This is a genomic window from Halobacillus sp. Marseille-P3879, assembly GCF_900240285.1.
In the GTDB taxonomy this organism is placed as follows: Bacteria; Bacillota; Bacilli; order Bacillales; family Halobacillaceae; genus Halobacillus_A.
The window spans coordinates 1,265,422-1,323,092 of record NZ_OESS01000001.1; the positions used below are offsets into that span (position 1 = coordinate 1,265,422).

At 38.8% G+C, this 57,671-nt stretch carries 51 protein-coding genes and 1 riboswitch (2 of these 52 only partly in view); of the genes, 29 read left to right on the forward strand and 22 right to left on the reverse strand.

The annotated features are described in order from the left end of the window. The 4 genes in view from C1A12_RS06210 to pxpB are tightly spaced (at most 20 nt apart) and all read right to left on the reverse strand, a layout consistent with a single transcriptional unit that may run on beyond the window. On the reverse strand, nucleotides 1-222 hold the beginning of the coding sequence (locus tag C1A12_RS06210; protein ID WP_101842959.1) for an NRAMP family divalent metal transporter. 966 nt of this gene lie to the left of the window's left edge; 222 of the gene's 1,188 nt are visible here — the first part of the coding sequence; it begins with the start codon at nucleotides 220-222; its stop codon lies beyond the left edge, outside the window. A gap of 20 nt (nucleotides 223-242) precedes the next feature. After that, the gene (locus C1A12_RS06215) at nucleotides 243-1,013 is read right to left on the reverse strand and encodes a LamB/YcsF family protein (RefSeq protein WP_101842960.1); all 771 of its coding nucleotides are present in this window, start codon (nucleotides 1,011-1,013) and stop codon (nucleotides 243-245) included. Further along, complete coding sequence (locus C1A12_RS06220) at nucleotides 1,010-1,990, reverse strand: biotin-dependent carboxyltransferase family protein (protein ID WP_306416996.1); 981 nt, start codon at nucleotides 1,988-1,990, stop codon at nucleotides 1,010-1,012. Before C1A12_RS06220 ends, C1A12_RS06215 begins: the two co-directional genes overlap by 4 nt. Continuing rightward, nucleotides 1,977-2,693 (reverse strand): 5-oxoprolinase subunit PxpB, encoded by a 717-nt coding sequence (pxpB, locus tag C1A12_RS06225; RefSeq protein ID WP_101842962.1) that lies wholly within the window; start codon nucleotides 2,691-2,693, stop codon nucleotides 1,977-1,979. The genes C1A12_RS06220 and pxpB overlap by 14 nt, the downstream gene beginning before the upstream one ends. 247 nt (nucleotides 2,694-2,940) lie before the next feature. On the opposite strand from pxpB, the gene C1A12_RS06230 reads away from it, so the two are divergent. Both C1A12_RS06230 and C1A12_RS06235 read left to right on the forward strand, forming a co-directional pair. Continuing rightward, nucleotides 2,941-3,876 carry an LCP family protein gene (locus tag C1A12_RS06230; RefSeq protein ID WP_101842963.1) on the forward strand — a complete coding sequence of 312 codons (936 nt, stop codon included), beginning with the start codon at nucleotides 2,941-2,943 and terminating at the stop codon, nucleotides 3,874-3,876. A 105-nt stretch (nucleotides 3,877-3,981) separates the two neighbouring features. Then, nucleotides 3,982-4,845, forward strand: coding sequence for an NAD(P)-dependent oxidoreductase (locus tag C1A12_RS06235; RefSeq protein WP_101842964.1), 864 nt, complete (start codon nucleotides 3,982-3,984; stop codon nucleotides 4,843-4,845). A gap of 296 nt (nucleotides 4,846-5,141) precedes the next feature. Here the strand turns inward: C1A12_RS06235 and C1A12_RS06240 are convergent, their stop codons facing one another. Next, nucleotides 5,142-5,543, reverse strand: a complete 402-nt coding sequence (locus tag C1A12_RS06240; protein WP_101842965.1) for a YkvA family protein — start codon at nucleotides 5,541-5,543, stop codon at nucleotides 5,142-5,144. 89 nt (nucleotides 5,544-5,632) lie between these two features. Between C1A12_RS06240 and C1A12_RS06245 the strand changes: the two genes are divergently transcribed. Further along, nucleotides 5,633-6,640, forward strand: coding sequence for a YecA family protein (locus C1A12_RS06245; RefSeq protein WP_101842966.1), 1,008 nt, complete (start codon nucleotides 5,633-5,635; stop codon nucleotides 6,638-6,640). Nucleotides 6,641-6,692: 52 nt separating this feature from the next. Here the strand turns inward: C1A12_RS06245 and fdhA are convergent, their stop codons facing one another. Then, nucleotides 6,693-7,907 (reverse strand): formaldehyde dehydrogenase, glutathione-independent, encoded by a 1,215-nt coding sequence (gene fdhA / locus C1A12_RS06250; RefSeq protein WP_101842967.1) that lies wholly within the window; start codon nucleotides 7,905-7,907, stop codon nucleotides 6,693-6,695. Nucleotides 7,908-8,178: 271 nt separating this feature from the next. Continuing rightward, nucleotides 8,179-8,427 (reverse strand): GlsB/YeaQ/YmgE family stress response membrane protein, encoded by a 249-nt coding sequence (locus C1A12_RS06255; RefSeq protein WP_101842968.1) that lies wholly within the window; start codon nucleotides 8,425-8,427, stop codon nucleotides 8,179-8,181. A gap of 204 nt (nucleotides 8,428-8,631) precedes the next feature. Here C1A12_RS06255 and C1A12_RS06260 point away from each other — a divergent pair, with 204 nt between their 5' ends. Beyond that, nucleotides 8,632-8,793, forward strand: a complete 162-nt coding sequence (locus C1A12_RS06260) for an aspartyl-phosphate phosphatase Spo0E family protein (RefSeq protein ID WP_101842969.1) — start codon at nucleotides 8,632-8,634, stop codon at nucleotides 8,791-8,793. Between the two features lie 60 nt (nucleotides 8,794-8,853). Here the strand turns inward: C1A12_RS06260 and C1A12_RS06265 are convergent, their stop codons facing one another. Further along, the gene (locus C1A12_RS06265) at nucleotides 8,854-9,063 is read right to left on the reverse strand and encodes a hypothetical protein (protein WP_145997034.1); all 210 of its coding nucleotides are present in this window, start codon (nucleotides 9,061-9,063) and stop codon (nucleotides 8,854-8,856) included. 201 nt (nucleotides 9,064-9,264) lie between these two features. After that, on the reverse strand, nucleotides 9,265-10,197 hold the full coding sequence (locus tag C1A12_RS06270) for an LCP family protein (RefSeq protein WP_101842971.1): 933 nt from the start codon (nucleotides 10,195-10,197) through the stop codon (nucleotides 9,265-9,267). Nucleotides 10,198-10,332: 135 nt separating this feature from the next. Here C1A12_RS06270 and C1A12_RS06275 point away from each other — a divergent pair, with 135 nt between their 5' ends. Continuing rightward, the gene (locus C1A12_RS06275; protein WP_101842972.1) at nucleotides 10,333-10,707 is read left to right on the forward strand and encodes a hypothetical protein; all 375 of its coding nucleotides are present in this window, start codon (nucleotides 10,333-10,335) and stop codon (nucleotides 10,705-10,707) included. Nucleotides 10,708-10,751: 44 nt separating this feature from the next. On the opposite strand, the gene C1A12_RS06280 is transcribed toward C1A12_RS06275, so the two are convergent. Together C1A12_RS06280 and C1A12_RS06285 are read right to left on the reverse strand one after the other, a co-directional pair. Continuing rightward, complete coding sequence (locus C1A12_RS06280) at nucleotides 10,752-12,212, reverse strand: triacylglycerol lipase (RefSeq protein ID WP_159462152.1); 1,461 nt, start codon at nucleotides 12,210-12,212, stop codon at nucleotides 10,752-10,754. Nucleotides 12,213-12,319: 107 nt separating this feature from the next. Continuing rightward, nucleotides 12,320-13,531: an ROK family transcriptional regulator gene (locus C1A12_RS06285; RefSeq protein ID WP_101842974.1), complete on the reverse strand. Its 1,212-nt coding sequence runs from the start codon at nucleotides 13,529-13,531 to the stop codon at nucleotides 12,320-12,322. Between the two features lie 421 nt (nucleotides 13,532-13,952). Between C1A12_RS06285 and C1A12_RS06290 the strand changes: the two genes are divergently transcribed. The 4 genes from C1A12_RS06290 to C1A12_RS06305 all read left to right on the forward strand — a co-directional run bounded on the left by C1A12_RS06290 (nucleotide 13,953) and on the right by C1A12_RS06305 (nucleotide 18,559). After that, the gene (locus C1A12_RS06290) at nucleotides 13,953-15,125 is read left to right on the forward strand and encodes a galactokinase (RefSeq protein ID WP_101842975.1); all 1,173 of its coding nucleotides are present in this window, start codon (nucleotides 13,953-13,955) and stop codon (nucleotides 15,123-15,125) included. Then, nucleotides 15,125-16,114 carry a UDP-glucose 4-epimerase GalE gene (gene galE, locus C1A12_RS06295; RefSeq protein ID WP_101842976.1) on the forward strand — a complete coding sequence of 330 codons (990 nt, stop codon included), beginning with the start codon at nucleotides 15,125-15,127 and terminating at the stop codon, nucleotides 16,112-16,114. Before C1A12_RS06290 ends, galE begins: the two co-directional genes overlap by 1 nt. 20 nt (nucleotides 16,115-16,134) lie before the next feature. After that, nucleotides 16,135-17,643 (forward strand): UDP-glucose--hexose-1-phosphate uridylyltransferase, encoded by a 1,509-nt coding sequence (gene galT, locus C1A12_RS06300; protein WP_101842977.1) that lies wholly within the window; start codon nucleotides 16,135-16,137, stop codon nucleotides 17,641-17,643. A 161-nt stretch (nucleotides 17,644-17,804) separates the two neighbouring features. Beyond that, nucleotides 17,805-17,991, forward strand: a riboswitch (cobalamin riboswitch). A gap of 94 nt (nucleotides 17,992-18,085) precedes the next feature. Continuing rightward, a complete protein-coding gene (locus C1A12_RS06305) occupies nucleotides 18,086-18,559 on the forward strand; it encodes an acyl-CoA thioesterase (RefSeq protein ID WP_101842978.1) in 474 nt (157 codons plus the stop codon). 130 nt (nucleotides 18,560-18,689) lie between these two features. On the opposite strand, the gene C1A12_RS06310 is transcribed toward C1A12_RS06305, so the two are convergent. After that, nucleotides 18,690-19,241 carry a DsbA family oxidoreductase gene (locus C1A12_RS06310; protein WP_101842979.1) on the reverse strand — a complete coding sequence of 184 codons (552 nt, stop codon included), beginning with the start codon at nucleotides 19,239-19,241 and terminating at the stop codon, nucleotides 18,690-18,692. 213 nt (nucleotides 19,242-19,454) lie between these two features. Here C1A12_RS06310 and C1A12_RS06315 point away from each other — a divergent pair, with 213 nt between their 5' ends. Next, nucleotides 19,455-22,649, forward strand: coding sequence for a chitobiase/beta-hexosaminidase C-terminal domain-containing protein (locus tag C1A12_RS06315; protein ID WP_101842980.1), 3,195 nt, complete (start codon nucleotides 19,455-19,457; stop codon nucleotides 22,647-22,649). Between the two features lie 325 nt (nucleotides 22,650-22,974). Here C1A12_RS06315 and C1A12_RS06320 read toward each other — a convergent pair whose 3' ends face one another. Then, on the reverse strand, nucleotides 22,975-23,826 hold the full coding sequence (locus C1A12_RS06320; protein ID WP_101842981.1) for a MurR/RpiR family transcriptional regulator: 852 nt from the start codon (nucleotides 23,824-23,826) through the stop codon (nucleotides 22,975-22,977). A gap of 113 nt (nucleotides 23,827-23,939) precedes the next feature. Here C1A12_RS06320 and C1A12_RS06325 point away from each other — a divergent pair, with 113 nt between their 5' ends. From C1A12_RS06325 to C1A12_RS06355, 6 genes are all read left to right on the forward strand, one after another. Next, nucleotides 23,940-24,806, forward strand: a complete 867-nt coding sequence (locus C1A12_RS06325) for a BadF/BadG/BcrA/BcrD ATPase family protein (protein WP_101842982.1) — start codon at nucleotides 23,940-23,942, stop codon at nucleotides 24,804-24,806. A gap of 228 nt (nucleotides 24,807-25,034) precedes the next feature. After that, nucleotides 25,035-25,220 carry a hypothetical protein gene (locus C1A12_RS06330; protein ID WP_101842983.1) on the forward strand — a complete coding sequence of 62 codons (186 nt, stop codon included), beginning with the start codon at nucleotides 25,035-25,037 and terminating at the stop codon, nucleotides 25,218-25,220. Between the two features lie 29 nt (nucleotides 25,221-25,249). Further along, on the forward strand, nucleotides 25,250-25,564 hold the full coding sequence (locus C1A12_RS06335; RefSeq protein ID WP_101842984.1) for a DUF4212 domain-containing protein: 315 nt from the start codon (nucleotides 25,250-25,252) through the stop codon (nucleotides 25,562-25,564). Between the two features lie 2 nt (nucleotides 25,565-25,566). Further along, complete coding sequence (locus tag C1A12_RS06340) at nucleotides 25,567-27,219, forward strand: sodium:solute symporter family protein (protein WP_101843303.1); 1,653 nt, start codon at nucleotides 25,567-25,569, stop codon at nucleotides 27,217-27,219. A 331-nt stretch (nucleotides 27,220-27,550) separates the two neighbouring features. Then, a complete protein-coding gene (locus C1A12_RS06345; RefSeq protein WP_101842985.1) occupies nucleotides 27,551-28,447 on the forward strand; it encodes an AEC family transporter in 897 nt (298 codons plus the stop codon). Nucleotides 28,448-29,398: 951 nt separating this feature from the next. Beyond that, entirely contained in the window at nucleotides 29,399-29,911 is a 513-nt protein-coding gene (locus C1A12_RS06355; RefSeq protein ID WP_101842987.1) for a sigma-70 family RNA polymerase sigma factor, read from the forward strand. An 18-nt stretch (nucleotides 29,912-29,929) separates the two neighbouring features. Here C1A12_RS06355 and C1A12_RS06360 read toward each other — a convergent pair whose 3' ends face one another. The 4 genes from C1A12_RS06360 to C1A12_RS06375 all read right to left on the reverse strand — a co-directional run bounded on the left by C1A12_RS06360 (nucleotide 29,930) and on the right by C1A12_RS06375 (nucleotide 33,688). Beyond that, nucleotides 29,930-30,298 carry a hypothetical protein gene (locus C1A12_RS06360; protein WP_101842988.1) on the reverse strand — a complete coding sequence of 123 codons (369 nt, stop codon included), beginning with the start codon at nucleotides 30,296-30,298 and terminating at the stop codon, nucleotides 29,930-29,932. A gap of 135 nt (nucleotides 30,299-30,433) precedes the next feature. Next, nucleotides 30,434-31,342, reverse strand: a complete 909-nt coding sequence (gene thrB, locus C1A12_RS06365; protein WP_101842989.1) for a homoserine kinase — start codon at nucleotides 31,340-31,342, stop codon at nucleotides 30,434-30,436. Further along, the gene (gene thrC / locus C1A12_RS06370) at nucleotides 31,339-32,391 is read right to left on the reverse strand and encodes a threonine synthase (RefSeq protein ID WP_101842990.1); all 1,053 of its coding nucleotides are present in this window, start codon (nucleotides 32,389-32,391) and stop codon (nucleotides 31,339-31,341) included. The genes thrB and thrC overlap by 4 nt, the downstream gene beginning before the upstream one ends. A gap of 1 nt (nucleotide 32,392) precedes the next feature. Further along, nucleotides 32,393-33,688 carry a homoserine dehydrogenase gene (locus C1A12_RS06375; RefSeq protein WP_101842991.1) on the reverse strand — a complete coding sequence of 432 codons (1,296 nt, stop codon included), beginning with the start codon at nucleotides 33,686-33,688 and terminating at the stop codon, nucleotides 32,393-32,395. Between the two features lie 400 nt (nucleotides 33,689-34,088). Here C1A12_RS06375 and C1A12_RS06380 point away from each other — a divergent pair, with 400 nt between their 5' ends. The 9 genes from C1A12_RS06380 (at nucleotide 34,089) to C1A12_RS06425 (ending at nucleotide 41,315) form a co-directional block, all read left to right on the forward strand. Next, nucleotides 34,089-34,301, forward strand: a complete 213-nt coding sequence (locus C1A12_RS06380) for a hypothetical protein (RefSeq protein WP_101842992.1) — start codon at nucleotides 34,089-34,091, stop codon at nucleotides 34,299-34,301. Nucleotides 34,302-34,406: 105 nt separating this feature from the next. Continuing rightward, on the forward strand, nucleotides 34,407-34,865 hold the full coding sequence (locus C1A12_RS06385; protein ID WP_101842993.1) for an IDEAL domain-containing protein: 459 nt from the start codon (nucleotides 34,407-34,409) through the stop codon (nucleotides 34,863-34,865). A 196-nt stretch (nucleotides 34,866-35,061) separates the two neighbouring features. Next, nucleotides 35,062-35,286 carry a helix-turn-helix domain-containing protein gene (locus C1A12_RS06390; protein WP_101842994.1) on the forward strand — a complete coding sequence of 75 codons (225 nt, stop codon included), beginning with the start codon at nucleotides 35,062-35,064 and terminating at the stop codon, nucleotides 35,284-35,286. Between the two features lie 47 nt (nucleotides 35,287-35,333). Further along, nucleotides 35,334-35,414: a DNA-binding anti-repressor SinI gene (gene sinI, locus C1A12_RS06395; RefSeq protein ID WP_373420428.1), complete on the forward strand. Its 81-nt coding sequence runs from the start codon at nucleotides 35,334-35,336 to the stop codon at nucleotides 35,412-35,414. A gap of 459 nt (nucleotides 35,415-35,873) precedes the next feature. Beyond that, complete coding sequence (locus C1A12_RS06405; RefSeq protein ID WP_306416997.1) at nucleotides 35,874-36,002, forward strand: anti-repressor SinI family protein; 129 nt, start codon at nucleotides 35,874-35,876, stop codon at nucleotides 36,000-36,002. A gap of 72 nt (nucleotides 36,003-36,074) precedes the next feature. Further along, a complete protein-coding gene (locus tag C1A12_RS06410) occupies nucleotides 36,075-37,298 on the forward strand; it encodes a helix-turn-helix domain-containing protein (protein WP_101842997.1) in 1,224 nt (407 codons plus the stop codon). Nucleotides 37,299-37,385: 87 nt separating this feature from the next. Then, nucleotides 37,386-37,895: a VanZ family protein gene (locus tag C1A12_RS06415; RefSeq protein WP_101842998.1), complete on the forward strand. Its 510-nt coding sequence runs from the start codon at nucleotides 37,386-37,388 to the stop codon at nucleotides 37,893-37,895. 282 nt (nucleotides 37,896-38,177) lie between these two features. Then, complete coding sequence (locus tag C1A12_RS06420) at nucleotides 38,178-39,893, forward strand: phospho-sugar mutase (protein ID WP_101842999.1); 1,716 nt, start codon at nucleotides 38,178-38,180, stop codon at nucleotides 39,891-39,893. Nucleotides 39,894-40,202: 309 nt separating this feature from the next. Continuing rightward, the gene (locus C1A12_RS06425) at nucleotides 40,203-41,315 is read left to right on the forward strand and encodes a glycosyltransferase family 4 protein (RefSeq protein ID WP_101843000.1); all 1,113 of its coding nucleotides are present in this window, start codon (nucleotides 40,203-40,205) and stop codon (nucleotides 41,313-41,315) included. A gap of 78 nt (nucleotides 41,316-41,393) precedes the next feature. Here C1A12_RS06425 and C1A12_RS06430 read toward each other — a convergent pair whose 3' ends face one another. The 4 genes from C1A12_RS06430 to C1A12_RS06445 form a co-directional block, all read right to left on the reverse strand. After that, a complete protein-coding gene (locus tag C1A12_RS06430) occupies nucleotides 41,394-42,581 on the reverse strand; it encodes a CDP-glycerol glycerophosphotransferase family protein (RefSeq protein ID WP_101843001.1) in 1,188 nt (395 codons plus the stop codon). Next, nucleotides 42,574-42,972 carry a glycerol-3-phosphate cytidylyltransferase gene (gene tagD, locus C1A12_RS06435; RefSeq protein ID WP_101843002.1) on the reverse strand — a complete coding sequence of 133 codons (399 nt, stop codon included), beginning with the start codon at nucleotides 42,970-42,972 and terminating at the stop codon, nucleotides 42,574-42,576. Before tagD ends, C1A12_RS06430 begins: the two co-directional genes overlap by 8 nt. 825 nt (nucleotides 42,973-43,797) lie before the next feature. Next, complete coding sequence (locus C1A12_RS06440) at nucleotides 43,798-46,365, reverse strand: SH3 domain-containing protein (RefSeq protein ID WP_101843003.1); 2,568 nt, start codon at nucleotides 46,363-46,365, stop codon at nucleotides 43,798-43,800. 265 nt (nucleotides 46,366-46,630) lie between these two features. Next, nucleotides 46,631-49,204: an SH3 domain-containing protein gene (locus C1A12_RS06445; protein ID WP_101843004.1), complete on the reverse strand. Its 2,574-nt coding sequence runs from the start codon at nucleotides 49,202-49,204 to the stop codon at nucleotides 46,631-46,633. Nucleotides 49,205-49,708: 504 nt separating this feature from the next. On the opposite strand from C1A12_RS06445, the gene C1A12_RS06450 reads away from it, so the two are divergent. The 4 genes from C1A12_RS06450 to tagH all read left to right on the forward strand — a co-directional run bounded on the left by C1A12_RS06450 (nucleotide 49,709) and on the right by tagH (nucleotide 56,320). Further along, nucleotides 49,709-52,522: a CDP-glycerol glycerophosphotransferase family protein gene (locus C1A12_RS06450; protein ID WP_101843005.1), complete on the forward strand. Its 2,814-nt coding sequence runs from the start codon at nucleotides 49,709-49,711 to the stop codon at nucleotides 52,520-52,522. A 30-nt stretch (nucleotides 52,523-52,552) separates the two neighbouring features. Further along, a complete protein-coding gene (locus C1A12_RS21565) occupies nucleotides 52,553-54,598 on the forward strand; it encodes a CDP-glycerol glycerophosphotransferase family protein (protein ID WP_101843006.1) in 2,046 nt (681 codons plus the stop codon). Between the two features lie 80 nt (nucleotides 54,599-54,678). Next, nucleotides 54,679-55,494, forward strand: a complete 816-nt coding sequence (locus C1A12_RS06460; RefSeq protein ID WP_101843007.1) for an ABC transporter permease — start codon at nucleotides 54,679-54,681, stop codon at nucleotides 55,492-55,494. Between the two features lie 16 nt (nucleotides 55,495-55,510). After that, entirely contained in the window at nucleotides 55,511-56,320 is an 810-nt protein-coding gene (gene tagH, locus C1A12_RS06465; protein WP_101843008.1) for a teichoic acids export ABC transporter ATP-binding subunit TagH, read from the forward strand. A gap of 460 nt (nucleotides 56,321-56,780) precedes the next feature. On the opposite strand, the gene C1A12_RS06470 is transcribed toward tagH, so the two are convergent. Next, on the reverse strand, nucleotides 56,781-57,671 hold the 3' portion of the coding sequence (locus C1A12_RS06470) for a glycosyltransferase family 4 protein (RefSeq protein WP_101843009.1). Its footprint extends 291 nt past the window's final position; 891 of the gene's 1,182 nt are visible here — the last part of the coding sequence; its start codon lies beyond the right edge, outside the window; it ends in the stop codon at nucleotides 56,781-56,783.

Genomic DNA, 57,671 nt, shown 5'->3' on the forward strand with positions numbered 1-57,671 from the left:
ATTAGCAATGTCCTGGGCACGCTTTTCACTTACAGCAATAATCCGCCAAATGTTCATCTGGGCCCCGATATCAATTATTATTGACATTAAAATAACAAAACCAAAACTGGCTAGCAGTTGTTCAGTAAAAACTGTAGTTTGTGTTAAGAAGCCAGGTCCAATAGCCGATGTTGCCATCAGAAATGCGGCACCTACGAGTATACTTCGATTTGTAGTTTTCATGTTCGACTCCTATCTTGATGTTATAGTATATTTTTAATTTTTGTAATATCAATTTCTGAATCTTTTAAAGTTGAAGATATGTTTTGGGCGAAGTCCAGTGCATGGGCCCCATCACCGTGAATACAAATGGTGTCTGCTTGAATTTTAATTTCATCTCCCTGCACGCTTGTAACATTACTTTCCTTGATCATGCGGACAACTTGTTGGATCGCCTCGTTTGCATCGGTAATTAGAGCATTGGCTTCAGTTCTGGAAGTTAAAGACCCATCACTCTGATATGTTCGGTCAGAAAAGACTTCATTCGCTGTTTTTAGTCCGGCAGCTTTACCTGCTTTTACTAGTTCACTCCCTGAGAGTCCAAATAAGACTAATTCAGGGTTAACATCATAAACAGCTTCTGCTATAGCTTCAGCTAAGTTTGCATCTTTAGCAGCCATGTTGAATAGGGCGCCATGAGGTTTTACATGCTGAAGGTCTCCTCCTTCTGCTGAAACAAATGCATTTAGAGCACCCATTTGATATATAACTAGTTCATAGGCTTCTTTAGGAGAAATATTCATTACTCTGCGGCCAAAACCCGCCAAGTCCTGCAGCCCTGGGTGCGCACCGATCCCTACATTTTTTTCAAGGGCGAGTTTAACTGTTTTTCTCATTGTAGCTGGATCACCAGCATGAAAGCCGCAAGCGATATTGGCAGAGGTTACGTAATCGAGAATTTCTTCATCACGTCCCATAACATAGGTGCCAAAGCTCTCTCCCATGTCACAGTTAATATCTACTAAATAACTCAAATTAATTCCTCCTTCATTTTAAGTGAAACAGAGCGTTTTAATAGTTGAATTGAATGTTCCTGTTTTAACCACATTCTTTGAGCGTCCTCCAAAGTAATTGGATTAAACGTTAATTGTTCTCCTGGTTTCATTTGGCAGAGAACAGGTAGATCAATGCTTGCTACTTGTCCAATTTTAGGGTAACCTCCAGTCGTTTGTCGATCAGCTAATAATATTATTGGCTTGCCGTTATTCGGCACCTGAATTGAACCAAATGCTACCGCTTCAGAAATTAACTCTTGAGATTCTTTAAGGGAGAGTGACTCTCCTTCCATACGGAATCCCATCCGATCCGATTGAGAAGAAACCTTAAATGGTGTGGAGAATAATGCTTGCTGACTTTCTCTATTAAACCAATCATATTGAGGTCCTTTTATCAGCGAAATTTCCGGACGTGAGGAATAGTTAGGGATAATGTCATTTGCAATACCCCAGTCCATTTCTGAATAATTTTGTTCTCCTGCTTCAAAGCTGAATGTCTTCCTTAGATTTATGGTATCGTCAGTTTTTAACGCTCTCCCTTTAAAACCGCCGATATTAGCCCGCATGTATGTTGATCGACTTTCCATTATAATCGGGATGTCCATTCCCCCGGCAATAGCTATATAAGCTCTGCAGCCGGATTTAGGTTTTCCAAAAGAAAGCTTGGCCCCTTTTTTAACCAAGATTGGTTTCCACATGCCGATAGGCTTCTGATCAATTGCTGGAGATAAATTTCCTCCGCAAACAGAAATGATCGTGTTTTCTTCAAATTCAATTACGGGTCCTAATAATGTAACTTCCACGACAGCCTCATTTTCCTTGTTCCCAACAAGAATATTTGCCATTCGATGAGCAAATGTGTCCATACTGCCACTGGCGATTACCCCATACTTCTGATAGCCTGTTCTTCCTAAATCCTGGATTGTCGTTAACAGACCGTCTTTAACTATCTTCATCCTCATGAGGCTCCTTCCAGTTGTAGTATTCTGATTCACTGATTTCTTTAAAAATAATTTTATCGCCTGCCTGAAGTAAACTGGGGATATCCGCTTCAGGGGTAAACAGGCGCTTAGGAGTCCGTCCGATAAGCTGCCACCCTCCAGGAGTTTCAATTGGATAGACACCCGTTTGTTTTCCGGCGATCCCAACTGTCCTTTCCGGGATTTCTAACCGTGGAGAGTCTCTCCGTGGTGCAGCAATTTTTTCAGACATTCCTCCAATAAAAGGAAAACCAGGCGCAAACCCTATCATGTAAACCGAGTAGTTACCTGACTTATGGAGACGGATGACCTCTTCAGGTGTAATGTTGTTATGTTCTGCCACAAATTCCAGGTCAGGTCCAAAATCGCCTCCATAACAAACGGGGATTTCAACTGTTCTTGGATTACCTGCGCCTTCTGTTTTTACTGAAGTCATTAATTCGGCTATGTTCTCCTTCACTTGCTCATAAGGCAATTTTTTATTACCGGATAAAACCACGGGGTTATAAAAAATAGTTACTGTTGTAAACGCCGGGATATATTCAACCATCCAATCGGGCTGTTGATCGTCCAGCAGTTGGGAGAGAAGCCGTACTTTGGTTTGGGCTTCTTCATTTATTTCATTACTTACTGTAATGACTATGGCTTGATCGCCTAATGGAGATAAAGAGTAATTCAAACTGTCACCTCATATCTATAGAAAATTCAGAAATATACTTACTAAATTATAGAGGATTCGTTTAAAAGTGACAAATTCTTGATGTTTTTAAAAAGTTATTGAAAGACTGGAGACATTGAATTACTATCCTTGTTGAGAAAATTTATTTAGGAAACTTTGAAAATATTTAAATTTTATGTTAAAAATTAATGATGTGTTTTAAAATTAGGTGAAAATATAAGGAAGTGTAGATAAAGGAGATGTTCTTATGGCTACACGCAGGATGAAACACCGAAAGAAAAAAAGAAAAACGTGGTTTCTCATTACGTTGTCAACACTATTGTTGTTAGCCGGTGGGGGAGCTGCCTATTTATATTCAGTTTATAATAATGTGAAAACTACAGTAGATGACGATATACACGAGGAAGTCAGCGGAATAGATAATGAAGCTACAAAAGAAAAAGTAGAGGATGAAGACCCTATTAATGTCCTGTTATTAGGTGTGGATGAACGGGAGAATGATACGGGGAGAGCGGATACGATGATTGTAATGTCACTTGACCCGGCTAATGATCGTATGCAGATGATTAGTATTCCTCGTGACACGCGGACTGAAATTTCAGGCGAAAATGTTACTGATAAGATCAACCACTCGTATGCTTATGGTGGAAGTGAGATGTCCGTTAATACCGTTGAGGACTTTTTAGATATTGATTTAGATTATTACGTACGTATGAATATGGACGGTTTATCACAGATGGTTGATGCAGTTGGAGGAATTGAGGTAACGAATGATCAGGCTTTTTCTCAAGGGGGCTACGATTTTGAAGAAGGCGACATTGAGCTGGACGGAGATGAGGCATTAGCATATGTGCGGATGAGAAAAGACGATCCTGAAGGAGATGCGGGGAGAAATGACCGGCAACGCGAAGTAATTCAAGGTACTATTGATCAGGGTGCCAATGCTAATGTTGCTAATAATATCGATGATATGATGGATGTACTTGGTAACAATGCAGCAACAAATATGAAATTTGAAGATATGAGAAATCTTGCAACCAACTATCGAAGCGCCCGTCATGAAATGGAAACTTACCAGATGAAAGGCGAAGACACCTATATTAATGACATCTATTATTTAAATGTCCCTGATTCAGAAATTGCTAAAACAAGAGAAAAAATTAGTGAATATACTTCTGGTTAAGAAAATAAGCCGTCTCTTTTGAGGCGGCTTTTCCTATTACTCTATGCTGTCTTAAATTCTATGTTATATTGAGGGAAACAGATTAGTAAGGGAGTGTAGAAGTTAATGGAGACTACAATAGGTTTTGTCGGCACCGGGGTAATGGGAAAAAGTATGGTAAATCGTTTATTAGAAGCAGGCTATCCGGTACATATTTATACGAGAACTCCGTCAAAGGCAGAGGAGTTATTGCAAAATGGAGCTGTGTGGCAGAATAGTGTTTCAGAATTAGCAGCTTCCGTAGATGTTATCATTACAATGGTCGGCTTCCCGAGTGATGTAGAGGCTATTTATTTCGGAGCAGAAGGTATTATTGAGAACGCACGCGAGGGCAGTATTTTAATAGATATGACCACTTCATCACCAGCCCTGGCACAAAAAATCTCAGATAGAGCCAAGCGATATAACCAGTCTGCTATAGATGCGCCTGTATCTGGGGGCGATATAGGAGCCAGAAATGGAACATTGACAATTATGATTGGTGGAGATACAGAGGTTGTGGACCGAATGACTCCAGTCTTCAAAGTAATGGGACAAAACTATATTCGTCAAGGTTCTCAAGGTGCTGGTCAATTCACTAAGATGTGTAACCAAATTGCAATTGCATCGACAATGATAGGAGTAACCGAAGCACTTGTTTATGCAGAAAAAGCAGGACTTGACCCTGACAGTGTTCTCGAAAGTATAAGCGGCGGGGCTGCGGGCAGCTGGTCTCTTAGCAACCTCACTCCGAGAGTTATTAAACGAGATTTCTCGCCAGGCTTCTTTATTAAACATTTTATAAAAGATATGTCGATTGCAGTTGAATCCGCAGAGGAGATGGGCATCGATTTGCCCGGATTGAAGTTAGCGAAAAAAATGTACGAGGATCTTGCCGGCAATGGTGAAGAAAATGCAGGCACCCAGGCCCTTTATAAATATTATAATTAATAAAAAGGGACAGCCGTTTTGTCCCGGATTTTTTGGTCGTTTCTTATTCTAATGTTGCTTCTGACTGCTGACATTACATTATACTTCGCATTTAGCAGGTGCCTGTGAAACCTCCTTGTTTTTAAAAAGGTTTTGGAAAGCAAGTTGTTTTCCTCAAACCCACTTATCCATTCATAGAGGATTTTCAGGGTGCAAAGCAACCAAAACTTTTTGAGTTACGAGGTACAAAGAAAGTTTTCATAGCCAATAAGGATTACTTTACAAGCTAAGCCGCTCTGTGAAAGAGCGGCTTTTTATTAATTTTGAGAACTGATCCATTCCCTGTAATCATCAATATCAGAGCGGACTTGTTTGATTACCAGATTTAGAATGTATACATCGTCAATTAAACCAGCTACCGGGATAAAGTCCGGAATGGCGTCAAAAGGTATTAATAAATATAATATTCCTCCAAGAATAGCTATGATCGATCCTTTAGGAGCTTTGCGGTAACTGCCTTTCCTCCAATCTTTAACCATATTAAACATTAACTGAAGCTCGTGCCACACTTCTGATAGAGGACCTTCGTTTTTAAATGACTTTTCCCGGGCCTGCTGAATGACATCGTTAGTCTTCTCAGGATTTTTAATTATACGTTGAGCTCTATTTTTTAATCTTTCAAAAATACGAAGAGCTTTTCCTTCTTCCGACTTTTTCATGATGAGATCTCCCTTATAAACAGTGTTTTTTCTCTTTACCTTAAAATCGTTTATACTAAACTATAAGAAAAAGGAGAGGAGAGAAAATTATGACAAAAGTAGGAAGGAATGATCCGTGCCCTTGTGGAAGTGGTAAAAAATATAAAAAGTGCCACGGTGAGTCTAATGTAATAGAATTCCCTACAAAGCTTGTCGAGGAGGAACTTGATCAGCATTTTTTAAAATTTCAGGATTATATGTTCGATCAGTACCCTCATCTCTTTCCTCGTTCGCAACCAACTACTGATGAGGAAGAAGTTGAGCAATTTATACGTCTGCTGTATAAGGGGTTATTTGAGGTCCAGAAGGGTGGAGCGACTATTTTTCAGCAGTATATGGACAAACATGGCCCGGCGATTCGCAGACCATCAGCTGAAGAAGCAATAAGATCGTGGGATAAAGCAAAAGCAAGTATATTTAAATTGATGAAGTTTGATGGTCAATCCATTATTGAAGTTGAAGATTTGTTATTCGGCGGGGTTTATAAAGTGGATCGCGACCGTGTACCATTAGAAGTGGAAGATTTTGAAACGGCTCCGTACCTCACAGGTATTATGCTAAACTATGGACCGATATATAAGTTTGCTCCAATGGCAGTACCTGTTGAAGAAAAATCATATGAGTTAATAAAAAAGGAGCTTAATCATAATTTCAAGAATCAAAATGAATATGATTCCTTAAAAGATTATTTTCACCAAACCTTTCTCGAGCAGTTGCCTAAGTGGATCTATTTTGACGAGAATACCTCTGGGGAGGTAGTGGAGTATGAAGTAATCGAAATCCTTAACCAATATGCTGAGGAAGAATTAAAAGAAGAAAAGAGCTTCCAAAGAATAAAGGAAAAGTGGGTTGATTTTTGTGAAGAAGAGTCACCCATAATTCGTAAGCCTGCTGTGTTTGCTGCAAGTTTAGAATATTATCTGAAGGTCAATCTAAATCTCTCGGATAAAAATTCAGCCTCCAAAAAAGAAGTCGCTGATAAATATAATGTAAGCCCGACCAGCATATCTAAACGGCATGAAGAGTTAGAAAATTATTTTGAGTTGAGTAAAAGTTGATAGTTGTCTTAACGAATAAAAGAGCCAGCATTCAGGCTGGCTCTTTTATTCGTTAAGATTTGATTAAACCATGAGGGTCAAGAACAAACTTCTTAGCAGCTCCTTTATCAAATTCACGATAACCTTTTGGAGCTTCTTCTAAACCGATAACCGTTGCGTTCACAGCTTTTGCAATTTGGGCTTTGTCTTGAAGAATGGAGTGCATTAACCCTCTGTGGTACTGCATAACTGGTGTTTGACCTGTAACAAAAGTCTGGGCTTTGGCCCATCCAAGTCCAAAGTCCAGCTTAAGGGCTCCGCGTCTGGCATCCTCGTCAGAAGCACCGGGATCTTCTGTAACATATAATCCAGGTATGCCCAGTCCTCCGCCGGCTTTAGCAGCATCCATAATGGTATTAAGAACTTTCGCAGGTGCTTCTTCGTGGCTATGTCCATAAGCTTCAAAACCGACGCAATCAACAGCACAATCAACTTCTGGCTGCCCAATCACTTGTTCTATCTGCTCACTGATAGAATCGTGTTCACTAACGTTAATAGTCTCACACCCAAAGCTTCTAGCCTGCGCTAGCCTTTCTTCGATTAAATCTCCAACTATTACTACTGATGCGCCAAGCAGCTGAGCCGAATGAGCAGCGGCCAGTCCTACAGGTCCTGCCCCTGCAATATAAACCGTTGAGCCCATTTTAACTCCTGCTGTATAAGCTCCGTGGAACCCAGTAGGAAAAATATCGGAAAGCATGGTTAAATCGAGCATTTTTTCCATAGCCTCATCTTTATCCGGGAATTTAAGAACCTGGAAATCAGCATAAGGTACCATCACATATTCAGCCTGACCACCGACCCATCCACCCATGTCCACGTATCCGTATGCAGATCCTGGTCTGTCAGGATTTACATTTAGACAAATGTGGGTCTTTCCTTCAATGCAATTGACACAACGGCCGCATGCAATATTAAAGGGAACAGAAACGAGGTCTCCTTCATGTACAAATTCAACGTCGCGTCCGGTCTCGATTACCTCACCTGTAATTTCATGGCCCAGTACCAAACCTTCAGGGGCGGTTGTTCTTCCTCGAACCATGTGCTGGTCACTACCACAGATATTAGTAGAGACTACTTTCAAAATTACACCATGATCACATTTTCTTCCCACGTTTTTAGGATTGACGCCCGGACCGTCACGTAGTACCAACTCTGGAAAGTCAATCTCCTTAACCGTTACATCTCCGTTTCCTGTGTAAGCAACTGCGCGGTTATTTGTTGCCATCCATTTACCTCCTCGTAAAAAGCAATAACTCCTTCGGGCGGACTCGCTAATCACACATAGTAAATACAGCCAGAGTGAATGTTAGGTTAGAAGTTGGTCAATAAGAAGTGTTATCTAGTTGATATGTAATAGAGCGTAGTTATTTTAATTAGTAAGGTTATAAGCTGTATTATATGAATACCCTTTCATAATTGTCTCAAACATGAGATTTTTAAAGGAAAGTTATTTTACAAATGAAAATTCCCTCAGTACTATGCCTGAGGGAATTAACCTATTTTCGAGAACTGCGCATAATTAAACTAATGATAAACACAAATATAATTGCTCCAAGAAGTGCAGGTATAATAGCGATGCCAGCTAAAGTTGGACCTAAATTACCCAATAATTCTCCACCTATCCATGCCCCTACGATACCTGCGATAATATTACCAATTATTCCAAGAGGCATATCCCTTCCAATTAGAATTTGTGCTAACCAGCCAATTAATCCTCCTACGATCAAATATAATATAATTCCCATTTTGGATTCCTCCTTTTTGTATGTTTAATATCCATAATAGAGGAAGGTGAAACTTGATTCTAAGTAAGGAAAGGAGAACATGTTTAAGATTGGAATAATAATTTGTCTAATTGAATCGTCATTTGCGAATAGAATCTGTTATAATGTTCATTATAGTAGGAAAATAGAGCGATCGTTCGGTTATCTCTCCAGGAGGTTAATTTGTTGAAGAAAAATAAAGAGTTAGAAGAGCAAATTGAAGAAGTCCGTCTGAGAATGTATCGTTCTTACCAAAACGATCCTCAAGACCCCATGGTTTTGGAAATTTCTCAAGAGCTTGATCAGCTGTTGAATCAATTGAATAATATTACTAATGATACAAAATAAATTGGTGAAAAAAGAGTTTGTTCATATGAGCAAACTCTTTTTTTATGATGCTTCAAGTCACTAACAGGCGGTCAACTTGTGGAGAATCCTCTGGTTTTCAGAAAGCTTTTTTCTTGCCTCCAGAATTGAAAGATCCTCGCTTTTTAGCGGAGGTGCCTCGCTCAGAGGAAGGGTTTTGTTTTCGTTCCCTTGAATTTGTTTAAGACAAAAAAGACTCTCATTCATCTGGCTCACCCTGGCTGGATCGAGGACAATCTTTTCAAGTTCCACCAGGCAGCCCTCATCAGCGCCTGTTCCTTCATTTTCTCTATTCCACTCATATGGAATTCCTAAGCTTTTGAGTCTGCAAGGCTGAGTTCTCATGCGGTAGATCCATTTCCCTTCATTGGAAAGACTATTTAATCAAACCTCAGTTGGTCGAAACTTTTCTCGACCAACTGTACACCTGTCTATGTTAAGCGGGATTATTACTTATGATCCGAAATTTTCGATCATATCATGAGTTTTCTCAATTTCTTCATTTGGCATTTCGATTAAGTACATTCCTGAACTTGTCTTGCTGCTTCCTGACATCTGATAGGTTACTGTCTCTTTTCGAGCTCCGCTGTAATTTGTTGCTAACTTTCTTAGTGCCTTAAAGTCCATATTGGTACTTACATTATCACCAAGTACGTCCATGACATCTCCAACTTTGCTGATCATGTTTAAACTTGCACCTTTGTCGATTACTCCCTGAATAACTTGACGCTGCCGTTCATTACGTCCTAAGTCCCCCTGTGGGTCTTCTTTTCTCATTCGAACGTAAGCCAGTGACTCTTTTCCAGTGAGCTGAAGCTGCCCTTGGGGGAATTGATAGCCGTCATATTGAAAAGCACGATTGTTATGTACTGTGATCCCATCGACTGAGTTGACAAGTTGAGACAATCCTTCCATATTCACTCTAGTAAAGTAATCGATTTCGATATCAAGGAAACTTTCTACCGTATCTACAGCCATATCACTGCCACCGTATGCGTAAGCGTGATTCATCCTTGTTACCCGGCCATCTCCGATAATTTCAGCTTCAGTATCTCTGGGGATGCTAACCATCTGCATTTTTTCATTATCAGGATCCAGGGTAAGGATAATCATTGTATCTGAACGACCTCGATCGTTTTCGCGCTCGTCTACTCCCAGCAGGAGGATGTTTAGTGGATCCTTATTATTTAATTTCTTTTTAGTCACAGCTGTATCAATCGATTCAATATCCGTATGAAGGTGATTATTTACAGTACTGCGTACATTACTTATTAAGTAAATAGCGATTCCGCTTACAGTTAATAGGAGCACTCCGAAAATAACGATCAGGATTTTCCACCAGGAGAATTTTTTACTTTTTGATTTACTTCGACCTTTTCTACCCATATGTCCACCTCTATTAATTAAAATCGCTTGTTTAAAACTATTATACTTTGATTGGATTAAATTGTAAAAGTGATTTAAGATGGGTGGATTTATGGTAAAATAAAAGCTACTTTTATAAAAGGTAAGGTGTTTGTTTTGAAAGAAGTAATCTTGCTCTTAGCTGAGTTGGTTAATTTGTTTCATGATCTCATCTGGAGGGTGACCGACAGCTTGGGCTGGAATTTAACAGATAAGGAACTTCATTTTTGGGTGATAGGTATACTTGGGATTGGCGGGTTATTATTTGTGGACCTTGTTTTTCATGCTATATCCAAGTGGAGTATTACGGCTATTTCATTTTTATTTACATTTGCCATGGTACTTGTTTTTGTATTTGCGGTAGAAATTCAACAAAGGATTACTGGTGCCGGAAATATGGAATTTGCGGATGCGGCTTATAGTGTGTTTGGATTTTTTGTTTTTTGTTTCTTTTATCTAATCATTAAAGGCCTATACAAATGGATTCGTTAAACTAACAAGCCTGCTGGAAGAAAGCAGGCTTGTTAACTGTTCACTTATTTAATAACTTTTCCGTTTCCATCTACATAAACAGAGGTAACAATTGTACGGTTAAACCTTTTATTCTGGAGACTTTTTCCTTCGATATCCACTGTTAAATTGTACACGCCCTCTCCCATTTTCGGTAGTTTCTTCGAAAAGTAACCACCAAAATCCTCCCAATTTGTTTCTTGTGATATATGGGTCTCTTTATCGTAATACTCCAGACGGATTGTATTTTTAATCGTTTTAAGATCGAGCAGATGCGCCTGTTTTCCTACAGAGGGAAAAACTAGTTCCAAGTTTTCCCCGACTTCCATGTTAAAGACCCTATTTAAAGGGCTGTTAAACTGAACCGCCATTAAGTAATTTTCTTCGGAAGCTGCAGCTTTTAATGTCCACTGGCCTGTACTTGGTTTTTTTAAAGTCAATGTATGATGCCAGCAGCCGTTAAAAAAGGTTGTCTCATCCTTACTTACAACAAAATCTGACCACGTTTCTGCTTCAGGTGAGGTCAGCATCAAGTTAGAGATCCTTCTATTGCTCAGCCAGTTAATAGTTAGTTCCTGCACATTATCTTCCACTGAAAAGAATTCTTTTGCTTGTCCTTTGTACTGCCCGCCTCTTAGAAAGGTATCTGCTGTGTTATCGTAAATAATCTCTTCATTATGAAAACTGTAAGAGGGGATAGACGGCGTTGTTTCATATAAGTAATCAGAAAAGTGAGTGAAAGTTGCACTTCCTTTACGAATCTCAAAGTGGTTCCATTTATCGACGTGTAATTCAGTGCCATAAGTAAGTTGGGAACTTGGTACCGTGACCGCTCCATCGTTAGCTCCGAAGCTATTGAGATAGAGGCCTCCCCAATAAAGCGAACTTCCAAATGAACCCCAGCTCGTTCCAGCCAGCGTGTAGATAGGAATTGAAGAAAGCTCATCTGTCTGATTACGGAAATAATCCATATAACCAGTTTGAAGGGAGTAAACTGCAGCATTTTTAACACCGATAATGTCAGCAAGCCAGCCTGCCCAGCTGCTGTAAGCTAAGTCAGACAATTCAGCTCCTTGATGAGGAGAGGATAAACAAATTATGCGTTCAACATACGAGGCAGCATTGTAGTGTACAGGGGCTGTCTGCGCGTCTATTCCGCCTTTACTATGACCTACGAGCACGAGTTTTTCACCAAAGTAGTTATAGATTTCCTTAAGCTTCTCAGCTAAAAGTTTTCCATTTTCCCACATGTCTTTTGTAGGAAACAGATCAATAAATGCAGTTTGAAAACCATTTTCATGTACAATATCGCCCATGTCATTTTCCTGCCACCACATACGGGAAGAGCTATTCAAGCCATGAATGAACACAATAGGAGATTTTGCTGAGTCGACATAAGAGGGAGGCAGCCCTTCATACCAGTCTCCTGGGTTTCCCGAAGATTGAGGGTTACTACACTCACCCTGGTTGGTTTGGATAAAAGTCACACGCATCACACTCCCAATCTTTTTATATCATACTTCTTTACTTATATTATCTTTGGAAAGAAAAATATGTAAAGAGTAATATAAAAAACCCTCTATTTAAAGAGGGCTCAATTGGTATTTGTATCAGTTCTTGAAAACAGCTCCGCGAGAATTAAAGAGACAGCTCCCAGAGTAGTAGCGTGTTCACTAAATGTAGAAAGCAGCACCTTTGTGTGTTTGGCAGATTTGGTTAGAGCCCTTCTTTGTATAGTGTCTTTGAGACTATCTAATAAAAAGTCACCAGCGTTGGAAACACCTCCACCAATGATCACCTTAGTCGGGTTGAGAGTGTGAATTAAATTAACTAATCCAATCCCGAGGTAAATTCCGGCTTCATTTAATACTGAGACACATAAAGAATCTCCCTCCAAAGCAGCTTCATAAACCATTTTTCCATCGATTTGATCTAAGTCATTTCCTACTTTATTTTCTAAGGAACTATTTTTTCCTATGGCCATCTCTCTAGCGGCACGCTCGGCAATCGCCGGTCCTGAAGCTAAGGTTTGTAGACAACCGTAATTCCCACACGCACACTTAGGACCGCGAATATCAATGGTCATATGGCCAATTTCCCCTGCTATGGAACTCTCCCCATGAAAAAGCTCTCCATTAATAATAATGCCTGCGCCAATTCCTCTTCCTAAATTAACAGCTACTATATTATCCGTGCCACTTCCATCTCCGAACCAGACCTCTCCAAGGGCCATAGCGCGCGCATCATTTTCAACTTTAACAGTAATCCCGAATTCATTTTCCAGCACATTTTTAATAGGTATATCTCTCAGCTGTAGATTAGGAGCATATAGTGAAGTTCCGCTTTCCACATCTACTACACCGTGCATCCCTACTCCGATTCCGATTATTTTTTCTCTATCATAGTTGATTAGTTCAGTGATTGTTTTCTTCATGAGTTGTAATAGCTTTTCATTAGAAGTAGGTGTAAGAATCGCTGAGTGGCTTTCCTCGATAATTGTACCGTTTAAATCAGTAAGTATAGATTTAAGAAGGGTAGGCCCAACATCAAGGCCAATAACATAAAAGTTTTTAGCATTGATAATCAGCATGGTAGGTTTTCTTCCACCATTTGATTGACCCTGTGCACTTTCGACAACTAACTCAGAATCAAGCAGCTCTTTAACGATACTGCTGACTGTAGGAGGGGTGAGCTTTGTTTCTTTAGCAATTGCCGCTCTAGAGATGGGGCCGTCGGTTCTGATTTTATTTAAAATGACACTTCTGTTCAGTGACTTCATTAATTGGAAGCTGCCTTTGATTTGCATATCGATTCCTCCAGCATAGGGAAAGTTTAATAAATGTAAAAATATAAATTGTAATCTTATAGATATTATAATAACATAAAAGTTAATTAAATTAATTAATTAAGTTGCGGGAGGTGGTTTTCTACAAATGGATGATAAGTAAGGTTGAAAAAAGCATTAACGGTAAACGCCTTGACCACCGAAGAGGTAAATTAATGTCAAAGACCCACTTGGGCAATCAGGCATATCAGAGATTTCAAAAGCCTCTTTTTTTTATAGGGAAAATTTAAGATACGTAAGGGTTAGCGTCATACAAAATTATCGTCTGACAAAAGTTCGTTAAAATGATAAGTACGCTCTGATATAAGCGAACTCAAAGATTATCTTTAGCAACGAGAAGTGAAAACGCTAAGCAAATATTGATGGAAACGAGGTGTTCTAAATGGAGACTCTTAAAAATACGTTTATTAAACAATTTGGTCAACGGGGAGAGCTTGTTTCGTTTTATGCCCCAGGCCGGGTGAACCTTATAGGTGAGCATACAGATTACAATGGGGGTCATGTTTTTCCTTGTGCTCTTAGTGTAGGAACATATGCAGTGGCAAGAAAACGACAAGATAAGTTATTAAGGCTCTATTCGATGAACTTTGAAGATCGGGGAGTGATTGAAGCAGACTTAAGGGGGTTGAATTTTAAAGAAGAAGATGACTGGGCTAACTATCCTAAAGGAGTGATTGCTGCAATTCAGCAATCCTTTCAAGTGCTGCCCAATGGACTGGACATCGTCTTCTACGGAAACATACCGAACGGTGCGGGATTGTCTTCCTCAGCATCCATTGAATTGGTAACAGGTGTTATCGTAAATGAGCTATTTCAACTCCAAATAAATCGAGTAGATTTGGTTAAATTGGCTCAGCAGGCAGAAAACAATTTTGTCGGTGTAAACTGCGGCATAATGGACCAGTTTGCAATTGGAATGGGAAAAAAAGATCATGCTATCCTATTAAACTGTGAAACTCTTGATTACCACTATACTCCGATTCATTTGAATACTGAAAAATTGATTATCGCTAACACCAATAAACGGCGCGGCCTTGCTGACTCAAAGTATAATGAGCGCCGGAACCAATGCGAAGAAGCTTTAGTACAACTACAGAAGAAATTAAACATTACAAGCCTGGGAGATCTCACTGTAAAAGAATTTGAGAAGCATAAATATTTAATTAATGACGAGATTGTTAAAAAAAGAGCCAAGCATGCCGTATATGAAAACGAACGCACCGTAAGAGCAGTAGAAATGCTCAATAATGGAGACTTAAATGGGTTTGGGGAACTGATGAATCAGTCGCACAAGTCGCTGCGGGACGATTATGAAGTAACAGGTAAGGAACTGGATGCATTAGTTCAAGCGGCTTGGAAAGAAGGAGCTATGGGAGCTCGAATGACAGGAGCGGGTTTTGGCGGGTGTACAATTAACTTAGTCAAAGAAGACTTAGTTGAAGATTTTATACAGAACGTCGGAGAACACTATAGAAAAGCTACAAATTTAACAACGGATTTTTATGTGGTAGATATCGGAGATGGAGCTAAAGTGGTGACGGAGGTGGAAATATAATGGCGGTATTAGTGTGCGGGGGAGCAGGTTTTATAGGAAGTCATGCCGTGGCACAGTTGTTAGATAAAGGAGAAGCTGTGGTCGTAGTAGATAACTTGCAAAAAGGTCACCGTCGTGCAGTTTTAAAAGGTGCTGACTACTATCATGGTGATCTGCGGAATGAAGGATTTTTACAGGAGGTTTTCCAAAAGAACGATATTGACTCTGTCATTCATTTTGCTGCTGATTCTTTAGTGGGAGAAAGTGTAGAAGAGCCCCTTAAATATTATGATAATAATCTTAATGGAGCGATCTGTTTACTAAAGACAATGGCAGATCATAATGTGAAGCGCATTGTATTTTCTTCCACGGCAGCTGCCTATGGGGAAGCTGAAAGAATTCCGATTGAGGAAAATGAGCCGACGATTCCGACCAATCCGTATGGGGAAACTAAACTTGCCATTGAAAAAATGTTGAGGTGGACAGAACAGGCTTATGATATTAAATATGTGGTTCTAAGGTATTTTAATGTAGCTGGGGCAGATCCCAAAGGGAGAATTGGAGAAGATCATCGACCAGAAACCCATTTGATCCCTATCATTTTGCAGGTGGCTTTGGGCAAACGTGAGAAAATATATATTTTCGGCCATGATTACGATACAAAAGACGGTACTTGTGTGAGAGATTATGTCCATGTAACTGATTTAGTGAATGCTCATTTATTAGCAATTAATCATTTAAAGCAAGGGAAAGGAAGTGACATCTTTAATCTTGGAAATGGAGAAGGTTTTACCGTGAAAGAGGTTATAGATGCCGCAAGACGTGTGACGGGTCATCCCATACCGTCAGAAGAGGCACCACGACGTACCGGCGATCCTGCACGCTTAGTGGCCTCTTCACAAAAAGCTATTGAAACCCTCGGCTGGAAGCCTGAGTATTCCAGTCTATCCACAATGATTAAGACAGCCTGGGACTGGTACAAAGAAAATCCAGATGGATATAAACACTAAAGAGAAAGGGGAGGGATGGCATGAATATCTATCGGGAAGTGGACCGGTTATTACATTATGGGCTGAAGCAGAAACTGATCTCTGTTTGGGATCTTGATTACGTCAGGAATTCGTTATTAGAACTATTTGAACTCGAAGATTACAAACCTTCAGATTTCAATGGAGAATCGTTGGACTCTCCTGTCCCTATTCTGGAAAACATGCTTATCTATTTAGCAGATAGAGATATTCTGCCGGAAGATTCGATTACGTATCGTGACATGTATGATACAAAAATTATGGATAGACTGATACCAAAGCCAAAAGAAATTGTCAGGGAATTTTATCAGAAGTATCAGACCGTGAATCCTAAGGAAGCAACAAACTATTTCTACCAGTTGTCTAAAGCTTCAAATTATATTAGAACGAATCGGATAGCAAAAAATATTCATTGGTACAGTCCTACTGTCTATGGAGATTTGGAAATTACGATTAATCTATCAAAACCGGAAAAAGACCCAAAAGCGATTGCAGCTGCCAAGTCAAATACTTCTATTTCTTATCCTAAATGTTTGTTGTGCAAAGAAAATGTTGGGTATCCCGGCCGGCTGGATCACCCCGCCCGCCATTCTCATAGAATTATTCCTTTAGAGCTTGAAGATGAGCGCTGGTATTTACAATACTCACCTTATGTTTATTACAATGAACACGCGATAGTTTTTTCAAGAGATCATCGCCCTATGAAAATATCCCGGGCTGGATTTGACCGCCTTTTACATTTCGTAGAACAGTTCCCCCATTATTTCATAGGGTCAAATGCGGATCTTCCCATAGTAGGCGGATCAATTTTAAGTCATGATCACTTTCAAGCTGGTCATCATGAATTTCCAATGGCAAAAGCTCCGATAGAGGAGACCTTCCGATTTAATCAATACCCTGATGTAACGTGCGGTATTGTAAACTGGCCGATGAGTGTACTTAGACTCCAAGGGGAAAACAGAGCAGAAGTGTCAGAGCTTGCAGAGAAGATCTTAAATAAATGGAGATCCTATAGTGACGAGAGTGTGGGTATCTATTCTGAATCGGATGGAAAAAGTCATAATACAGTTACGCCAATCGCCCGTAAGAATAAAGGGATTTTTGAGCTGGACATGGTATTGAGGAACAACCGAACTAGCGACATGCACCCTTACGGTATTTTTCACCCCCACCAGGAAGTTCACCATATTAAAAAAGAAAATATTGGTTTAATTGAAGTTATGGGGTTAGCAGTGTTACCGGGCAGGCTGGAAGAGGAAATGGATATTCTGTCCGACTATTTAAGAAATGGACTCTGGGCACAAGCTGAAAGAGATGAAAGGACCTCCAAACATGTAGCATGGGCTAAACAGTTTATCAATAGTTCTGCTGAAATGGAGGGTAAGAATATTAGAGAATTGATGAATAAAGAGATTGGGAAAACTTTTTCAATTGTATTAGAACATGCTGGAGTCTTTAAGAAAGCCAAAGAAGGTAACAAGGCTTTTAGACGTTTTATGAATCAAATATAAGTTAGAAAAAATCCATAAATCTCTAATATATAAGAGGTTCACTATCATGAAAATTTAGTTCAAAGCTTAATATGCTCCGCTCTTTATTAAAAGGGCGGTTTTTGTTGTTGACAATAGTACTAAAATTCAAGATAGTTAAAATGTGAAAGATACTTCTTTTAACTTTATATCTACTTTATGGTGGCTTTTTATAAAAGCTGAAAAGGGAAGCTGGTGGAAATCCAGCACGGCCCCGCCACTGTATGGGTGAGACCCCTTCTGTAATCCACTGTATTTTTAGTCATACGGGAAGGAGGAATGGGTTGAGGAGCCTGAGTCAGGAGACCTGCCATAAAGAAGTACATCAAAATCCTACGGGAGGCTAGGAGGGTGTTACGCTGTGAGAATGCGATATGGGTAGAGATCGTTTTATATCCACACTTATTATTAGAGGAGGAATAAAATGGATCATACTTTACCTGTTGATTTTTCAAGAATGACCCAGACGAGATTAGTCCTTCCCCCTGACACGAATCACTTACATACCATTTTTGGGGGTAAGGTATTGGCTTATATTGATGAAATTGCTGCGTTGACTGCGATGAAGCATAGCAACAGTGTTGTGGTGACTGCCTCCATTGATTCAGTGGATTTTCTAGCTTCGGCCAAAGTTGGACATGCCTTGCAATTGGAAGCTTGCGTGACATCCACAGGACGCAGCTCAATGGAAGTCTACGTGAAAGTATTCGCGGATGATTTACTGCAGGCAAAAAAAGTGATGACGACCGAATCTTTTTTAACGATGGTGGCTGTGGACGATGAAGGAAAACCAAAACCCGTACCAGGTGTTTATCCAGAAACGGAAGAAGAGAAACGGTTGGTAAAAACGGCTCCAGCTCGTAAAGAACATCGACGGAACCGTTCGAACTTACGTTAATTGAAAGAAAGCTGTCACTCTGGTATCAGAAGTGACAGCTTATTTAATTATTCTTCATCTAATACTTTCTGCAGGCTGTTCGCAAAAATTTCAGGAGGCTGAGCGCCGGAAATAGCGTATTTTCGGTTGATTACAAAAAAGGAACGCCCTGAACTCCAATATCATAAGCTTCATTTTCCTCTGCTCTTACTTTTTCTGCAAAGGAATTGCTGGTTACAGCTTCCTGTACCATATCAGCTTCTAATCCCGCTTGCGAGGCAATTTCAGCTAACGTATTTATTTCGCCCACGTTTTTCCCGTCTGTGAAAACTGCTTTAAAAAGTCGTTCATTTATTTCTTCATGCAGATTATACTTGTCAGCTAACTTAGCAATCCTATGAGCATTAAAAGTATTAGTTGGGACCATTCTGCTGAATTGAAAATCTAACCCGGTTTCGGAAGCCTGTTCTTCCATATGTTTAGTCATATCCTTCACTTCACTTAGACTTTTTCCATACTTTTCAGCAAGCTTTTCCTCAATCGTTAGACCCGTGTGCACAGATGCTTCTGGATCAAGTTCAAAACTTTTATAAATTAATTCAACTTTCACCTCCTTAGGCAGGGAAAGCAGAGCCTGCTCTAGTCTTCTTTTACCAATATAGCAAAATGGACAAACAAAATCAGACCAAACTTCAATTCTCATTATAATTTACCACCCTCTTTTTATTCTAGTGGGTAAAATGATAGAAGGCTAAGAGTTTGATACAAGTTTTTTGATTTTAATTAACTGGATTTAGTAAATTTTGCATGTGAAGATTGTATGGTTTTGTAATTTTATTAATTTTACAATTATTAATTGTGTTATTTATTTTATACTTATGAGGAAGGAATTACTATATTTTGAAGGAGGAGCCAAATGTTGAAAAAGAAAGCATTACTTACCAGTGTGATTGCTGTAATCGCTTTTAGCCCGCTCTCAAGTTCTATACCGAAAGCCCAGGCAGAAACCAACAATCAGGCAGATGAATTATTTTTCTCAGAATACATAGAAGGAAGCAGTTATAGTAAAGCAGTAGAAATTTATAATGGCACAGGTGAAGATATAGATTTAGCTGATTATGAGATTGAACTATATTCCAATGGATCTACAGAGGCGACAGGCAGTTTTGATATGGAAGGGACTTTGAAGAACGGAGATGTTTTTGTTACATCAAATAGTCGGGCCAGTGATGAAATCCTGGATGCGTCTGATGCCACGAACAACTCAGCCGTGAATTTTAACGGTGACGATCCTCTGGTTTTAAAGAAAAACGATGAGATAGTGGATTCAATTGGAAAAATTGGAAGTGATGATGTATTCGGAAGTGATGTCACTCTAATTCGGCAGGAAGGTGTGCAAAGCGGTGACACCAATCCAGAAGATGAATTTTCCAGTTCAGAAGAATGGGACACTTATGCAGCGAATACATTTGATTATTTAGGAACGTATAAGATGCCCGAAACGGAACCTGTTGAGCTGGAGACGATTGAAGAAGCCAGGGAGGCAGAACCGGGCTCAACTGTGAAAGTTGAAGGGACAGTAACAGGAGCCTTTGAAACGGGCGGGCAGACCAACTATTATATCCAGGATGATACAGCAGGTATTATTGTCCGCGTTCCTGGAAATCAAGTAAATGTGGGAGATCAAATAAGAGCTACTGGAGAGTTTTCAGATTATTATGGGATGCAGCAAATCCTTGCTTCTTCAGCGAATATTGAAGTAGTGGAAGCTGGAGCCGGAGTCCCTACTCCTGAAACTGTGACTTCGGATCAATTTGACGAAAATCAGGGGGAAGAAATAGAGGGAGAACTCGTGCGGACAAAAGATGTTGAAGTCCTTTCTAAAAATAGCTACGGAGATTACATAGTGAAGGATGATAACGGAGAATTTGTCATCACCCCTGAAGATGAAAGCTTACTTGAAGTCGGGGCTGTGTACGAACAGATTACAGGGGTGGTCAATTATAGTTTTGAGGAGTACAAGCTTGTTCCGCGAGACGAAAAAGATGTAGTAGAAGTGGTATTTGCAGTTACCGCTGACCCCCAACCCGGATCGATTGTAGAAGGTGGTAAGGTAGAGTTAAATACAGCTGAAGAAGGCGCAGCTATCCATTATACAACAGATGGTTCAACTCCAGATTCAACAAGTCAAGTTTATGAAGAACCAATAACTATCGAACAAGATACAACAATAAAAGCCGTTGCGGTACGGGAAGATGGAGAGGTTAGTCCAGCAGCCAATTTTACTTATGAAGTTCTTACACCAGTAGATGAAGTAGAAATTCATGATATTCAAGGAGCAGGTCATACATCGCCTTATGAGGGAGAGGTTGTTGAGAACGTAAGCGGAATAGTGACTAAGCTCGAGGGTTCAGATGGATTTTACATGCAGTCTGTAAATCCTGATGATAAGTTGGCAACTTCTGAGGGAATATACGTTTATAACCCGACGAATGAGGTTGAAGAAGGAGACGAAGTGAATATAGGAGGAGAAGTGACAGAGTGGCGAGAAGAAGGATACTCTGATGCTGATGATCTATTAACTACTCAAATTTCAGCTTCTGATGTAGAAATTAAATCTTCTGATAATCAAATTCCTGATCCCGTGGTTATTGGGAAAGACCGTGAACAGCCTGCAGAAGTGATAGAAAATGACGGCATGGAATCCTTTGATCCGGAAGAAGACGGTCTCGATTTTTATGAAAGTCTAGAAGGTATGTTAATTGCGGTAGAAGACGCCACTGTATCTGCACCGATCAGCTATGATGAGTTGTCAGTCTACGCTGACACAAATGATGATCAGCTGAAAACTCAGGCAGATGGACTGCTTATTTCCCCCAAAGACTATAACCCTGAAAGAATTATGTTTGATGTAGAAGGGTTAGGGCTTGAAGCCGTCACGGGAGACAAGCTTGATGGAACAGCATCGGGTGTTGTGAGCTATGACTATAGTAACTTCAAGATTCGGCCTGCCGGGGAATTCCCCGAACTTATAGAAGGTGACACAGAACCTCAAGTTACTCAATTAGAAGGGACAAACGAGAAGATGTCCGTCGGTACCTACAATATGGAGAATTTTTCAGCTGAAACTGACGCAGATAAAGCTGAACGCATTGGTGATCAAATTGCTAATAATATGAAATCGCCGGATATTGTAGGCTTAGTTGAAGTCCAGGATAATAGCGGTCCCATTGATGACGGTACGGTAGAAGCGGATGAAAGCTATGAGGCCCTAATTCAATCGATCGAAGAAGCTGGAGGTCCTCATTATGAATATACGGACATCGCACCTGAAGACAAAGTCGATGGAGGCCAGCCTGGCGGTAACATTCGTGTAGGTTATATCTATAATCCTGAGCGTGTTTCCCTTATAGATAAGCCATCTGGTGATGCTGCAACTGCTGTAGAAGTTAATGAAGATGGGTTGTCCCACAACCCAGGTCGCATTGCCCCCTCTGATGAAGCATTCGAAAATTCAAGAAAATCGCTGGCTGCAGAGTTTGAATTTAATGGGGAAACGTTTATTCTGGTTAACAACCATTTTAATTCAAAAGGTGGAGATGATGCTTTATTTGGTGCTTCCCACCCTGTCGAACTGGGAAGTGAAGACCAACGCATACAACAGGCTGAAGTAATTAATGATTTTGTACAGGATGCTGAAGAGAATGTGGAAGAAGCAAATTTAGTGGTGATGGGTGATTTGAATGATTTTGAGTTCTCCAACCCCTTACAGACCTTAAAAGGAGATGAGCTTTCTAATCTCATGGAGAATCTCCCTGTAGAAGAACGTTACTCTTATATTTATCAGGGTAACTCGCAGACTCTGGACCATATACTGGTGAGTGACTCTCTTGAAAAAAGGTCCCAGATAGATTCAGTGCACATAAATGCTGATTTTTCTGAAGCAGCCGGCCGTGCAAGTGATCATGATCCAGTAGTAGCGCAAATTAATTCGAAAACAGATGAGGAGCATAATGAAAACGGAAATAAAGGAAAGGGTAAGGGTCATAACAAAGGAAAAGGGAAAGGACACGAGAAAGGAAAAGGAAAAGGGCATAAAAAACATCATTAAATTCACATCAAACATCCAGGACTTAATATACAAGACTGAGGCATAAGTCCACCAATCACAGTACAAAATGAACCATAAAAATTGAATAATGTAAACTAAGATCATCAGCGCAGTCAAAATGCTTAAGACTTCTGTGGGAACAGTGCGAGTCAAAGATCCCGAAGGAAAGAGCTCTTTGCTTTTTCGTGGAAGCTTAGGCTGTGCCCCAGAAAAAGCGAAGGGTAAAATCCTTTCTAGACACAAAAATAATCCGAACTGATTTTCAACAAAATCGTTCGGATTATTTTATGCTTTATTCAGTTTTGTCCCAATTTCCTGGCTTTTTTTATTGTTTGTGATCTATGGCTGCCCGGGAACGGTCTAAAGATTCTATAACCTCATCATAGTAATTAGATACATAGGTCATAAATAACACATCGATAACATGAAGTTGTGCTAAACGTGAAGAGGTTGCAGCACTTCGTATCATTGCTTCTTCAGTAGGTGAGGTATATAAGGGGATATCTGCCATTTGTGACAAGGTTGTTGAACCGTATTTCGTAATACTGATGGTTTTTAAGTGATTCTTGCGGGCAAGCTTCATGAACTGAATCGCTTCTCTCGTTTCTCCAGAAAAAGAGATAACAATAGCCACGTCACGTGAGGATGCATTAGAAAGTGAAGTGTAAGCCAAATGTGGATCTTGTAAGTAGAAAGCATAGCGTCCGGCACGTAAGAATTTCTGCTGTGCATCATAGGCTACTAATCCAGATGCTCCAACTCCGAACATATGAACTGCACCGGCGTGGTGAATTTCACTGATTGCTTGATCAACATCTTCTCTGCGCAGCATCTCATCAGTTTCTTTTAGCATTTGAATACCATTGTGTGTCATCTGTTCAATGATGTGATGCGATGATTCCCCCTTATCAATGTCTCGATATTCAATCGAGGAGGGTTTTTGTACATCACCTGCAATTCGCATTTTTAACTCTTGAAATCCTTTTAAATCCAGTGATTTACAAAGCCTTATGACAGCAGCGGAGCTTGTTTGGCTTTTATTAGAAAGTTCTTTTACCGTCATGGTAATTACTGATTCAGGGGATGATAAAATGTATTGAGCGATTTTCTTTTCGGATGCGGGCAGGGAATCTTCTATACTTTTAAGCATAGACAAACCACCTGATATATAAGACATAATAGCAGCCTCCTTACAATACGTTCCTATCTTCTTTATATTATATGCTATAATGAAATTAAATTTCAATATTATTTGCAATGTTCTGAAATATAGTACTAAGGAGGCAGACAATGATAGTTGGTATAGACGCCGGTGGGACATCGACAAAAGGTGCATTAATAAGTAAGGCAGGAGAGATTATCGCCACTTTTCAATCAGGTTTTGGAAACCCCCTTATACATGAGGAAAAGGCGATCAAGCATGTTAATGACGTCTTCAAAGCCTGCATTCAGGCTGCCGATCAACCTGTCGAACATGTAGTTATAGGAATGGCAGGTTATAGTACAGCAGGAGCAAGACTTCGAGTTCCTGAACATTGGAAAAATTATAACCTAACAATTGTAAATGACGCGGAACTGGCCTTAGAGGCAGCTATTCCTAAGGGGGACGGAATTCTAACCGTGGCTGGTACGGGCTCGATTCACATTGGGAAGAAGAATCAAATAAATTATACTTCCGGCGGCTGGGGCCATTTGTTAGGTGATGAAGGCGGGGGATACGACATAGGTAGACGTGCAGTCCGTATCGCTCTTACTTCCTTAGAGTCTAACCAGCCTTTAAACTCATTTTCCAGATCTCTTCTTTTACACATTGACTCTGGAAGCACTGATGAAGTAAAGAGTTGGTTTTACTCCCAGGATAAATTTGAAATAGCAAGACTGGCTGAGTTTGTAAGTGAGCTGGCTGATAATAATGATGCGGCAGCTCTTCAGATCCTCGAATCATCCATTAAGACACTAACAGGTCAAATAAGAGCATTATATCAACGAATGGAACTTGATACTAAAGCTAATCTCGTACTTGCCGGAAGTGTTCTATTAAAAAATGAGTACTGCTACTCCCTCATTTCAAAAGAAATGAGAGGGTTATTTAAAAAGATTAACAGAATGAGTGAACCAGCTTACATAGGAGCATATTTTATAGCTGATAGTAAATAGTGAGGACCCGGTTTATTTATGATATCTATAAGTAAACCGGGTCTATTTTTATACTTAAAAGCTACGACATCCGCCATTGGGTTTGGCGGTAAGCTAAGTTCTTCTATTAATTTGACATACAACTTGAAATTTTTACTTAATTACGTCATAATATTCACTAAATTCCGATTATTTAAAATATATTTTTACATAAAATGATAGCGCTTACAAAGTTTTAGGGGGACATTTATGCTGACTGTTCTATTATTTTCAGTAATTACTGTTGTATCTGTTGTATTGGCACTTAAAAGAAGGCGTCCTCTTTATTTCGTTCTTCCGATTGCTTCTTTGCTGGGATTTGCTTTTATTAAAATCTTGATGGTTCCTATGCCTTTTTGGGAAACTGTAAAATTTATTTTTAACCTTAGAGGATAGAATTTTATATTTTGAGAGGAGGTGAGGACGTGAAGAAACTCGAACGAGCAAAAGCGGAGGCGTACTTTAAATATCGAACAACAATGATTGTTATTTATTTAGCCATTGGATTTTTAGTTTCTTATGCAGTCGTTTTAAATGCAGAAGCCCTGTCGTCATTCAGGGTAATGGGAATACCATTTCACTACTATATGGGGGCTCAGGGAGCAGTTGTCACGTTTATCGTACTCTTGTTTATAAATGCAATCGTTAGCGACAGAATTGATAAAAAATTCGGCTTCAATCCTGAATACGTTGATAAAGCGGATCATTCTACGGTTGAGAGCAGCAAGGGGAGTGAATGATTGTGGATGGGCAGTTTATAGTCTCGTTGTCGCTCATTGTAGCGACATTTGCACTGTACATAGGAATTGCAATTTTCAATACGGCTAAACAAACATCAGAATTCTATGTAGCAAGTCGCGGGGTACCTCCTATATTCAATGGAATGGCTATCGGAGCAGATTGGATGAGTGCAGCTTCATTCATTGGAATGGCAGGCACAGTTATGGTATTAGGCTATGATGGTCTAGCTTATATTATGGGCTGGACAGGGGGATATCTCCTGCTAACCTTTCTACTGGCCCCTCAGTTACGCAAATATGGCCGGTATACAGTTCCTGAATTTATTGGTGATCGTTATCGAAGTGATACGGCACGTCTGATTGCAGCTGTAGCCACAATTATTATAAGCTTTACGTATTCTGTCGGACAGTTATCCGGATCTGGTGTAGTAATTGGGAGACTTTTAGAAGTCAATACAGCTGTGGGAACACTAATTGGCGTTGTGCTAATTGCTTTTTATTCCGCTATGGGGGGAATGAAAGGAATTACCTGGACTCAGGTAGCTCAGTATTTGGTTCTTATTATTGCTTATTTAATTCCTGTTATCTTCATGTCTTTGCAGCTGACTTCAAGTCCTGCTCCCTGGTTATCCTACGGAGAAGTCATCAGCAGTATGCGGGAACTGGATCAGGATTTAGGGATTTCGGAATATGTTGTTCCTTTTACTGAGGCCACGAAATGGCAGTTTATTGCCCTGATGTTTACACTTATGGCCGGTACAGCTGGCCTCCCGCACGTAATCGTACGGTTTTATACTGTGTCTACGATGAAAGCTGCTCGCTGGAGCGGTGCCTGGGCTTTATTGTTTATTGGACTGCTCTATTTATCCGCTCCTGTTTATGCAGCATTTTCACGTTTTATTCTAATGACAGAAGTGGCTGGTTCTTCGATTGATAATCTTCCAGCCTGGACTCAGCCCTGGATCAATACTGGACAATTGTCAGTTGCTGACGAGAATGGTGATGGAGTATTGCAGTGGCAGGAGCTCTCCATTCATAATGATATTGTAGTAATGGCTACACCTGAAATTGCCAATCTCGGAGTCTTCGTCATCGGGCTGATGGCCGCGGGTGCTATGGCTGCTGCATTATCTACAGCCGGCGGCTTAATGATAGCGATCTCAGCTGCACTCTCTCACGATATTTATTACCGTTCAATTAATCCAAATGCCAGTGAACGGAAGCGGCTTCTTGTAGGACGCTACTCTATTGTTATAGCAACAGTTGCAGCAGGATTACTAGCGTTAAATCCTCCAGGAGCCATTACTCAAATTGTGGCGTGGGCTTTTGCTTTAGCTTCGGGATCCTTCTTTCCGGCTTTACTGCTTGGAGTGTGGTGGAAACGGGCAAATGGTCCTGGGGTTATAGCTGGTATGATTACAGGATTGACTGTAACTCTGGGATACATTTTCTTTTCTCAATCCCTTGGCATCCAGTTGTTAGGAATTATTGATACAGGTGCTGGAATATTTGGAGCGGCGGCTGCTATTATTGCAAACATCGTTGTCTCTCTAAATACGAAACCTCCTGCACAGGAAACACAGGATGAAGTAACTGATTTACGTTATCCAGAACAAATGCAGTATAAGAATGGAGAAGTATGGCTTAAAGAATAAGTGAGATAATAACCAGCTTTCTAATTATTAGAAAGCTGGTTATTTTTATACCTATTGTCTTTTGTTAAGTACCTTCCTTTGATAAATTATTTGGAAGCCTGGTGAAGAGAGCAAGGTTTAGAGACAGGAGAGACTCTAAAGGATGCAAGGCTGAGCGGGCTTTCTTGCTAGTTGGTTGTCCTTTTCTTCTTAGTTGAGTAAGGCAGGTGATATCTATAAAAAGACCAATTATAAGCTGATGTATTTCATCCAATGCCGGTTTTTTTACTCGTCAATTTCCTTTAAAGTTGGTAGACTAATAGAATCGAGAATTTCTGGAGGAGAGACGGCTATGACGATTTTCTTTCAAGTAGTATTACCGGTCATATTGGTTTTTTTATCAGGATATATATTGCAGAGTTTTATTCGTTTGGAGATTAAATCTATTTCGACAGTGGTACTTTACATACTGCTCCCATGTCTGGTTTTTGATACGTTTTATAAAGCGGAATTTGATCAGGAATACTTTATGATGGTATTGTTCTCAATCATATTGTTGTTTCTCATTCTTCTTATTAATAAAATTGCTGCTAAAGTAGCTGGTAATTCCACCTCTACAGAAAGCGGGTTGATCTTATCAACTGCCTTTATGAATGCTGGTAATTATGGTGCACCGATTGTATTGTTTGCATTTGGAGAACAAGGTTTTATATATTCTGTTTCATTTATGGTTATTCAGCAGATTGTTATGAACTTTTTTGGTGTATATTATGCGGCCAAAGGAGCTGCAGGTGTACGGCTTGCTATTGCTACTGTCTTAAGAATGCCGCCAACCTATGCCGTAGTAATAGCTTTAATCGCCAAGTTGACAGCCTTTCCTGTGCCTGAGAACATAATGTCCAGTATTACCTTAGTTGGGGATGCTACAATTCCAACTGTTATGATTTTACTCGGTATGCAGCTGGCGAATATTACAGTGAAACAATTAGAATGGGGAAAAATAACTTATGCTGCAAGTTTAAGACTAGTCGGATCTCCGCTGATCGCCTGGGGTTTAACCATCCTTCTGCCTATGAGTGATATGATGGGGAGCGTTTTAATTGTTTCAGCTGCCATGCCTTCAGCTGCCACAACCACCATGTATGCTGTTCAGTTTGACTCAAAGCCGGACTTAGTTTCAAGTATTACTTTGATAACGACGTTGCTAAGTGTTATTACCATTCCTATCGTACTCAATATCCTTCAGTAGTTAGAAGCCGCATTGCGCAGTCTCTCTGCCAATGCGGCTATTTTTATTTCTTTTCTTTCCTTGTTTTGAAAAACATATATAAATTGCCTAGAATCATTGCTACTGAAAGAACAGCTCCCACTGAAGAAAGTTCCAAAGGTGTAAAATATCCTGTTAATAAAAATAAAGCGAAAAATAAGGCAAACATTAAGTAGAACAAATTGATCTCCCTTCCTGTAAACGGACTAAGATATAGGGTAACACATCTTTGCGGTCCGAATCATATCAATTAAATTCAGAGAGCTTATTTTTAATGGAATTTCGCTTTCTTTTAATTGTAGAAGGGCTGGATTTAATTTTATGGGCAATTTCTTCAATCGTGTAATGGAGTAATGTCAGGGAGAGAATTTCTTTTTCGAGATCAGTAAGTCCGTAGTTTGTATAAATATCATACCAGAATAGTTGTTCGTCTAGTTGATCATTCACAACGAAAGAGGTGGGAACGAACGTGTACGAAATATTTAATTTTCGCTTAAGAGATTTGTAATAATAAAACAGTTGGTAGGAGAAGTAAGTAGAAAACTTACAGCGTTCACTTTGGTATCGCTTAACACACTTTGCATAAACAAGGTAAGCATCTTGAAGGTAATCTTCATGAGGCGAAAGCTGGAGCTTATGAAGCGTGTGATAAATAAGGGGATAGTAGGAAACGAAATTTAAACATTGGGTGGACATGAATAACTCTTTTCTAATTGAATATTCAATTGATTTTTGCGCGCAATTCTATTATTACTCAAAAGCGAAGAAAAAGAAATAGTTTTCTGAAAATTATATTATTTACTTTAAAATTCAGTTTTTTGATTATTTTTTGGTTAAAAAATTATTTTTTTGTAGATTATTGGCACCAAATAAGCAGCTTCTAACGATTATAGATATAGAAGCCTAATTTTAAGAATGAAAAGGAGCTTGCTTATGTGCGTAGATGATCAGGAGTTTGAGAGAATTGTGTTGGAAAATGAAAGATTAATACATTACCATATTAAAAGTTTACATATTAATGATGCCAACGGGGATTTTTTTGCCATAGGTTTAGAAGCTTTATGGCAAGCCTACGAAACTTACGACCCTTCTGTTGGTAAATTCTCTACTTACCTTAGCTGGAAAGTTCGCAACGCCCTCATCGATGAAATCCGTAGGGATTCTAAACGCCTCAAAAACCAATCCTTCCTGTTAAAAACCCAAATATCCATATCTGATTTAACAAGCGAAGATGTTGTAGTTGACCAGTTTTTATGGAATCAGATTAAGAGTGAATTGACCTTAAATCAATGGAAGTGGGTGTATTATTATATTATTCATGATTTATCCGTATCTCAAATTGCATCGATTGAAGAAGTGACAAAAGATGCGGTGAAGAATTGGGGAAGACATGCAAGAAAAAAACTGTACTGTGTACTAAGTAAACAAAACCACGTACTGGAGTAATCCGGCACGTGGTATTATTTATTTCTCGATCGTTATATTTATTTTGCTCAGCCCTAATGCCTTTGCTGCTTTAATCATACGTGCAGCTTCCTGTTCCGCATCATCAATTGATATGTTATTTCTCGAGATATTCAGGGAAGTTCCTCCAAATAAAGGAAGTGTCTCTGTTTCTTCCTTTTCAGGGATAGGATTGTTTGGCTCAAGATCATTTGCGGTATCATGCTTGCTTCGATTGACACGACCGCGGATTTTCCTCCCATGATATACTACGCTGGCATAAGGACATCCCGTTTCTTTTGAGATTTCTCGATAATTTTTGTTTGATTGTTCAATAAGTTGTTTTACTTCATTTAAATCGTACTCATACTGTTTGCTTTTTTTTGCCATAAACGTTAACCCCTTTATTAATCTCTTCTAATATTTTAACAAAAAATAAATTTTTTTATAGTACTAGTTACTGCCACTATTAAACAATTACTTTTAACTTTAGGTAAATAATTGAAAAATGAACCAGTGAGTTATTCACTGGTTCATCGCAGGTGTCGCAGAAGCTGAAACTCCGTTTAAGTCGGCTTTTAGTACTTCAACTTGATAGTCAGGTAATTGTTTGTTTAGTTTTTTTATTTGCTGTTCAGACGCTTGATAAAAAAGCCCGATCATCGTCGGCCCCGCACCGCTTATATAGTGTCCGAGTGAACCGTGTTGATCAAGAATGCCGGACACATGAGGGAAGTCAGGAATGAGTCCGCTCCTGTAAGGCTGATGCCATTTATCTTGCTTCATCATTCTTCCTACAAGCGGCCAGTCTTTTTCTGCAAGAGCAGCTACTAGGACATTAGCCATCCCGCTCGCATAAACTGCGTCTTTATAAGGTAAGTCAGTTGGAAGTATAGCACGAGCTTCTTCTGTTTCGACATGATAATCAGGAATAACTGCAACCCAGGTTAAATGCTCAAGATCTTTTGAAAAACGAACAGATTCAAGATTCGTGCCGTCATAAGATGAAACTGTAATCCCGCCATAGATAGCTGGAGCTACATTATCTGGATGGCCTTCGATTGCACAAGCTATCTTAAGTTTCTCTTCATCATTCAGCTCCAGATGAAGAAGCTGGTTCGCTAACTCAATTCCCCCTACTACTGCAGTAGAAGAACTTCCAAGACCTCTTGCAATAGGGACTTCGTTTGTCATTGTTACCTTATGGGGAGGCAGGTGGTCCACTCCATAGCGATTGGCTGTAAATAGAGCAGATTTATAAATTAAATTTGTTTTTCCATCAGGAATAAACGGCTGGTCTTTTTTTGGCAGAACGAACGTCCACTCATCAGCAGGTTCACAGTGAAGGGTAACATATTGAGTCAATGCCATTCCGATCGAATCAAAACCCGGTCCGAGATTTGCTGAGGTAGCTGGAACACGGATGGTAATCATGATGTGACTCCTGCTGCTTCAGCAAATTGTTGTAAATCATTTTCGATTACAGTTGGTCTAATCTTACTTTTTTCAATGGCGGTAGTAGGGTCTTTAAGGCCGTTTCCTGTAAGAACGTGAACTACTTTTGATCCTTTTGGAATCGTGCCGTCTTTTACTTTTTTAATTGTTCCGGCAAGAGATGCGCAGGAGGCAGGTTCTGCAAACACCCCTTCGGCACTGGCTAACCATTGATAAGCTTCTACAATATCTTCATCGGTTACTTCGTTAATACTCCCTTTTGATTCCTCGGCAGCTTTTAGAGCAGGCTGCCAGCTTGCAGGGTTTCCAATTCGGATAGCAGTGGCAAGTGTGTCTGGGTTTTCTATGACTTGATTTCTTACAATTGCAGCTGATCCGCTTGCTTCAAAACCGAGCATTTGTGGGAGTTTTGTACCGTGGGATTGATGGTACTCTTTAAATCCTCTCCAATACGCCGTAATATTTCCTGCGTTTCCAACAGGTATAGAGAGAAAGTCAGGAGCCTCACCCAATACGTCACATACTTCAAATGCTGCTGTCTTTTGACCTTCAATTCGATAAGGATTAACTGAGTTAACAAGAGTAATAGGTTCTTTTTCCGCAATTTCACGGACAATCTTTAGTGCTTGATCAAAGTTTCCTTTTATGGCAAAAATCTCTGCTCCGTACATAACAGCCTGGGCAAGTTTGCCTTCTGCAATTTTACCATCAGGAATAACCACGATACAGCGTAACCCTGCTCTTGCTGCAAAAGCAGCTGCCGAGGCTGATGTATTACCTGTCGATGCACAAATCACGGCTTTAGAACCTTCTTCTATTGCTTTAGCCATTGCAAGGACCATTCCGCGGTCTTTAAAAGAACCAGTAGGGTTGGCACCTTCAATTTTCACATAAGCTTCAATGCCTAATTTTTCAGAGATCGTAGGAATCGGAAGTAAAGGAGTATTTCCTTCGTGTAATGTAAGTTTTGGTGTCTCTGGTGTCACCGGTAATAATTCTTCATATTTATCTAATAAACCCTTCCACATATCAGTTGCTCCCTTCCACACGGAAAACGCTATCGACCGAACGGATCGATGACAGGCTTTCTAAATCGTTGTATGCTCGTTTAAAGTCTTCTTCACTTACCTGATGAGTCACCATCATTAATTCACGTTCATCATCTTTATCTGCTTCGCGCTGAATAATTTGATCGAATGAAATACCGTATTCTGCAAAAATCTTTGTGAGTTCCATCAGCATGCCAGGCTGATCATGCACGTGAAGGCGCATGTATTTTTTCGTTAATTGATCTTTCTTTTCCTTAACTTGTTTCGGGAACTGCGGCTGTACATAGGCAGATCCGGAAGTTCCTAATCTGAGGCTTTTTACTACGGCAATAAGATCAGATACTACTGCGGTAGCTGTAGGCAGCTTACCAGCGCCTGGTCCGTAAAACATAGTTTCTCCTACGGCATCCCCGTATACATAAACTGCATTGTATTCGTCATTCACTGAGGAGAGAGGATGTTCAACTGGAAGCAAGGTAGGCTCCACGTTAACGGCAACGCCGGTTTCATCATGTTCCGCAACTCCGATTAATTTAACAGAGTATCCAAGCTGTCTGGCATATTGAATGTCGGCTAATGAAATTCCACGGATGCCTTTAACTTCCACATCTTCTAAATTAAAAGGCATAGAGAAGCCAAGAATTGATAGAATCGTCATCTTACGAGCTGCGTCTAATCCATCTACGTCAGCAGTAGGATCTGCTTCTGCAAATCCAAGTTCCTGAGCTTCCTTTAAGACGGAGTCAAAATCGACACCTTCTTTCGTCATCTTAGTTAAAATATAATTCGTTGTGCCATTTACAATTCCCATCATTTTACGGATTTTGTCAGATGACAGTCCATCTAAAATGGAACGAATGATTGGTATTCCGCCTGCCACACTTGCTTCATAAAATAAGTCACATTGATTTCGTGAACTGGCTTCAAACAATTCGGCTCCATGCTGAGCTACAAGATCTTTGTTAGCAGTAACAATATGTTTTCCGTTTTCAATGGCTTCACGTAATATTGTGAGAGTGTGATCGATTCCACCCATAACCTCCACTACAACATCAATATCAGGATCCTGCGTGATATCTTCATATCGATCCGTGAGTTTAGTTGAAGTATTATCAATATCACGAGGTTTAGTTAAATTACTTACGAGCACAGTCTTGATTGTGACATCGCACCCTGTTTTATGTTGAATACTTTCTTTATGGTCTTCAAGAATTTCAATTACACCGCTTCCGACGGTCCCTAATCCCAGTAAGCCCACAGTAATTGTGTCTTTCATCGTTCACACTCCTTGTCCACTTGGAATATACATTTTTATATTTGTAATGGACATTGTAACGGAAAGGAAAGGGATGTACAAGGTTTAATAGAGTTGGAATTAAAAAGTATTTATCTTTCTATTCCTTTAAGTCTGAATTACAAGCCCAGCACCGGGATTTTACTTAAAATAACCGGTCGGAAAATTGTCTCAAATTAAAAAATTTCTCTTTATTTAATTAAACAGATAAATGTTATTTTTTCCTTATTTAAGAAAAAAAGGGCAATAAATATAAATATTCGACTAAATAATTGATTTTTCACCAATGTTTTTCCGATAGAAGTGTATTTGTTACATATTGACTAATTTTCAGAAATATTTTATAAGTAAATATACCTAATTACGAAAGGAGGGGTGAGAGGTGAGTATATTGAATTCAGTGTTTATGTGTGAAAGTTTGATAAAACGTATAATTGAAGACATGGGGATCTCAGGGAAAACAGATTTATTTCTTCAGGAAGGGATGAGTGCACTACATAAATTTGTAGAAATTCATAATGAAGCTACTCTTTACCAACTTAATTTGGTTATCCGCAATCATTTTCGTTCCATCCTGTCAGCATCAAATGACTGAGGACAGCTAAGAGCTTTTTCGTAATAATTTCATCTTTATTTTTATTGACAAATGAGGGATAATAGAATAAAATACTGAAAATTCTGATTGTAAGGGGTGGGCAAAGTGTTAAATATTAAAATGTTAAAACCTTATTATGTGAAAGAAGACCATCGTTTTATCCGAGTCGTATTAGCCTACCAGTATTTTTCCTTATTTATTGACGATGAATTATATCAGTTTATTCCTATGGAGTCCCGTGAAATTATTATTGATCGAAAAAGTAAGCGTGTTCATAATGTGTTTGATATTTTCGTTTTTCAACGAGGGAAGAGAATTGTATATGTATCAGTAGCTGATTTGCTAAAGCTTCCTGATTTTATTACTCATCTTCATGCTATTACTTCCCCTTATGAAACAAAAGCAGTAATAGCGAAGCCTGATCAGAAAAATAAAGAATTAGAAAACGTTATTGATGACTTAGAGAAAGAGAACTTAAGACGGTTAATAAATAGAGCCATTGATCGCGCCGATAAGAAAGCGTTTACAGAATTGTCGGACGTATGGAATGAAGAATACTGTTAAACCGCCCATCCAGGGGCGGTTTTTCTTTTTAGGATATACGCTGTTCATATTTTTCTAATGAGTGGAGTTATAGAGTTTTGTTCTTTATAAAGAAAAAACGCCTTTTATTTTATGTTTTTATCCTTTATAATAAAACTATAAATTCTTTATTAAGAACAAAAATCGCAGGATCAGCGTACAGGAAGGAGGTCAGCTCATGACTGGGATAGGGGAGCGTATAAGAGTATTACGATTAGGAAAAGGCTTATCTGTCAATCAATTTGCCAATCAATCAGGAGTTTCAAAATCCTATATAAGTAATATTGAACGAGGGGTTCAAAAAAACCCATCTTTAAGTGTTATGAGAAAAATGGCATTAACGTTAGATGTGCCGCTTGAAGATTTGCTTTCTCATGTTAATGATCAAAGTAATGCTGAGTAATAAAAGGAGGAGGTTGCATTAAACAAAAGCGGGTAGATCAAGAGTGGGTGCAATTAATTAAAGAAGCTAAACGACTTGGCCTAGAAATAGAAGATGTACGGAAATTCCTTCGAAGGAAGCTGCGGTGATTTTTGTATGATGGGAGAGGTTGCATTAATAAGATTGGCGGCCCGTGCTAAATATCCCGTCTTTATTATTTATTGATGTAACAAGAGAATCCAATCTCTTCTTTCCTGACTATTCTCATTTACAGCCTTCCGTTATTATTTGCTACACGTGATTTTGTCCAACTCATTCACTGATATGAATAATATAAATAATAGGAAGAGGGGAAGAGGGTCATTGGTACTGATTAAGACCTATCGATCCCATAGGAAAGGAATGGCACGAAACTCTTTAATCACATTCGAGTTTTTTTTACAATATCTTTATCCTAAAATATATAAAAAATTGATAATTTATGAAAAAAATCTGAGAATAATGCAAAACTGCTATCATAATAGGCTTAGTTATATAGGGATAGGACAGGGGAGCTTACATACTGCAGATAGTAGAAGCTTCCGTAATTTTAACGGGGAGGTTCATCTATGATGAAGGCAGTTCCTGATCAGACGACACTTGATGCAGAATGGGTAAGACTTGTAAAAGAAGCCAGGGATTTAGGGTTGACTATTGAAGAAGTTAGAGAATATATTAACTCAATTAGTTCTCATTAAAGAACATCAGCTTTTAGCTGGTGTTATTTTTTTGAAATTCATCTATAGTAGAATAAAGGGAGGGAGTTAACGTTGAAATCAGGTCATCTTGAGTTGTTCGAGTTATTAAGAGATTGTTCAAATTCTTTTCAAACCCCAATTTTAGTGTTTAATGACAGTGAGAAGCTGATCCGGCACTTTCCAGATCGATTTCACCGTCCTCCAAAAATTTTTCATGAGGAATTCTACCAGTGCTTACGAGAAAGCAAAAAAAATCCATTCCAACTTCAATTATTCTCTAACCTCTACTATCAATATTTTTTCTTTTATCCTATAAAAAATAAGATGGGGAGCTTTACTTACATAGGAATCGGACCTTATCTTATGCAGGAAGTCGGGAAATTTCATGTCAGAAAGATGCTGGTCCTGAACGGTATGGATTTTTCCTACGAGGCTGAAACAGTTGATTATTTCAGTAAGCTTCCGGTTGTTAATACAAAAGTACTGGATTCAGTAGAAAGACTGCTGACTACGCTCCTTCCGGGGAAATCTGAAGGTCAGTCAATTGGTCAAATGCCGACAGAAGAAGAGTGGGAGGACTACCGGTCTTTTAAAAGTAATCATTTAAACGCTAAGTTCTCCCGTCATTTATTAGAATTAAATGAGAACTTTAACCGTTATTTTAAGCAGGGGGACTCGAAAGCCCTGAAGGAGTATCAGAAGCTTAGAAGATCATCGCTTTTTCCTCTAGGAAATGGAAATGAATTAAGATCGGCAAAGAACAATATAATCACACTCATTTCCAAATTAACGAGAATTGCCATTGAAGAAGGAATAGCTAAAGATGAGGCTTTTTCCCTGCATGATTTTTATATTAATTTTCTTGAGTCCAAAGAGGATAAAAACGAGCTAGCTCATTTAGAGTTAACAGTTGTACAAGCTTACTTAAATGTAATGAAACAAAGAAATCAGACAAGTGTAGTTTCTCCTCTAGTACATAGAGCAAAGAACTATATTTTTCAGAACCTTACGGAAGACATTAATTTAAAGGTTATTGCCGAAGAACTTCATGTGAATCCCAATTACCTTTCAAGCGTATTTAACAAAGATACAGGAACATCGATCACGAAATATATTAATGCCCATCGAGTTAAAGAAGCGAAAGAATTACTTACGAATACACAATACTCTTTAATGGAAATTAGTATTTTGCTTGGGTACAACAGCCAAAGCTACTTCACACGTGTCTTTAAGAAGCATGAAGGAATCAGCCCTAAGGATTTTCGACAAAAATTACAAACTGCTTATTTTAGTTGATTTTATGAAGTTTAAAAATAAAAAAGCACTATTTATTGACGTGTTGTGTTAAAATTAAACAATATTCATTGTATTGTGAGGAAGTTTATGAAAAAGTTCGTGTATTGGGTCCCTGCTTTTATATGGATAGCGGTTATCTATTATTCTTCTTCAACTCCTTACGAAAAACAGGATATAAAGCCATGGTTAGGGGATTGGGTTAACTTTTCCTGGGCTGGTCCTTATTTAGAACGAATATCCTTTACATATAACAACCAGGAAGTAAGCGTTGCTGCACAGGGAATCGCTGGTTTTATCGAGTTCTTTATTAGAAAAGGAGCTCATATAGGGGTGTTTTTTGTCCTGGCTCTCCTTATATATTTCGCCCTGTTTTATACGGTTCAACAAAATAAGAATAAGCCGCTTCTGGCTGCCTCTGCTTGGGCTGGTACTGTACTATATGCTGTTTTTGACGAATGGCATCAAGGTTTAACCCCCAATCGTACACCATACGCTGGTGACGTTTTATTGGATGCATTTGGAGGAGGCCTGGCTGTTTTCGTTATTCTGTCTGTCCATAGAAAAAACGGACGAAAAAAGAAGTTTAACATCGAATAATTAAGGAATATAGAACCATAACAAAAGATAGAAAAGGTGGGGGCAATGACAAAAGCAGAGGAATTAAAAGAAATAATGCAGACGATTATTCAGCAGACGGAAAATGCCGAATTAGCATCCTCCCAGGATGTTATTAATCGATTAATTCAACAACTTCAAACCTGAAGATTAAAGAGCAGAAAAAACTGCTCTTTTTTTACCTGCTGGTATCATAGTAAGCGCTGTAATATGATATAATTTGTAAATATACATAGATTAATATAATAGAAAAGGGATGATTCTATGAGCTGGTATCAGGAATATGAACGTTGGAATACTTTTACATCGTTAGATCCTACACTGCGGACTGAACTTGATCAACTTCAGCAGGACGAACAGTCACTGGAGGACGCATATTACAAGAGTTTGGAATTTGGAACAGGCGGTATGAGAGGTAAGCTCGGCCCCGGTACAAATCGTATGAATATCTACACAATCAGACGAGCGGCAGAAGGGTTAGCTTCTTATGTAGAGGAGAAGGCAGGACAGTCTAAAGGTGTAGTTGTGGCTTATGATTCCAGGTATATGTCGAAGGAGTTTTCTATAGAAACGGCAAAAGTATTAGGTCGTCATGGTATTCAAACCTACGTATTTTCTTCTTTAAGACCAACCCCGGAACTATCTTTTGCAGTACGCCATTTAGGAGCCGCAGCAGGCGTTGTTATTACTGCAAGCCACAATCCCCCAGAGTACAATGGGTTTAAAGCTTATAATTCTGACGGCGGTCAGCTCCCTCCCGCTGAAGCAAATACTGTAATCAACATGGTGAATAAAGTAGACAATGAACTGGAGGTAGAAGTCGCCGATCAGGGAGAACTTGAAGCATCCGGTCTTCTGAAATGGATTGATAATGAAGTGGATCAAGCTTATCTCGAGAAACTTAAGGAAGTGAACGTAAATCGAGAACTGCCGCAATTCGCCGGTGATTTAAGTGTGGTATTTACTCCTCTTCATGGTACGGCTCAGCTGCTGGCAGAAAAAGGACTGAAACAAATCGGGATTAAAAATCTTCACACCGTGGAGGAACAGGCGGTTCCGGATCCGGAATTTACAACAGTTTCCTCTCCAAACCCTGAAGAGCATCAAGCATTTGAACTTGCAATTGAGAAAGGCAGCCAGGTGGGTGCCGACGTATTAATTGCAACGGATCCTGATGCCGATCGGTTAGGCATTGCTGTGCCGGACAGTAATGGAGAATATCAGGTGCTTACTGGTAATCAGACAGGTGCTTTGCTGATTGATTACATTTTGTCTCAGTCTGAAAGTCTCCCTGAGAATGGTATCGTTATTAAAACCATCGTAACGTCTGAGTTTGGCCGGGTAATCGCAAACCATTATGGAGTAGATAGTCTAGATACGTTAACAGGTTTTAAATTTATTGGTGAAAAAATTAAAGAGTATGAAGAAACGAACAAGCACACTTTCTTATTCGGTTATGAAGAAAGCTACGGCTATCTGGTTAAAGATTTTGCACGTGACAAGGATGCAGTCCAAGCAACAGTACTATCAGCCGAAGTAGCAGCATACTGGAAATCAAAAGGCAAGACACTTCTTCAAGCTTTAGATGATTTGTACAGGAAGCACGGATATTTCCTTGAAGATCTTCAATCGCTGACTATGGAAGGGAAAACAGGTTCAGAAAAAATAGATAAAATTATGAATGATTTCAGGCAGCATCCTCTAACGAAAGCGGGCGGGCTTGACGTTCTTGCGGTAGAAGACTATACGACTTCTGAGCGCAAGCATAAGGATGGCACACTGGAAACCATTGACCTTCCTAAAGCCAACGTACTGAAATTTATTTTAGAGAATGATAGTTGGTTCTGTCTGCGTCCTTCAGGCACAGAGCCGAAAATTAAATTTTATTATGGAGTCAAAACCGGCTCTAGAGAAGAGAGTCGAAAGTTGTTGGACGCAGTGAAACAATCAGTTAATGAACAAATTAATGAAAGTGTGTAAGAGAAGTTCCGTGACTTCTCAGCTTGTGGAGAAAGCTCTGTTTTTCCGCAAGCTTTTTTTCTTGCCGCCAAGAGTGAAAGTCCCTTCCCTTTTAGCGCCCGAGCTTCCTAGCGAAACCCTAAGCTCAGCGAAGTGACATCCTGCGTACACAGACGTTTACTTATGCGTGTCTAGGGCGCCCGAGCCTTTGTTCTCATATTTCAAATTCTATAAATATTCAAGATGAAAGGACTCATTAGAATACGTGTGGTATAATGAAAAACGGATGAATTTTAAGGGGTTTCCCTTGTGGATTAAGCGAGGATTATTATGAATATATATATAGACATAGCCATAGCACTTTTGTTGTCTATGGCAGTAAGTTATTTATTAGTGTTTCCTGTGATTAAGTTAGCAAGAAAGTGGCGGATGATGGACCACCCTGAAGCCAGAAAGATACATGCAGTAATTACACCACGTATGGGCGGGCTTGCTATATTCGGCGGTGTAGTCGCTGGTATGCTTTATATTAGACCGGAAACACAATACTGGCCGGCAATTTCAATGGGTGCAGTAATTATTGTTTTGACTGGTCTTTTAGACGATCGCTATCAGATAAAACCACTAATGAAGCTAGCTGGACAAGTAATGGCTGCTTCTGTGCTTATTTTTTCAGGACTGCAAGTGGACATTTTAACGATTCCATTTATCGGTATGATTCCGTTAAGTGAACCTTTTAGTATTGTATTATCATTTGTGTGGATAATCGGAATTACGAATGCAATCAACCTGATTGATGGTCTTGATGGTCTTGCGACTGGTGTAACTACCATTTCTTTAATAAGCATTTCTATTATGGCTCTCGCGCTGGAACCGCAAATTTCAATTGTTTTCCTTTGTATCGTCTTAATTGGAAGCAATATCGGTTTTCTTTTTCATAATTTTTACCCGGCTAAAATATATATGGGAGATTCAGGATCTTTGTTTTTAGGTTATTCCATGGCTGTTATTTCAATGGTAGGGTTATTTAAAAATGTTACATTATTCAGTTTTATCATACCTATTATTGTATTAGCTATTCCATTATTCGATACACTCTTCTCTATTATGAGAAGGTTCTTGAATAACCAAAAAATTATGATGCCGGACAATAAACACATTCATTATCAAATCCTGGCAGCTGGTTTTAGTCATAGAACCACTGTACTTATTATTTATGGATTCAGTGCCTTGTTTGGGTTTTTGGCTATATTATTTTCGCTTACTTCATTCGGCATTTCCTTAGGAATAACTTTTTTTATTCTTTTTTTACTGCACTTATTTGCTGAGATGACGGGCGTAGTACAAAAAGGGAAACGACCGGTAATTGACTTAATTCAGAAAATGTTTACGAGGCAAAAAAACAAAAAAACAAGATCGGACAAAGATTATGAAGGTGACTGAGCAGATATCCTATTACTGTTTCGGGGCTTACTCTCTGTTTTTTAATTAAACAGTAAAACAAAAACCCAGTGACTATTGTCACTGGGTTACTTTTATCGAATGGTCTTTTGGGATATGGTGTGATTCATATAGAGTCTGTATAAGCTTCTGACTGGATTGGCCGTCTGAGTACTCGTTCCACATATTGGAGAATTGCTGGATTTCCTCATAGTTGTAAAACTCATTCCCTATAATTTCAATGATTTCCTGAGTGGTATAGGCCACAGGCCCTGGAGTCATAGTGTGGTAGTCTTCCCAAAAGCCTCGAGCTCTTGCATACTCTTCCAAGTCGAATGAATAAAAAATCATAGGCTTATTTAATAATGAAAATTCGTAAGGAATTGATGAATAGTCCGTAATTAATAAATCAGTAATTAATAGTAATTGGTTGATTTTTTCTTTTGATGAAACATCAATAATAAAGTCAGGGTACGGGTTAGCGAAATTAGTATTTACAGCCGGGTGAAGCTTTAACAAAAGAACATAATCCTCATGCAGAGCTTCGTACATTTGATTTAGATCCAGCTGGATGTCTGGATTAGTCAGTTGGTGATCCCTAAAAGTAGGGGCGTATAAGATCACTTTTTTATTTTTTAATTCAGGATATTTCTTGTTAAGTTTCTCTTCAATCTCTACATGATCTTCATAAAAGAAATCAGTCCGAGGAATACCTGTTTTCAGAATGTTATCCTCCGTTAAATTAAAGCTTTTTTTAAAAATTTCAGCCATTTTATCTGAACCTACGACCACCTTATCAAAACGCTGATATACTTTTCGAAAACGTTCGTTAGCTTTTTGGGTGCGATGTTCAATGGAAGGGTCGGCAAGGCCGAACCTTTTCACGGCTCCGGATGCATGCCAAAGTTGTATGCATTCTACGTTTTCTTTAAAGTCAGTGGCCGCAAGAAAACCAAAATAATTATCAACAAATACTTTCTCGCAGGTAGCAAGGTGATAAATAGAATGAAGAAAATGCTTTGGTTTTTTAAGTTGAAAGGGAACGACTGTTACCTGGGTGTCCTCAAGAAAGAAATATTTACATTTTTCATCTTTAAGAATAATGATTTCACCATTGTACTGTTTTTTTAGGGCTTCAACTGTATACAAAATATTATCCCCAAAAGAAGATACAAAAACCGTTTTCTTCCGTTGGGGAATAAGCTTAGAAATATTAAAGATGGTTCTAAACATAAGCAGGTAAACGCTTATGATCAAATCTTTAGCCATTGTTCACATCAAATAAATCGTCTTTTATTTTACTAGTTGAAATCCCTACAGTACGAGGTAAATATACGACTTCACAATATTCTTTTAGGAAATCAAATTTTCCTTCCCAGTCATCGCCCATAACAAAAACATCAATATCATGTTTTTGCACGTCTTCTACTTTCTGTTCCCAGTTATCCTCTGCAATTACTTCATCTACATAACGGATTGCTTCCAGGATCATTTTACGGTTTTCAAAACTGTGATAAGCATCTTTGTGTTTAATGGCATTAAATTCATCAGAAGAGATTGCTACAATTAAATAATCTCCAAGATCTTTAGCTCTTTTTAATAAGTTAATATGACCCCAATGAAGCAGATCAAATGTGCCATATGTGATTACTTTTTTCATTTGTTTATTTCCTCCTTGAATGCTTAACATTCCATTATAGAGTATATACCTCTTAGTTTACAGAATTAAAACACACAATTTACAAATTTATAAAAAAGGTAGTGTATACTAGTTTTAGACGTGCCTATATTAATATTACAGGAAACTACAAATTAAAACAACATGCTTTTAATTGATAATATTTCCATTTGTGTTAAGAAAACAGCTCCCTATAAAGGAGCCACTGAAGAAATGCACGATTTTAAGTGATGGGTAAACATATAGGCAAGCTGAACGATTTCTTCGTTCAACCCTCCTATATTTTTTGATCTTAAGAGGTACTTCCCTCTTATTCCTCCATGAGCTTCATAATTCCCTTTAGATTAACGGTGAATATCGCTAGTTGGTTTTGGCGTTCCTCTGATTTTATGGAACGGAATTATAGTCTGAAGTTCATGGATAATTGTCGGTCTAACATCCAATCCCTCCCTTTTATGTATTCCTTTCATTGTACAAAAAAAGAGTGACTTTCTTTTATCCATCAAAGAAAATCACTCTTTTTCGTTTTGCCACGATGAGCGTTCGGTGGTGACGTCTGGTCGATTAAAACCAGCCACGTCCTGTGGCAACATCGACACTAGCACGTCCGGTGCGTCGCGGGGACAGCGCGAGCCGAAGATCCACTTGGTCAAGTGATCTTCTTGACCAAGTTAGCTGAGGCCGTGCCCGGCAAGCATCCACCGATAAGCGATTCGAAAGAAGCAACAACAAACTTTATAAGCTCTTCTAGATTAGAAAGGACTTTTTCAGTGGCCTCCTATAAAGAGAGCTGTTTTCTAAATAAATTTATTTTTCCACAACAAAATCATTATCTTCACCGCTGCTTACCCATGCTTCTTCACCGTTGAAGTTTACAAGGTACCATTCATCTTCAGTCACTAAATCATCGTTCTCGTCTAACTCTCCACTAATCAAGTCTTCCTGACTGACTGCCCCCACAGTCTCTTCATCAATGGAAGGTCCGCTTCTAACATTCAAGCTATCTGCAGTGACTTCTAGTAAATTTAAGTGTTTTACATAATCACTATGAGCCCAGCCGGTTTCACCATCGTACTCAATTTTCAGCCAAACGCCGTCTGTTCCTTTAATATCTACTTTTGTGCCATTCGTTAAACTATTGATGATAGCAGCTTCATCGTCAGGCTCTTCTCTGAAGTTAAGATTGGTATCATTCACCACCACTTCACCTATAACATGTTCGGGATATTCAAGGAAGTTGCCTTCATTATCAGAAGGGTCTGGTTTTTCAATAGGTGAGGGCTGATCTTTATAAGAAGGCACATCGTATGTCAGCACATAATCCTCTGTTGTATCGTAAATGTCTGCTATCGTTTTTGTTTGAATATCAGCCCATGCTACGTGTGTGGCATATTGGTTCCATGTAGGCTGGTCAGGGTTCCACTTCATTTTGTATAAAGTATCCTGGCCTTGATTTACATACTGATCGGCTGCGAATTCAGCACCACCGACGATAGCTTCTTCCGGAGAGAACCACTCGTTTTCAAAAGCCGTTAAGGCTCCGCCGGAAACAGGTTCTTTATCAACAGCCCCAATACCATACATATTATAAACGATATGGTCGGCTTCATTTTCTTCAACTACTTCCCCTTTATCATTGACGGGAACACCTTCTGCTAATTCTGAAGTACCATTTTGTGTTTCATGCAGCGCGTGAGAGATTAGGTAAGCTTCGTTAACACTAAACTTTTCACCTGCTTTTACAAAAGCATCTGCTGTACCTGTAAGAGAACCAGCGTTATATAATATATCCTTATTTATGTTATCAGCATTTAATCCTGCTGGCTGTGATAAGGATAAGAATTGATAGAAACTACCTGAGTCCTCTGTGAAATTATCAGCGTTTAAATAGTACTCAACCTCTTCGTCACTCGCATCAATAGCTCCTGTTCCGTCTGATTTCTGTGGCGGAGTAGTAGAAGTTTGTTTGTCCATTACCTCATCAAACTCGCTGTCGTACTCTGTTGTTTCATAAGCAATATCATCTAAGCTGATATCATCTGCATGCATATACCCTGTGATTTCTTCTTCGTTTTGATAGGAAGTGGCTTCAAACCAGTTATCTGATAATGTTTCTAGTTTTAGTACATCGTTTTTCTTGAAAGTTTTTATTGAGGTGGATTCTTTGGCGGCACGTTGATAGATTTTAGACTGATCTGTTGCGGCTAAGCCATTTAATGACTCAGTGTTTTCTTTTTTATTTTCTACATGAGATTTATGAATATAACCTGTCTTAGCCTCTCCATTAAGGTAGACGGTCGCTTCATACCAGTTTTCCGTAAAATTCTTGTACTTTAAGATGTTTCCTTTTTCATAGTCTTTCAATTCTTTTGAATTTGTTGAGGCGGCCTCAAATACGGTAGTTGGAGATTTTAGACTGATCCCCTGCAGTTCTTCATTATTTTCCGCTTCTTGTTCTACATGGTCTTTGTGGATATACCCGGTTTCTTTCTCTCCTTCTAAATAAACCTGAGCAATGTACCAGTCTGAAGAGTATTCTTGATATTGCAAAGTGGAACCTACCGGATATGATTTTAGTTTCCTGGAGTCAGTCGATGCGTCAGCATAGACGCTGGTAGCCTTTAATAAGCTTGTTCCGGAGAGCTCTTTTCCGTCTTTTTCTCCTGTTTCTACATCGCCTTTATGAATATACCCGGTTTCTTTTTCTCCATTAATATACACGGAAGCTTCGTACCACTCATCCAAATAGGATCGGTACTGTAAGATCGTCCCACTGGAATATGATTTTAATGCTGAAGACTCTTTGGAAGCGGCAGCATATACATTTGTTGAGTTTTGCTGTGCAATCCCAGTATGTTCTTCCAAATTGCCTGAAGCCGTTTCAACTTTGTCTTTAGGTATATATCCTGTGCGAGCTTCATGGTTAATATAAACAGTGGCTTCATACCAGTTTTCCGAAAAAGTTTTATACTGGAGGATTGACCCGCTATCATAAGTTTTTAATTCATTAGATGAAGGAGAGGCAGTGTCATAGACGTCCACTTCTTCATTGGCTCTGCCTTCTAAAGGCTGCTGATTTTCTGCTGAAGTTTCGATATCTTTTTTATGTATATACCCTGTGTGAGGTTCATTATTTAAGTAGACAGTTGCGATATACCAATTATCGCTATGTTCCTCGAACTGTAAAATACTGCCTTTTTCGTACGATTTAAGGGCCTTAGAACTTTGGTTTGTTTCACGATATACATTCGTTAAGTCTTTTAATGCAATTCCTTTTTGCTCATCCGCTGCGGATGCAGTATTAGACGTACTGTAAAAATAAATTAAAGACGTAAAAACTATTAGTAAAACAGTTTTTTTTAAGCTTTTATTCATAGTATAAACATTCCTCCTCTTTCCATTGGATTAATGGGGATAATCAACAGTCAAAGATCACCCTTTCCTGTGTACTGTTCATGAATAAAAAACAGCTGACCTCCCAAAATTACGATTCGGTGACACAGTATATCATTCTATTACAATGAAATGAATAGATAATGACAAAAAATAATTAAAAAATCCTGATATTGTTAGACTATAAATTTATAAAAAAAAGGATTTCTTCGCAAATAGATTGAAGAAATCCTTTTTCTTTGTAACGCTACTTTTCGATAAGATAATTATTATTCGACCCACTGCTGGACCATGCTTCTGATCCTTCATAGTATATCTTATACCATTCATTGTCTGTAACTATTTCGTTATTATTGTTTAGCACACCAGCCACATAGTTATTGTTTTGCAGTTTCCCTATGGATTGATGGTTAATCGATGAGCCTGTTCTTACATTTAAGTCGGATACAGTGACTTCGAGAAGATTTAGTAGTTTTATAAATTCACTGCTGACCCACCCCGTCTTACCATTGAATTGAACCTCGTACCACGATCCATTTGTTCCAATAACATCAATCTTAGAACCACTTGGAATGGAAGTGAGGATTGAATCATTGGTTGAAGGACCTTCTCTTAAGTTTAAGTTTGATCCTGCCTGTACAACGACTTCACCTTTTACATTGTCAGGGTAATCAATATAGGTCCCTTCAGGTTCCTCTGGATCGGGTTCAGGGATAGAGGAAGGTTGTCCGTCATAGGAAGGCACATCGAATACAAGAACGTAGTTATCAAGCGCATCATAAATGTTAGCGATCGTTCTGGTCTGGATATCTGCCCAGGCTACGTGGGTAGCATATTGGTGCTTACCAGGACTATCTGGATTCCAGCGCATTTTATAAAGTGTGTCCTGACCTCTATGGACATAATTTACTGATACAAATTGAGCACCGCCAACGATTGCCTCTTCTGGAGAGAACCAGCCTTCGTTAAAGGCTCGCTTTGCTCCGCCTGAAATCGGTGCATCATCGACTGCGCCAATGCCGTAAATGTTGTATACAGTATGAGCTTTTTCATTTTCATCTACTACATTACCTTTATTATCCACAGGAACACCCTGGGCTAATTTTGAAGAACCATGACCTGTTTCGTGAATGGCATGGGAGATTAAGTAGGCTTCATTAATATTATGGCGCTGACCTGCTTCTACAAAAGATGAAGCTTTCCCTTGTAGAATGCCCGAATTATAGAGTACCTTGTCATTAATTTCAGAAGCACTTAAGCCTGCAGGCTGAGAGAGCTTTAAAAACTGGTAAAAACTTGTGGAGTTTTCATCGAAGTTTTCAGGGTTTAAATAGTATTCTACCTGTTCTCTGCTTGCCGCTACTCTACCTGCTCCGTCTGCTTTAGGTGTTCTGGTCATTTGAATATCCAGTACACTATCAAAATCATGATCATAACTAGTATTTTCATAGACTAAGTTTTCTACACTGACTTGGTCTTTATGAATGTAGCCGGTGCGCTTTGAGTTATTAATATACGCTTCAGCTTCATACCAGTTATTACTAAATGTTTTTAAGTTTAGAATGTCATTTCGGTCAAAAGATTCAAGGGTGCTCGAGTTTTTAGATGCATATTGGTGCATTGTCGTATTGTTAACAGCTGCTAACCCTCTAACAGTTTCTTGATCACCCGAAAGGTTTTCTACATGAGATTTATGAATATATCCAGTATGGGCTTTGTTGTTTAAGTAAACAGTAGCTTCATACCAATTCGCAGAAAAATCTCTGTACTGCAGTACCTTTCCTTGGCTGTAAGACTTCAATGGCTTTGAATTTGTAGAGGCTGCTTCATATACATGCGTAGGGGATTGAAGTCCAATCCCTTTATGATCATTATTGGAGTCAGCAGGCTGCTCAACATGGGTTTCATGAATGTACCCATTCTCTTTATTACCATTAACAGTAACTTCTACAGTGTGCCAATTGTTTGAATATCTTTTGTAGTTGATGGCAGCTCCTGGAGAAAAAGATTTTAAAACTTTAGAACTGGTAGATGCGTCTGAATAAACCCTGGTAGGTTTTAAAAGAGCAACTCCTGATCCTTTTTGCCCGTTAGATTGTCCGGTCTCTACGTCGTCTTTATGAATATAGCCTGTGTGAGGCTTGTGGTTCAAATAGACGGTAGCTTCATACCAGTCACCTAAATAAGACTTATACTGTAAAATTGTTCCGTTTGAATAAGACTTTAAAGCTTCGGAGTTCTTTGATGCTTTAGAATAAACATGGGTAGAATTATTTAAAGCTATCCCAGTTAAATCTTCTTGATTATCAACGGATGTCTCTACATGGTTCTTATGTATATAGCCTGTATGTGGTTCGTGATTTAAATAGACCGTAGCTTCGTACCAATTACTGGAAAAGGTTTTGTATTTTAGAATATGTCCTTGTCCATAAGACTTCAATGCCTTGGAATTGGTACTGGCATCTTCGTAAACACTTACTACCTTATTATTGGCCCTTCCTTCTAACGATTCCTGAGAAGAAAGCGAGTTCTCTACATCATCTTTATGTATGTAACCCGTGTGAGCTTGATAATTTAAATAAACTGTCGCGATATACCAGTTATTATTATACTCACGATACCTTAAAATGTGTCCCTGGTCATACTGTTTTAATGCATCAGAGCTTCTGCTGGTATCGCTAAAAACAGTAGTGTTATTTTTTAAGGCAATTCCCTTAAATTCTTCTTCAGCTAAAGCTTGCTGTCCGGGTTCCGGTACATAAATGAATAATGGTACTAAGAACAATAAAACCAATAATAATTTTGAAGAGCTGGACTGCATTTACATATATACCCCCTAGTTACTAATTTGTGTGATCATTACTTTTAAGTAGAATGCTCCATAAGCCTCACCCTCTCAAAAGGTATTTTAAATAGTAATGACCAGCAAAAAGTAACTAAAAGGGATATTTTATGATAAGTCCTACAAAACTATTAATTAAATTCTAGTATTTTCTTATTGTTCATTATTATGGACATAGTATAACATCACATTACAAAAAAATGAACGAAATATGACGAAAAATAATACATTTTGCTCACAAATTTTAAATTAAAGGACTCTTGTGATTAAGGGAAGTGAATATTAGACTTGGTTTTTCAGTGTTTAAGAGAATGACAATAGTAATAGATTAAATGAAAGTAACATTTTTGAAACATAAATTTGGTACGAAGGAGAGTAATACATAACTTGTTAAGTTGATGAGATTTTTAAGAATGTATAGAATAGATTTTATGGAGTTTTTTATAAAAGTTATTGCCATACATTCTTGGGAGGAGAACTGAAATGCTCAACATCAGTAAAATCATACACAGTCTTAAAGGTGACGTTCCTCAAGAAGAGATTAAAAAAGATATAAAGGCAGAATCCATCATAATCCGTAATACCAGTCTTTATGTGACCCTGACGGCTAAAGTGAAAAAATCCAAGCTCATTGTTCGGGATATGAAAAATAATCAAGTAATGAACGAGACAAACATCGATAAAGAGGGGAGTGCCTGCATAAATATTACAGATAATGGAGTGTTAGAAGCTCCGAAGATTGCTTTTTACATAAGAATTGGTGAGGAAGAAATACGGTTAAAGCCTGACAGAAAGCTCTTCGAAGATCTGAAGGGTTTTTCCCACGCCCATGAACTTGAAGACGATTTAATTGTTCCTTACACCACTATTAAAGGCAACCTTAGTATAAAGGTGATAAAGAGGCATTATTATGGAGAATCTGATGAGCTTCCTTATGGTGTGATCCGGGTTTTTCTTGACAATCATAAGGCTGAACTAGGCGGCTGGTTGTTTAGTGATAATCAAACTAAATCGAACAGTCAAATTACTATGAAAAAAAGAGCTTCCAATCTTTCTTATAGACTTCCTACAATTTTTGATGGGAACTATTGGAGAGCGGAAGTGAACTTAAACGATATACATCCCTCCAAAGGAATATGGGATTTTTATCTGGAAGTAAATAATGATAAGAACTACCGTATTCTTATAGAAAATAATTTAATCGAAAACTTGGATTCTCAAATGTTTAATGTAAAGAGAGAATCTAGATGGCACACTTTTTATAAAACGAAAAATGATGGTTTATCTTCAACTGTTAAATCAGCTGCTGTTCAAATACTAGATATAAAAGCTGAAATTGTTAGTAAGTATAAAGTTAAATGCAGCGGGACTATGGACGGGGCATTTATAAATAATGATCATGATATAGAAAAGGCCGAATTATTCATTGCCAAAAGAAATAATGGTAAATCCCATTTTGAGCCAATTAAGCTTCATCCTAAAGCGGACGATCATTATGAGTTTACTTTTGATTTAGATTATCAAGAGGTAATTTCGAACCGTGAGAATGAAAAACATAGATGGGATGTTTATCTGCAAATTCCTTTTTTAGATATAAAGAGAAGGTATCGATTCAGACTTAACATAAAGGAAATTGCTTACCAGTCGAGAGTTGAGTTTGAAGGTGAGAAATTAAATCAAATTTATTTTTACCCCACAGTAAATGAACAACTTTCTATTGTGCAAAAAGATTTAAGCGTGGAAAGAAATATCGACACATTGAATTTGGCCCACGGTCACCTGAATTTAAGCGGCTATGCGTACTTAGACACTGTGGAATGGGTCGAGAAGGAAGAGGTTACAAGGAATTTGATTATTAGAGAAAGGGAGACAGAAGAAGATTATAAAGTTCCCCTTAAAGGAAAGCATAATAATCTTGAAAAGTTCGGGTACCGATATCACTATAGTGGGTTTGAAGTTGAGATTAATTTAAACGAATTTATTTCTTCCACTACAAAAATGAAAAAAGTATTTGATCTCTATGTTGAATTTAAATATAAGAATATAGTGAAAGAAAGAAGGATAGGACGAGAAGAATTCGATTACTTCAAAGATGACGTTCTCGCTCGAGAGGTAATGTCCAGGGAGGACGGCTGTGAAATTGCCTACATTACTTATACACCAAGTGGAAATATTAAAATAGAAACGAATCATATTCCGACCGAAGCCATGGAATATCTATCGACTGAAATCAGAACCCCTCCTGAAGAAGAAATATGGTTGATTGGTGAACGGTCCAACACTGCGCAGGATACGGGCTATCACTTCTTTAAATTTTGCAGGGAAAACTATCCGAATATGAAGGTATACTATGCCATTGAAAGTGATTCCGAAGACCTTTTAAATATCGAGCATTTAGGGAATGTCGTTCATATAGGATCCATTGACCATTATAAAGTGGCTTCACAAGCGACTGCTCTCATTGGTTCGCATGATTTAGAATATTTTTTACCTGCTAAGGGGATAGAGTTTAATTCTTATAAACATGGAAAGAGAATCTTTCTTCAGCACGGGGTACTTGGAAGAAAGAATGTCGAATATCACAAACAATATTATAAGTATCCTTTTCATGTGTTCTGCGTTAGTTCTCAACCCGAAAAAAAATTAGTTGAGAGAAAACTAGGCTATAATAAGGAAGATGTAGTGGTGACAGGGTTAACGCGATTTGATTCCCTGTTAGAGAACCAGGGCAATAATCGCTCAATATTGTTTATTCCAACTTGGAGGGAATGGCTTCTTAATGAACGTGATTTCTTAGATTCGGAGTATTATAAAAAATATAAGAGTATGCTTCAGAATAAAACGCTTCATCAGCTGTTAACTGATTACGATGTGGAATTAAAATTTTTTCCTCATTATCGTATGCAGCCTTTTATTAATAACTTTGAGGTTAAGCATGAAAAGATTAAAGTTCTGCGTTTAGGTGAGAAAACCGTGCAGGAACTCCTTCTCGAGAGCAGTCTTATGATTACAGATTACTCATCGGTATCGTTCGACTTCAATTATATGGCTAAACCTGTAATTTTCTATCACTTCGACCCGGATTCTTTCTTTAGAAAAGGAATATTAAGGCCTATTGAGGAAACCTTCATAGGAGATATATGCTATTCTGAGGATGAATTAATCAGCACTGTTAAGGAATATGTAAAAAATAATTTTTCCGAGAAAGCAAGTGCAGCAGATAAAAAGCATCTAATCTTTTCGCAAATGGATAAAAATAATTGTCAAAGAGTGTACAATAAAGTCAAAGAAGTATAACTAGACAAGGTAAAAGGGGTCATTACTAAGATGAAAAAAAGATTAAAACCTAGTGTAGCTGATATTAAACTGCATAAGAACCAACAAATGTCTCTTTACATCCCTATATCTAAAGAAGATGATCGTATAAACAGATTGATCCTTATTAACAGACAATCTTCTGAAGAGATTAATCTTCCTCTGACAGAAAAAGACGTCAATGAAAATTTGAGGCTTCTTTATGCAAGACTGGATTACGGGAAATGGAAAACCAAGCTGTTAAATGGCGAGATATGGGATCTGTACCTCCAAAATGGAGAGGGGAACCACAGGCTTCGAACGACCAAGAATGCAATTGAGTTAATGAGGATTAAAGAAGAAGAAAGCGGTAAAACATTCCATCCTTATATTACTAAAAAGGGGAATGTCTCTTTTAGGTTCAGTGAGATTGATTTTTTTGCCGGTATTACAAATGTTCAATTATCCGATCAGGGTAAGCTGAGAGTCGAAGGTTTATTAGAAGAAGTAAATCTTAGAAATGTCAGTGACGCCAACCTTCTTTTAAAAGATGCACTGAATGTAGAGTCAAGGCATCCTTTACAAATTGAGGAACAGCCATCTGAAGGTTTTCACTTTTTCACCACTGAGGTGGACTTACCCGAAACTGTAACAGAAGAATTGCCGAATTATCTGATCAGTTCTATAGAGCTTGAGACGGACGACGGAAACCAGACAATGTGGAGAGAAAGTCCACGGTTAAAATATTATAGTAAAGATTCACTAGAAGAAATATTTGTAACTTCCTTCGAGGATATAAATGTTAAGTTTAAAATATCGACTAGTAAAATCGCCAATTATTTAACCATTCACATGTTAGAAGATAACATCGTGAAAGAATTTACAAATAAATTAGAAAAAGAAATTGTCAAAGCAAGAAGAGGGAAAAGAGCACTTAAGTTTTATAAAAAAGTGTTCCAACTTGTAAGCTATTTACCGAGCAAGCACAATTTAGTAGTATTTGAAAGCTTTCACGGTAAGCAATACAGCGACAGCCCAAGGGCGCTATATGAATACATGAAAGAAAACACTCCATCCTACACCCTTATCTGGAGTGCAGACCGCAGGCATTATGAGGAATTCGTTGAAAGAGGACTTCCGGTAGTGAGACGTTTTTCTCTTAAATGGCTGCTTGTAATGACGCGTGCAAAATACTGGGTTACAAACACAAGACTGCCTAATTGGCTGCCTAAGCCTAAAGATACAGAATATGTCCAGACCTGGCATGGGACTCCGTTAAAGCGTCTGGCAGCTGACATGGATGAAGTGCATATGCCTGGGACTAATACTTTAAAGTATAAGAGTAACTTTATTAAGGAAGCTAATAAATGGGATTATTTAGTGGCTCCTAACCAGTATTCGAGTGAGATATTTAAGAGTGCATTTTTATTTGGGAAAAACATGATTGAATCAGGCTACCCGCGAAACGATTATCTCATTCAGGAAAATAATCAGGAAACCATTGATCAAATAAAAGAAAAGCTTGAACTTCCTTTAGATAAAAAAGTCGTTCTGTATGCACCTACCTGGAGAGATAATCAATTTTATCAAAGAGGGAAGTATAAGTTTGATTTAAGTCTTGACTTGCAAAAAATGAGAGATGAGCTTGGTGACGAGTATGTCGTTGTCCTTCGTATGCACTATCTGATTGCTGAAAACTTTGATTTAGGACCGTTTGAAGGGTTTGCTTTTGATTACTCTAAACATGAAGACATACGCGATTTATATTTGATCTCAGATCTTTTAATCACTGATTACTCGTCCGTTTTCTTTGACTATGCAAACTTAAGAAGACCAATTATTTTTTACGTTTATGATATTGACGAATACCGTGACAGTTTACGTGGGTTTTATCTTGACCTGGAAAAAGAAGCACCTGGACCGCTTGCAAAAACGACTGAAGAAGTCATCGATTCAATTAAGGAATTTGAACGCAGCGGCTTTGAGTTGAGCGGGTCTTTTGAACAATTTTATGAGCGGTTCTGTGCTTGGGAAACAGGGGAATCGTCTAAGAGGGTAGTCGAAACCGTATTTAAATAATCACTTGTTGTTTTTCTTTGTAAACCTTAGTATAATTTGACGGGTGTTACGATCTTTGAAGGATTAAGGAAGGTACCATTATGAAGTCTGCATTAACAGTAATAAAAGAACAAGTGAACTATTTTTACCTTGTCAGACGCTTATCTTTATATGAAATAAAAAGCTCGAACATGAACAATTATTTAGGCATGCTTTGGGAATTACTAAACCCAGCGATCCAAATTTCGATTTACTGGTTTGTGTTTGGATTTGGGATCCGAAATCGTGTCGGCGAAGGCGGCATCGATTTCTTCCCGTGGATGCTCTCGGGTATCGTCGTTTGGTTTATGATCAACCAGGGGCTCCTGGAAGCTTCGAAATCCATCTTTAAAAAAATTAAAATGCTTTCAAAAATGAATTTTCCAATGAGTGTAATTCCGAGTTACGTGATTTTCTCGAAGTTTTACTCTCATCTCATGTTATTAGCCTTAGTGATTATTATTTTGAACATTCTTGGGTTTCCGGTTAGTATTTATTACATCCAGATTCCTCTTTATATGTTTGGAGTATTAGCACTGTTGTATGCTATCTCTTTAATCACCTCAACGCTGGCTACCATTGTGCGGGATGTCCAAATGTTTCTGCAGTCAACGTTAAGAATGCTGCTGTATCTCTCTCCGATTTTGTGGGATGTCAGTCAATTCGGTGAAGATTTAAACTGGTTAAAAATTCTTATGAAAATTAACCCTTTTTACTATGTAGTGGAATCCTACCGAACTTCTTTATTAGGACAAGGATGGTATTTTATTGAAGAATGGCAATACACGATTTACTTTGTAGGTGTGATTGCTGTGCTGTTTATTATTGGAGCGGCTCTTCACGTTAAGTTCAGAAGACATTTCATAGATTTTCTATAAAAACGGATGTGATTCTATGGCGAAATCCGTCATTGTACGCGATGTTTCAAAAAAATATAAATTATTCTCTAATCCTCGTGAACGACTGCTGGACCTTGTGGTTCCTGGCAAATCGTATGGAGAAGATTTCTATGCCCTTCAAAACATAAGTTTTGATGTAGATGAAGGTGATATCGTTGGTTTTATCGGTGTCAACGGTTCCGGTAAATCCACCTTGTCGAATATTATTGCCGGGGTGGTGCCAGAAACGACGGGATCTGTCGAAGTCAAAGGTCAGGCCGCGTTAATTGCCGTAAACTCCGGACTTGACGGAAAACTTACCGGCCGGCAGAATATCGAGTTAAAATTGCTGATGCTCGGCTTTAGTCAAAAAGAAATTAATGAGTTAGAAGAAGGCATTATCGAATTTGCAGAATTGGAGAAATTTATCGATCAACCGGTTAAATCTTACTCCAGCGGTATGAAATCACGCTTAGGATTTGCGATCTCCGTAAATGTCGACCCGGATATTTTGTTAATTGATGAAGCCCTTTCTGTAGGAGATAAGGCCTTTGCTGAGAAAAGCTTAAGCAAAATGTATGAGTTTAAAGAAAGCGGAAAGACGATGTTCTTTGTCAGTCACTCCATTGGTCAAATGAGAAAGTTTTGCGAGAAAGTGGTTTGGCTGGAATTTGGACAAGTAAAAGAGTATGGACCCTCCTCAGAAGTGTTAGACCATTATGAAGAGTTCCTGAAAGAATTTAAAAAGATGTCTAAAAATGAAAAAAAGCAATATCAGGAAAAAGTGATGCAGGAGAGAAGCGGCAGGCAAGCCGCTGTTCAATAAAGAAGAGCATTTACTTTTAATAGTGAATGCTCTTCAGGCTGTCGAGACTTTCTCGACAGCCTGAATTTTTCTGATCTCTTTTATTTTACACCGCGTTCATTTGTTATCCTATAGATAAGAATCGGTTTAGGCGGTGATCTTTTGTTTCAGTCAAAAGAGACTGATGTTCATCGGTTATTTTTATGGTATAAGTTCCGAACGTGAGTTAGAATGAAGAGCCAGACCAATGTGGCATAGCAAGGGTTAGCTAGGTGAAGGGGAGTCTTTTTCGGTTACGTGCTGGCGAATACTGCGAGACTCCTACGGAAAAACGGGCGATCCGAGACCCCGCAGTGTGGGTTTCACGAGGAGGATCGGGCGTTCGTCCGTGGAAAGCGAGTGGTATGTGCCCGCCCGTGCACACAAAAAAAGCTTGCAGAAAAACACGGGGTTTCTCTACAAGCTGAAGAGCATTTACTCTTTAAGAGTAAATGCTCTTCTTTTTTATGGCTTTGCTGTATAATTCGGTGAACCTTTGGGATGCCGTATAATGGGAGAATTGATTGACCACCTTATATTTGGCTTGTTCAGCAAGGGCTTCAGCGTTTTCAGGGTTATCTATGAGGTAACGAATATGTGCTGCTAATTCGTTTTCATCTCTGTCTTTAAATAGTAAACCATCTTTATTATGGGCTATTAACTCTTTTAGCCCGCCTACTCCTCCGGCAATAACTGGTGTACCTGAGCCCATAGCTTCAATAGCTGAGATAGAGGTAGCTTCTTCGACACCGTGGGAATGAACACTAGGAATTAAGACAATTTGGGAGGTTTGATAGAGAGCGACCATGTCCTGGTGTGGTACAGAGCCAAGAAAATAAACATGGTTTTGAAGCTCAAATTCCTCAGTTGTATTCTTTAATTCCGTATATTGTTCACCGGTTCCTGCATAAACGAGGATGGTTTCCGGATAGTCTTTTATCATATTTTTTAATGCCAGCAGCGGATAAATGACCCCGTTCTTTTCTGTTAACCTTCTAGGAACGAATAACATTTGTGCATTTTCAGGTAACTGATACCGTTTTCGTGTCTTGCCGGCAGGTGCCACTTGGTTGAATTGTTCAGTATCTATAAAATTCCTGATAATATGAGCTTCAGCCCTGGAAGATTCCTTCACGTAATCACAAATCCGTTGGTCTACAGTTACGTTCATCTCTGCACCGGTATAAGCTTTCTTTTCAAGGGCTTTAATTTTGGCGGCCTCATTTGTCTTGGGATCAATCGCTCCTCTGCTGATTGCTTCATACGTATAGTATCCGTGTATCGTTGCGACAACTGGTAATGGACTGTCTAACGAGGCGTGTGTGGCGAAAAT

What these genes read in the sequence shown, in the direction of transcription:
- C1A12_RS06220 (WP_306416996.1), bottom strand. Translation starts at nt 1,990, where the DNA reads ATGAAGATAGTTAAAGACGGTCTGTTAACGACAATCCAGGATTTAGGA.
- C1A12_RS06230 (WP_101842963.1), top strand. Translation starts at nt 2,941, where the DNA reads ATGGCTACACGCAGGATGAAACACCGAAAGAAAAAAAGAAAAACGTGG.
- C1A12_RS06235 (WP_101842964.1), top strand. Translation starts at nt 3,982, where the DNA reads ATGGAGACTACAATAGGTTTTGTCGGCACCGGGGTAATGGGAAAAAGT.
- C1A12_RS06240 (WP_101842965.1), bottom strand. Translation starts at nt 5,543, where the DNA reads ATGAAAAAGTCGGAAGAAGGAAAAGCTCTTCGTATTTTTGAAAGATTA.
- C1A12_RS06245 (WP_101842966.1), top strand. Translation starts at nt 5,633, where the DNA reads ATGACAAAAGTAGGAAGGAATGATCCGTGCCCTTGTGGAAGTGGTAAA.
- fdhA (WP_101842967.1), bottom strand. Translation starts at nt 7,907, where the DNA reads ATGGCAACAAATAACCGCGCAGTTGCTTACACAGGAAACGGAGATGTA.
- C1A12_RS06255 (WP_101842968.1), bottom strand. Translation starts at nt 8,427, where the DNA reads ATGGGAATTATATTATATTTGATCGTAGGAGGATTAATTGGCTGGTTA.
- C1A12_RS06270 (WP_101842971.1), bottom strand. Translation starts at nt 10,197, where the DNA reads ATGGGTAGAAAAGGTCGAAGTAAATCAAAAAGTAAAAAATTCTCCTGG.
- C1A12_RS06285 (WP_101842974.1), bottom strand. Translation starts at nt 13,531, where the DNA reads ATGCAAATCAAAGGCAGCTTCCAATTAATGAAGTCACTGAACAGAAGT.
- C1A12_RS06290 (WP_101842975.1), top strand. Translation starts at nt 13,953, where the DNA reads ATGGAGACTCTTAAAAATACGTTTATTAAACAATTTGGTCAACGGGGA.
- galE (WP_101842976.1), top strand. Translation starts at nt 15,125, where the DNA reads ATGGCGGTATTAGTGTGCGGGGGAGCAGGTTTTATAGGAAGTCATGCC.
- galT (WP_101842977.1), top strand. Translation starts at nt 16,135, where the DNA reads ATGAATATCTATCGGGAAGTGGACCGGTTATTACATTATGGGCTGAAG.
- C1A12_RS06305 (WP_101842978.1), top strand. Translation starts at nt 18,086, where the DNA reads ATGGATCATACTTTACCTGTTGATTTTTCAAGAATGACCCAGACGAGA.
- C1A12_RS06310 (WP_101842979.1), bottom strand. Translation starts at nt 19,241, where the DNA reads ATGAGAATTGAAGTTTGGTCTGATTTTGTTTGTCCATTTTGCTATATT.
- C1A12_RS06315 (WP_101842980.1), top strand. Translation starts at nt 19,455, where the DNA reads ATGTTGAAAAAGAAAGCATTACTTACCAGTGTGATTGCTGTAATCGCT.
- C1A12_RS06320 (WP_101842981.1), bottom strand. Translation starts at nt 23,826, where the DNA reads ATGTCTTATATATCAGGTGGTTTGTCTATGCTTAAAAGTATAGAAGAT.
- C1A12_RS06325 (WP_101842982.1), top strand. Translation starts at nt 23,940, where the DNA reads ATGATAGTTGGTATAGACGCCGGTGGGACATCGACAAAAGGTGCATTA.
- C1A12_RS06330 (WP_101842983.1), top strand. Translation starts at nt 25,035, where the DNA reads ATGCTGACTGTTCTATTATTTTCAGTAATTACTGTTGTATCTGTTGTA.
- C1A12_RS06345 (WP_101842985.1), top strand. Translation starts at nt 27,551, where the DNA reads ATGACGATTTTCTTTCAAGTAGTATTACCGGTCATATTGGTTTTTTTA.
- C1A12_RS06355 (WP_101842987.1), top strand. Translation starts at nt 29,399, where the DNA reads ATGTGCGTAGATGATCAGGAGTTTGAGAGAATTGTGTTGGAAAATGAA.
- C1A12_RS06360 (WP_101842988.1), bottom strand. Translation starts at nt 30,298, where the DNA reads ATGGCAAAAAAAAGCAAACAGTATGAGTACGATTTAAATGAAGTAAAA.
- thrB (WP_101842989.1), bottom strand. Translation starts at nt 31,342, where the DNA reads ATGATTACCATCCGTGTTCCAGCTACCTCAGCAAATCTCGGACCGGGT.
- thrC (WP_101842990.1), bottom strand. Translation starts at nt 32,391, where the DNA reads ATGTGGAAGGGTTTATTAGATAAATATGAAGAATTATTACCGGTGACA.
- C1A12_RS06375 (WP_101842991.1), bottom strand. Translation starts at nt 33,688, where the DNA reads ATGAAAGACACAATTACTGTGGGCTTACTGGGATTAGGGACCGTCGGA.
- C1A12_RS06390 (WP_101842994.1), top strand. Translation starts at nt 35,062, where the DNA reads ATGACTGGGATAGGGGAGCGTATAAGAGTATTACGATTAGGAAAAGGC.
- C1A12_RS06405 (WP_306416997.1), top strand. Translation starts at nt 35,874, where the DNA reads ATGATGAAGGCAGTTCCTGATCAGACGACACTTGATGCAGAATGGGTA.
- C1A12_RS06415 (WP_101842998.1), top strand. Translation starts at nt 37,386, where the DNA reads ATGAAAAAGTTCGTGTATTGGGTCCCTGCTTTTATATGGATAGCGGTT.
- C1A12_RS06420 (WP_101842999.1), top strand. Translation starts at nt 38,178, where the DNA reads ATGAGCTGGTATCAGGAATATGAACGTTGGAATACTTTTACATCGTTA.
- C1A12_RS06425 (WP_101843000.1), top strand. Translation starts at nt 40,203, where the DNA reads ATGAATATATATATAGACATAGCCATAGCACTTTTGTTGTCTATGGCA.
- C1A12_RS06430 (WP_101843001.1), bottom strand. Translation starts at nt 42,581, where the DNA reads ATGGCTAAAGATTTGATCATAAGCGTTTACCTGCTTATGTTTAGAACC.
- tagD (WP_101843002.1), bottom strand. Translation starts at nt 42,972, where the DNA reads ATGAAAAAAGTAATCACATATGGCACATTTGATCTGCTTCATTGGGGT.
- C1A12_RS06440 (WP_101843003.1), bottom strand. Translation starts at nt 46,365, where the DNA reads ATGAATAAAAGCTTAAAAAAAACTGTTTTACTAATAGTTTTTACGTCT.
- C1A12_RS06445 (WP_101843004.1), bottom strand. Translation starts at nt 49,204, where the DNA reads ATGCAGTCCAGCTCTTCAAAATTATTATTGGTTTTATTGTTCTTAGTA.
- C1A12_RS06450 (WP_101843005.1), top strand. Translation starts at nt 49,709, where the DNA reads ATGCTCAACATCAGTAAAATCATACACAGTCTTAAAGGTGACGTTCCT.
- C1A12_RS21565 (WP_101843006.1), top strand. Translation starts at nt 52,553, where the DNA reads ATGAAAAAAAGATTAAAACCTAGTGTAGCTGATATTAAACTGCATAAG.
- C1A12_RS06460 (WP_101843007.1), top strand. Translation starts at nt 54,679, where the DNA reads ATGAAGTCTGCATTAACAGTAATAAAAGAACAAGTGAACTATTTTTAC.
- tagH (WP_101843008.1), top strand. Translation starts at nt 55,511, where the DNA reads ATGGCGAAATCCGTCATTGTACGCGATGTTTCAAAAAAATATAAATTA.